The following is a 52,050-nucleotide window of genomic DNA, read 5'->3' as shown; positions in this document are numbered from 1 at the left end:
CGCGATCTCATAACGCCCACCCTGCAGAACCCTGACTGCAAAGACCTCAAAATCATCATACACCTGCGGTGAACTGTCGAACATCGTATAGAAACCAGTATTTGGCGCCACATAGAACTGCCAGGTAACGGTACTGTTTGCAACATGTACCGGTGTCGCATAGGGTCGTATTACTATGTCAGAAACACCGCCCCACTGCTCTGCAATGAATGCCGAGAACTTGCCCATTACCAAGTTAGCCATATCTGACGGCAGGGAGGCGTTCAGGCCCGTCTGGAACAGTACTACGTCATTGTCATGAGTAACGTGAGTGTAAGCACTGACCGTCTGCGCTTCAACGGTGAGGGGGATATCTCTAACGTGCTTCCAGGTGCCGTTTACATAATCCCAATCCTCTTTAGTAGCGTCCACGCGTATATAGATCTCAAAGCTCGGAGTTTTAGCGTTCTTAAGCTCATTTATCAGATCCTGCGTTATCTGGCCCGTCTGAAGAGCGTTTATAACCTCGGTATCCAGGTCATCAGGCACCTTTAGAAACGTCGTGATAGTATAGGCATCTCCGTTCAGGGAAGTTTCGTTAGGCCCGAAGACTTTCTGATAAGTATAGTAGGCCGTGCCCGTGTCCTGGCGGATAACGTACATCGTAACCTTATTCAGGTGTATAACGTTCTTCTCGATAGGGTCAGCAGCGGTAACTATTCTCAGCTTCACCGGGAACGCTGAAAAGCCCCTGATCTCATCCGGCCCAAAGAACTTCAGCTGAATATTTCCAGTTGCCCCCTGCATCTGCAGGCTGTACTCAGTCGGCTTAGTCGCCAGTTTTGATAGAAGTTCAGTTAGCTCACCAGAAGCCTTAGATGTAGCATCATCAACAAGCTGATAATTCTTCAATAAGTCGTTATTCTTCGAAAGGTCATCAGTCGTGGCATTTTGGTTGCTGTTCATAATGTTAGCGGAGTTGTCCTTATCCCCGTTGATAAAATCTTTTACAATCTGTTCCCCTTTAGCACCAGCATAAGCACCCATAATGCCCCCTGCAATTGCTCCCACTACAGCTCCAATAGCAGCACCTGCCGCTGTCCCTGGTCCGGGAACTATGGAGCCAATTGTGCCCCCGATCAGGGCACCTGTCTTGGCACCAAAATAAATCCCACCCAAAGCCCCGGTAATTGCACCTACATTATTGTGCCTGATCGTATTTACAACATCTGATGCAGTCGAGACTACGCTGTGTATTGCCCCCGTAATATCACCGAGGCCAAAGGCCCCCGCAGCCGGAGCACTCATTAACTGCACTACTAGAAGCGTCGTGATCACCACAGTAGCGAAATTCTGACGAAACGCCCGCCTTCCCCGCTCAGCCCTCCTTTTCTCCTGCCCCTGTTTCTCCCTGCCTTCCTCCTCTCCCTTCTTCCCCCTCTTTCTCCTCAGCCGCTCAAAAATAGTAGAGAGAAAAGCCAAAGCCCTCACCTCCTCCTACTCAGTAGGGCCACACCCACGAGGCCGGCCAGAGCAAGCCCCCCAATCAAGAGCAAACTACCACCGCCGAGGCCACCAAAGCCCCCACTGCCGCCACCGCCAAACAGGCTGAAGCCAGCAGAACCCTGTATTATAAAGTGCACCGTCCCCTGGTACTTTACCTCGTCCCCCTCCTTCACTGCCACGCTCACGTCATAAGCGTCAAACTGCAGGCCCGAAGGCACCTGAACCGGAACGCTCACCGTCTTCTCACTGCTCGGCGGGACTGCAATCGTCTGATTAACCGGAGCGTCCAGAAAACCACCGCTCAGCTCGACCGTGTAATAGTGAGTGCTGACGTCAGAATTCTTGATGCTCAACTGAACACTCACCACATCGCCCTTTTTCGCCGTTATCGAAGTAGTGAGAAGCTTAATGCCCGAGCCCACGCTAACGCTGTACTCCGCAGTCATTCCATTCCACTGGAATTCAAGCGTATAAGTGCCCTCTTTGGGCACCTGGACGATGAACGTGTGCACCTCGTAAGGCGTGAAACTGTAACTGTCAGACCAAACGCTGGCCCCCGAACTGTCCTTTAGAACCACTACCATTGAGTAGCTGGATCCCGAGGCCTCCGAAACCCTCAGCTGGTTGTTACCCACCTGCCACTCGCTCGGGAAGCTGATGGAGAACGGCAGCGGGTTAATCTTGTACGAAACCTGCTTTGTAGTCGTGTAAGTCTTCGCTCCTGCACCGTCGAAGCTCTGAACCGTCATCGAAAAGGCGTAAGTGCCCACGCTGCCCGTCTTGAACCTAACCAGTACCGAAGTATCGCCCGTAATGTCCCCGAGGTAATAACGCCCGTTTTCGGGAGAAATAGTCCTCCCGCCCTTCTCCACTTCTACGATATTGTCCAGGCCCGTGAAGCTCAGGTAAGCGTCGTAAGTAGCGCTCGTGTCGATAGGACTGAGCGTAAAGCTGAACTCTCCAGTCGAGTGCTCATAAAACGTTAGCTGATCCGGCAGGTTCTTAATCATCACTGCCGCCGTGTCAGGGTACATTTCGACTGAAACGCTCATATCTCCCTGAACGTCAATCGTCTTAGTAGTGCTCCAGTAACCTGACTTTTCAAAAGTGAGCGTGTGCGTGCCTTTCGTGAGCTCCAAACTCCCACCGTTGTCAATTGTTCCAAGAACAGTATCGCCCTCCTTCACAGTTACACCCGTAAGGGGTTGACTGGTTAAGGCGTCTTTGAGGTTGAATGTCACAAAATAAGTTTCGTACTGTACTTTCACATTAGCAACATCTACCGCTGCCCACCAACTACTATCATGTGCTGTGTCTTTCGTTACAAGCTCTACCTTGTCCCATTTGAATGAAAGACCGCTTAACGCCGCTGAGCCCTTTAGAACATTATCAACATAAATGTTCATCTTGCTCTCATTCTCTAAAAACTCGAACTTTATGTAATGCCAACCAGAAGCCAAATCTACACCAATATCTGTGCCATCATACTCTGTAATCTCATTAAGCTGCATTTTGTCTGTACTCCATCCTCCATCCTTTTTGAAGTTCACAACGTAACTTACGCCGTTGTTATCATAAAAGTAGAAGTTAAATGTGTGTTTTGTGTCTTGGGGGTAAACTTGAAATTCAATCCACTTCAACGAAACATTCCCAAGCTCCCAAGTGTATGAATCACCGCCTGCCACTGTTATTGACCCACCCATTAAAACAGTATCAGCCTTCACCGTGCCCGTCCCTACCATGAGCAAAGAGCCGAGCACCAGCAGGGCGAGCAAAACGCCGAACCGCTTCACTTCACCCACCTCCTAGCCTTCTCCCGATAAATCCACCATGCCTGAAGAGCATCATAAGCCAGCACAGCCCCCACAAGAACGAAAACCACACCCACCAGCAGAGTAGGAACCTGCGTCACCTCCATCGCTCACCCCCCTACACTGTAATCAACGCCAATACTACCTGTCAAGGCCAGCAGAAGCGCGAGATCCTGAACACTGCTCTTCAGAGCGTCAAAAAGAGCCGCACCGTGAGCCTGCCAGAGCGCGACCAGGAAAGCCACCAGCATCATGTCGTACAGTAGAACCCTCCAGCCGCTCGTGAAAGGCTCGATGAGAACAATAGCCCTATTTCCTTTGTTTGTGACTGCCCAATGAAGCAGAACGCCGCCGACAGCACCGACCGCCAGGGCCTCTTTCGTGAGGATAGGCCATGCGATTTTGAACCAGAAGGCCGCGATGATGAAGAAAAGAGCGAGTTGCGCGAGACTGCGAGACTTCATACTGCTGTCACCCGGTGTGCTTTTTTGAGGTTTGAGAGCTCGGCCACAGCCTGCTTCAGCTCCCTATCCACTCTGATCTTCTCTTCCAGTAAGCGATGATATTCCTGCTCGAGCTTTGCCTTACGCTTTCTCAACCGCCTAATTCTCCTCTCAAGCCGCTCAACCGGGTCCAAACTACCACCCCCAATAGCTGGCCTCATCGCCGCGGGCGTGCCCGCCCCACGGCTCGGCCTTCATGTGAACCTGAGTTGAGAGAAGTGATTAGAGCGGAGGGCCCGGAGTAGCCTAAAATAGTGAGTACGGCAAGGGTATTTAAGAATCCTCGAAAATCGGGTGCAAAAGTGATGAAAAAAATTCGCAAATTCAAGCCATTACGTCCTTGTAGAGCTTCCTGATCGCGAGTCTGACAACCGCGGACTTGTTCTTCAAGCCAAGGGCCCTCGATAGCTCCTCTATCATCCTGTGTGTCTCGTTATCGATTGAGAATCCCCACACATAAGAGCCAGAGCCGTTTAACTTTTCCCGGGCCATCCTCCGCTCACCTCCTTCCGGCTTTCAACTTTTCAAAAAGCTCTAACTCGGCCCGCTTCAGCTCGCGCAGGCCGAGCAGGTATTTTAAATGCCTTTCAACATCACCGCGCCAGGCCGGCATCGAAAGCCAGCTGTGGAGCTTCGCCCTCCGGCCGCCCTTCTGAAGCGTTTTGATGTGCATTTCGATGTCTCTAAGCTGCTCCTCCACGAGGCGCCAGGGGCGGAATATTGTGTCATAAAGGAAACTGATGAAGTACAAAGCGATGAGGCCGACGAGTGAGAGCCCAATCGCGTGGTTAATGAGCTCCACGTTCATTTTTCGCCCTCCAGAACGGCTTTCAGGTCGTCAACAACCGCAGAATACCACTCGTCGGCGAGAAGGGTTTTGTTGAGGTAATGTGTCACCCCCACGCGCTCGCTAGCACGTCCCTGAATGAAGTCAGCCACGTCAGCCGGAACGCCCTGGCGAATAAGAAACGTGTAATGCCACTTGCGAATGGTGTTGGGGCTGACTCTGCCATACTTAGTATCTTGAGCAGTATTGTATTTGACGGATATTGGTTCAAGTAGCTCGGCAAAGTCTTTTGGAAGATACGCCCAAAAAGCCCGCTTTTTGCCCCTGGTGGTCTCCTCGGCAGGATAGCGTACTACCTTCTCATTTACGACAACAGCCTTCCACCAGTTCCAGCTGTTGAGAATCCTGACCGTCTGGCTAAGACGCATTCCAGAGTAGACCATGAAGAGGAATATTGTTAGGTACGGTTCTCCTTTCTCTTTTATGTGCTTGTATGCCTCTCTGAGCTCCTCGTCGCTGATGAATACTTGTCTAACGCCACTCCTTTTGCGATGGAGCTTGCTTTTCAGGTAGTCAGCCATTTCTTCCCTAATAACTCCCTCTTCCCCCAAGAAAGTCAAAAAGTGTCTGAGGCCAAACACGTAGGCCTTACTACGGTCATACGCGTTTATCGTTGCTTCTAAGCTTTTCCGCTCAAGCTCTACTTTGTGTTCATTGAATATTTTATTGAGTGCTTTAAGGTAGTCCTTCTTAGTTCTCTCGCTAATCTCTTTCCTAGAAAGCCATTCTTCAAATTGCTGTTTGTATTGGCTCCAAAATTCGTTTAGAAGCTTTTTCGTTGATGACAACTTGCCCTCGTAATCCGCAGGTCCCGGGTTCAAATCCCGGTCCCGGCTCCACAATTTCTCCGCCACGTTTTTATACCTCCAGGCCTTAAGTATTCTCGGGTGATCCTGTGCACCCCCTTGAGAGTGCAGTTAGGGTTAAGGGAAGCCCGGAGTTCTCCAAGAGTGAGCTAGTGGGGATCCTGTCCTTCAGGCTAAGGGTTATGAGCGTGAGCGACGCCAAGCGCGCAATCGAAGAGTGGGTTGAGGAGGGGCTCCTGGAGGAGGATGGCGACACCCTGCGGGTCAAAGAGAACGCGCTGGTTGGATTGGGAAAGGCCGAGGGGCTCTTCGAGGAAATGCTGTCACACGTAGCGTCGTCCCTTGGTTTCGACACGGAGGAGCTCCTCGATGAGCTTGAGGACTTCTCAAAGAGGTATGGAAGCTTGGACAAAAAGCTCGTTCTCTACCTCTTCGGCGTTGAAAAAGGCGTTGACATGGAGAGATTCCGGGACAGGCTGGAACTGGAGTGAGGGAAAAGCTAATAGGCTTCTACCGGAACTATTTTCTGGTGGGGGTTATGGAGGAGGCTCTTATAGTTGTCGACATGCAGAGGGATTTCATGCCCGGAGGAGCCCTTCCCGTTCCGGAGGGAGGGGAGATAATTCCCGTTGTAAACGAGTGCATCAAGAAGTTCCAGGGAAGGGGAGCCCTCATCGTCGCGACGCGGGACTGGCATCCTGAGAACCACATCAGCTTCAGGGAGCGGGGCGGACCCTGGCCAAAGCACTGCGTTCAGAACACCCCCGGGGCGGAGTTCGTGGTCGAACTCCCGGAGGATGCTGTGATAATCTCCAAGGCAACTGAGCCCGACAAGGAGGCCTACTCCGGCTTCGAGGGAACGGACCTCGCAGAAATCCTGAGGAAGAACGGCGTGAAGAGGGTCTACGTCTGCGGCGTGGCGACGGAGTACTGCGTGAGGGCAACCGCCCTAGACGCGGTCAAACTGGGCTTTGAGACTTTCCTGATCAAAGACGCCGTTAAGGGCATAACCCCAGAGGGGGAGAGAAAGGCCCTTGAGGAGATGGAGAAAGAAGGCGTCAGGTTAGTCGAGTGCGGTTCCCTTTAACTACCGTGGACTTTTTTCCACTCCTTCAGGAGAACCAGGGCGACGCTGAGTATCACCGGGCCCAGAATCAGGCCCTTTAGGCCGAAGGCCCACGTCCCGCCCAGCATCCCGATGAACACGAGGGTCTCATCTAGGTCTGCATCCTTGGCCACGAGCATCGGCCTTATTGTGTAATCTGGGAGCGGAGAAACCAGGACCGCACCGTAGATCGAGATGCCAACGGCCCCGAGAACAGAACCCGCTTGATAGAGGTAGATCGCACCCGCCACCCAGAGCATCCAGCCCTCCAGGAGAGGAACGAAGCTGAAGATGAACGTAAGGAATCCTGCTATGGCGGCCGTGTAGAGGTCACCGACTCCAAAGAGCACGTATCCAAAGGCCATCAGAAGGCTCTTTGCTATGTTCAGGAGAAGCCACGCCCTCACGAGGGCGTTGAGGGTCTTGTCCGTGTTGGAGAGGATCTCCCCTATAAGCTCCCTCTGCTCCCCGGGCACGAGCGAGAGTACGAAGGGCCTCAGGTGTTCCCCGTAGACCAGGGTGTAATAGAACGTGAAGAGGAAGACCACCATCTGGAGGGCGTAGCCGGGGACGGAGAAGGTGAATGATGACACGTACTCGGCAAGTTTCGGCGTTATCTGGGACTTAAACCCCACAACGAAGCTCTGAAGGGTGGGGGAGAGGGGAAGTGAGGTCAGCCACGTGAAGGCGTCTTGGACGCTGACGTAGAAGCTCCTCACGAGCTTCAGCGAGATGAGGGTCAAGAAAGCCAACAACCCGCTCCCGGCCCCTATCATGAGGGTTGTCAAGAGCAGGGCCGAGGCCTCGGGGGAGTACCGCCTTTTTAATCTGCTGTGAACGGGGTAGACGATGTAGGCGAGAAGGACACCAAAGAACAGAGGGGTGATTAGGGGACTGATCGTCTTCCACGAGAGGTAGATGACCAGCAGGCTGACGGCGCTCCAGAGGAGCACCTCGATTTTCCCGTTCATGATACCCCATAGTGGTATTCCCCTACGGTTATAAAGGTTAACGCTGAGAACTGGGGTGATGGGGATGGAGGAGGTCATTGCTTCGCTTATAACGCGGGCCGAGGAACTCCTCTCAAAGGGGAAGGAACTGGATGCACTGGAGGTCGCGGTAAGTGCGTACGCCTACAGAGAGTCGGGGGTTCTAATGCCCCCGGCCGAGGCCCTGGGCTACCTGAAGTCCCGTTTTCCCGGTGAGGAACTGGTCTCCAGGGCGGAGACCATCATAAAGAGGTCGGAGGAAGAGGGGGACATCAGGGGAACCGTGGAGATTTTGCTAGCGATCCTTCGGGATGATGACTTTGCCGAGTTCTGAGCTGTGATGATTCAGACCGGCTGACCGAGGTTAAGCTCCATCGAAGCCTCGGTTTCGTTTTTTCCCTTTTCAAAGCTGGAAGCTTCCACAGCGCTTCTGATGGAATCCTCTAGCTCTCTCGCACCTTTTAAGATCACCCCAACGATCCCCGAAATCATGCTGTATGCACCGTGGGGCTTTATCAGGATGTAAAGGTCGTCCCCCTCGGAAAAAGCCGAGACCATTCTGGCGTCTGCAACTATCCTCACCGCCCTTTCGCCGCCCCTCCCCCATATGGTGTACACCTCCAGAAAGCCCTCAGAGTAGAATATGGAAACGTACTCCGCCCGTTTTCTGGGGCTGAGGAAGTGGATCTTCCCCTCGTGTTCAACGAAAACGTAACCCCTGGCCGAGCCAATGTAAAAGGCCCCTGAGAGGCTGTCCAGGTAGTGGCCCAGAATATCATGAGACCCGTCATCCATCGAGATCACTGGGTGTGATAAGGCTCCTTGGAATATGGGTAATTGGTCGTTACCCCTTTAGAGGCCGTTTCATAGGTGGTTTCCACTCGACGTTCGAGCGGACGAAACCCTTTTTAAGTCCCGGGGGTGTAGTACGGCTTCGGGGATCGTCTTGAACGTCTATCCGGCTCAACTTGAAAGCCATTTTGGAGACCTTGCACGAATACATCGGCGGGAGGATGGGCGATGAGAATAGTCGCGGCCGACACCGGTGGGGCACTGCTGGACGAGGTGTACAATCCGGTTGGGCTTATAGCAACGGCCGCAGTGCTGGTTGAGAAGCCCTACAGGACAGCGACGCTGAGCAGGGTGAAGTACGCGGACCCCTTCAACTACGACATGAGTGGAAGGCAAGCCGTCAAGGACGAGGCGTTCTTGGCCGTTGAGCTCGCGAGGGAGGTTAAGCCCGACGTGGTTCACCTCGACTCGACGATAGGTGGGATAGAGGTCAGGAAGCTGGACGAACCTACCATCGATGCTCTCACGATAACCGACCGCGGAAAGGAAGTGTGGAAGGACCTCGCGAAGGATTTACAGCCCCTGGCAAAGAAGTTCTGGGAGGAAACCGGAATCGAGATCATAGCGATAGGCAAGTGGAGCGTTCCGGTGAGGGTAGCCGAGATATACTCCGGCATCTACACCGCCAAATGGGCTATTGACTACGCGAGGAAGAACGGGAGGGCTAGGGTTGGCCTTCCGAGATACATGAGCGTTGAAATCCGCCTCGGGAAAATCTACGGTGAGAGCCTCGACCCGCGCGAGGGCGGTCTCTTCGGGGAGATTGAGGCTGAAACGGAGGGAATCGGCTGGGAGCTCTACCCAAACCCGCTCGTGAGGAGGTACATGGTCTTGGAAGTGTGGAGGGAGTGAAGGGGATTAACTCCCCTCCAGCTCGCTCGGGAACTTTATGGCATCGAACGGGCACGTCTGGTTGCAGACGCCGCAGCCGGTGCAGAGCAGCTCGTCTATCTTTACCTTGTTCGTCTCAGGGTCGTAGACGAGGGCGGGACAGCCGGTCAGGAGTATGCACGCCTTGCAGCCGGTGCACTTGTCCTCGACGACTATCGGCTTCTCCCCTATCTCGCCGCGCCTTATGACCGGTATGACGCACTCCTGCTTGGCTATTATGACTGCAGGCCCCTCAATCTGCATAGCCTCCTTGATGGCTTCCCTGGTCGCCTTGAGGTCGTAGGGGTCAACGGTCTTTACGTACTTGACACCGAGCGCTTTAACCAGAGCCTCGATGTCTATCTCGTTGAACTTCCTGCCGGTTTCGCTTCCGCCGGTTCCCGGGTGCGGCTGGTGGCCGGTCATGGCGGTGGTCCTGTTGTCGAGTATCATAACCAGAACGTTCAGGTTCTTGTAGACGGCATCAACCAGCGGCTGGATTCCGTTGTGGAAGAAGGTCGAATCGCCTATGGTCGCTATTATCTTCTTGTCCATGACGACGCTCTGGCCGTTTGCCAAGCTGATGCTCGCGCCCATGACGTACTCCGTCCATATCGCCTCGAGCGGCGGGAGCAGCGATAACGCGTAGCAGCCTATGTCGCCGTGTATCGGGACGGAGTAGCGCCCGAGCTTGAGGTCTCTCAGTGCGTCCAGAGCGGCGCGGTAACTTCCCCTGTGCGGACAGCCGGGGCACATCACCGGTGGTCTCTTTGGAGCCAAGCTCTCGGCGTAGGCAACCTCCTCCGGCTTGGTGTACTCCTCCCTTTCCTCACCGATGAACCCGAGCAGGGCGTTTCTCACGAGGCTCGGCGTCAGCTCTCCCTCGAGCGGCAGGTGGCCTGTTCTCTTGCCGTAAATCGGGACGCTTAAGCCGGCCTCGTAGGCCGCTATCTTGACCTCCTCCTCGAGGAACGGGGCACCGTCCTCGATCACTATCGCGTAATCCACGCTCTTCAGGAAGTCAACGACGAGCTTCCTCGGAAGCGGGTGGGGCGTTGAGAGCTTGAGAACCTTGAAGTCCGCGTTGATCTTCGGCAGAATCTCCCTCACGTAGTTGTAGGGCGCGCCCTCGACAATTATTCCGATTTTAGCATCCTCCTTACCCTCGACCCAGTTGAAGGGCATCGAGTTGAACTCCTCCTCGATTTTAGCGAGAGTCTCGTTGAGCCACTTGTGGCGCTTCCTGTTGCCCTCCATGCTGGCCCTAACGTAGCGCTCGATGTCCTTTTTGAAGACTGGCTTCCTGTCGAGCTCGATGAACTCGCCGACCTCCACATCGGCCGTCGTGTGGTTAACCCTCGTGGTCGTGCGGAAGATGATCGGAACCTTATAGCGCTCGCTCAGCTCATAGGCGTACTTTATGAGGTCGTGGGCCTCCTGGGGATCCGCTGGCTCGAGAACTGGCAGAAGGGAGATTTTGCCGTAATACCTGTCGTCCTGCTCGGTCTGGCTGGTATGTGGCCCAGGGTCGTCGGCAACGAGAATAACCAGTCCACCCTCGACACCCGAGTAAGCCAAACTCATAAGCGGGTCGGCGGCAACGTTCAGGCCGACGCACTTCATCGTGACGAGCGCCCTCAGCCCAGTGTAGGCAACGCCGGCAGCTTCCTCCAGAGCAACCTTCTCGTTGGGCGCCCACTCAGCGAAGACTTCAGGCTTAAGGCGGGCTATGGTCTCTATGACCTCCGTTGAAGGCGTTCCTGGATAACCTGTTGCAAAAACGACACCGCTCTCAAGGGCGCCGTAGGCTATGGCCTCGTTGCCCATGAGGAGCTTCCTCTCGCGCCTTTCCTTTTTCACCTCGGCCGAATCAGAAGGGTAAGCCTTAACCGCTTCCACGATGATCACCTTCAGAATGTGGGTCGGAGAGTATAAAACTTGTGGCTCGGAAAGGCTGGGGGAAAGGTGAAAGATATTCGGAAAAGCTTCAGCGTTTCTTTCCGTAGTTGGGGTCGTAGAAGTATTTTCCGTGCGCCTCCGCCTGGGCGTCCAGGATCCTGCGCTGGACGATGAAGGCGTAGATCACGTAGCCGAGTATGACGACCGCCGCTATGGCCCCCAGGAACTTGAACATGGCGTACACCCAGAGGCCCAGAAAGGCGAAGAACCCCACCAGAATCAGGGCGAAGAGGCCGAGCAGTATTTTGTAACCGTACCTCTCCATGAAGAGGGAGAAGTCCATGGGATCACCCGGTATTGTTTAGGGCCGCGCAAATTATAAGCTTTTGGGAGGGCAAGGTTATAAGGAGGGGCTCCAACCGTTGTCGATGAGCTATGAAGATCGCAGAGTTGTTGGGGCTAATCGATGAGACCATAGCGGAGCTGAAGGTGGCGATCGTCGCGAACCAGAGCCGGGCTTTTGAAACCCCATACACCAGTCTTGAGTTCACCCAGAGGGCCATTGAACTGCAGGAGGATCTCGACGACCTCATGGCGTTGAGGGAGAGGCTCTCCGCCATTGATCCCGAAGAGGAAGCTGAGAAGTACTTCCCGGCGGAGGAGATCGAAAGGCTGAAAAAGCTGCTCGAGCTCCTGAGAACGAGCAGGAGCCACCTTTACTGAGGTGTTGGCATGAGGTTCGGGGAGCTCACGGTAACCTCCATCGTGCTGGTCGTACAGGGGATCCTCGCCCTTTACGCGGCCATAAAATACCCCTGGGTGTACCTGCCCTTCGCTGTGCTCGACTTCGCCCTCGCCTACGGAACCTACGCAAAAAAGAAGGCCGCGGTCAAGGTGGCGCTGGTGTACCTGGGCATCGACCTGTCCCTAGCGATATTCTACCTCATGGCCGGTGTTCTCCTGAAGGGGGTCGTTGCCTTCCTCGACTTCCTGGCGATCCACGACATGGTGTCGTACATAGAGGCCGTCGCGGGGGAGGACACTGAGGAAACCAGCGACGTTTCTGTTTAATTGTTTCCCTCTGCAATTCTTTAATTGTGGTTTTATGTTTTTATGGTGGCAAGGCTTATAAGGATGTAAAGGAAGCTTTACGTAAAGGAAACTTTACATGGTGGGGGAAATGGGAAGAAAGTTTGTCTTGGTGCCGGCCCTTTTGGCGGTCCTGGCTCTGGGGTGGGTAGTAGGCTGGGCGGTTAGCTCGGAAAAGGGCGAAATTTCCATTGTGGCCTTCGCGCTGGTGACCATCTTTGTAAACAGGTACTTCGCTTACCTTGAGGGGAGAGGTTTTATCCTCAAGGATGAGAGATCGCTGAGGATAAACGAGGTCGCCTCCAGAAGAACGCTCCAAGTGACCACGATAACCTTGGCGGTCGTGATGCTACTTCTATCTGGTAGAACCTCAGAGCCAGAGGTTCGGGGAGCCTTCATCGCCGTTAGCCTGACGCTGGCTTGGATGGGACTCCTTCACCTTCTACTCAGACACTACTACGCGAGGGTGATGTGAATGGAGCGCCTGAAGCGTGGAGTCCTCTCGTTCATCCTCCTGTCCGTTGTGACCTATGCTGCATATCTCGTATGGCTCTACAGGGAGAGCGGGGGAAGCATGGTCGTGAGCTATGAGATGCCGAAGTGGACGTTTCCTCTTGTCGCTGGCGTGCTGATTTTCGCCCTCTCCTTTGGCGGAGGTTTAGCTGGGCTCGCGCTCACGAACCCAGATCTGTCAAAGGAGAAAGCCGGTGTTCTGCAGCTGTTTTTGATATCCCTCCTCCTCGGCGTCGCATCAACCATCACAGCCTTCTGGATGACCGGTTTTCTGTCCCTACTGCCCACTCTGGTTCTCTTAACCGTAACACTCACCCCGATAGTGCTCGTGGCGAGGACAAAACGTGAAAAGCTCACGCCCAGCGTTCCGGTAACGGATGAGAGGGAGAGACTGATAGACATAAAGAGCAGGGCCCTGGCTGGTGATATCCTGATGAGCGCGGTGGCAATACTCCTGCTACTCTCCACTTTCAATAAATCTTGGAAGCCAGATCCCCAGGGCCTCTTCCTGTATCTTATGATCCTCTGGGCGGTCTTGTGGTTCGCCGCGAGGGTTTATTATGGGTGGGTGATGTAAATGGGCTGGATGGCTCTCGTGACACTCGTTGCCGGCTTTTTCGGCGGTGCCCTAGGCTACCTGCTCACGAGGGGAGTTGTGAAGAACGTCGGGGTCCCCATGGACGAGAGGGGCAACGAGATAGCCAAGCTAGCAGCATCGAGAACGCTGGAGGTTGTCCTGCTTGCGGTCGTGCTGGCCCTTTACTACAGCCTCTCCGTTGCTAGAGAGGAGCTCTGCACGGCAATCTTCTCAGGTCTCCTGGCCCTGATATTCTTAGGGAACCTCGCGCTCAGGTTTTATTACTCAAGGAAGATGTGAGGTGTCGCAATGAAGAACCGCCTTCGCGAGCTGAGGGAGAGGGAAGGTCTTACGCAAGAAGAGCTTGCAAAAGCCTTAGGCGTCACGAGGCAGACGATAATAGCCATCGAGAAGGGCCGCTACGACCCCTCGCTGAGGCTCGCCTTCAGGATGGCAAGGTTTTTCAAAGTCAGGATTGAAGACATATTCATATATGAGGGTGAGAACGATGGGGATCGATGAGGGAGTGGAGGGTTCAGTTCTTTACTCTGTGGACATTTTGTCCTCGATGGGTTGCTCTCGCCACGGCAGGCCCGTTGTCTCCGGGACGGGGGGTAGGGAAAATGCGAGCTGTTAAAGTCGAGAACCTTGAAAAGGACTACGGCAGGGTCAAAGCCTTAAAGGGGATAAGCTTCGAGATAAAGGAAGGGGAGATATTCGGGCTCATCGGGCCGAACGGCGCCGGAAAGAGCACCACGCTCAAGATACTGGCAACTCTCTTAAGACCGACCGGAGGCAAAGCTGAGGTCTTCGGCCACGACGTCGTGGAGGATGCCGAGGAGGTAAGGGGGATCATAAGCTACCTGCCCGAGGAGGCCGGGGCCTACAAGAACCTCACGGGGATGGAGTACCTCCGCTTCATGGCCAGGCTCTATGCCAAGGACGAGAAAAAAGCAGGGGAAATGGTAAAGCTGGGGGTTGAGATTTCTGGTCTCGGGGAAAGGCTAGGCGACAAGGTGTCGACGTACTCCAAGGGCATGACGAGAAAGCTTTTGCTGGCCAGGGCCCTGATGGTCCTTCCGAAGCTGGCGATTCTGGACGAACCGGCCAGCGGGCTTGACATAGTAAACGCCTACACGATCAGGAAGACCATAAAGCGCTTTGCGGAGGAGAAGGGAGTTACGTTCCTGGTTTCGAGCCACAATATGCTCGAGGTAGAGTTCCTCTGCGATCGCGTGGCTCTGATAAACGAGGGGAGGATCGTCGAGAGCGGGACTCCCAGGGAGCTGAAGGAGAAATACCGGGCAGAAAATCTTGAGGAGGTCTTCATGAAGGCTGTGGGCTTTGAGGCCGACGAACCGGTTGGGGGCGAGGGCTCATGAGCGACTTTTGGGTTCTGGCTAGGAAGGAGATAACCAACCTCATGAGGGATAAAAAGCTGCTCTTCGGCCTTATCATAGTGCCCCTGCTCATCTACCCATCCATGGGGAAGCTGATGCAGGTCGGCATTGAGAAGGCCCAGGGGCAGACGCAGGTGGTCATAGTCAACTTCGACGAGGGAAGGTACGGCGAGGTGCTCATAAACGCCCTGAACGCCACGCCCAACGTCACCGTGACCTTTATCAACGCCACTTCCCTTTCCGACGCCCTCCGTATTGCCTACGAGGAAAAGCGGAACGTCCTCGTCCTGATACCCAGGAACTTCAGCGAGAGTATAGACTCGAACAGGGCCGCAACCGTCAACGTCTACGGGATATTCCGTTCGGTTGGGACGGGTATGAAGGAGAGCGTCAGCGAGTCGAGGATAAACGCGGTCGTGGACGTTCTATCGAGGGAGATAGCAAAGCTGAAGCTGAAGGGCATGAACGTCACGAACCCCGATGCGGTTCTTCAGCCGGTCCGCACTAGGAGCTTCTCTTACATCAACAACAGGCTCGTCAACGTTTCCCCGTCAATAGTCTCGGCCGTGCTCTCCTCCCAGTCCGTAAGCCTGCCGCTGATAATATTCCTCATGGTGACGATAACTGCGCAGATGGCAGCGGGGGCGGTGGCGGCTGAGAAGGAGAACAAGACCCTCGAAACGCTCCTCACGCTGCCCGTTAAGAGAACGACTATAGTCGCCTCAAAGATCTCTGGAACTGCGGTGATGGGGCTCATAGCGGCCCTCGCCTACATGATAGGCCTCAGGAGCTACCTCGGTTCGTTCTCGACCAACACTGGAATAAGCCTGAGCGGCCTGGGCCTGGGGATAACGCCAACTGGCAGCCTGCTCTTCGCCCTCATAGTCTTCCTGACCATAGTCTTCTCCCTGAGCCTCGCGATGATCCTTGCGGTATTTGCTGAAGACGTCCAGAGCGCCAACACTGTCGTCAGCTCCGTCATCCTGCCCCTGGCGTTCCCGGCGTTCATACTGATGTTCGTTGACGTTGCGGAACTGCCCCACGCGATCCAGTACGGTCTCATGGCGATTCCCTTCACCCACCCGATAGTGGCCTACCGCTACGCGCTCTCCGGAAACTACAGCCCCATGCTCCTCAGTACCCTCTACCTTTCGATCCTGTCGGGAGTAACGCTCTACCTGGCGGCCAGGATTTTCTCCAGCGAGAAGATACTGACCGCGAAGCTAAGCTGGGGGAAGAGGAGACGGTGAGGTTTTGTTTTTATTCTTAATTCTTGCAGAACAGCCTGTTCAGTTATTCCAGCCTACTGTAACAAGAATAAGGAATTTTGAGAGAAAACAGAACAAAACGCCCGAAATAGCGGGGGGAGGATTTGAACCTCCGACCTCCGGGTTATGAGCCCGGCGGGCACTCCTAGCTGCCCCACCCCGCTGCTCGACCCGGTTCTTAGTGTCCTGGTGAGGTTTATAAATTTTTCGGGGTGGCTTTTATATGCTCCCGCTTCAATTTTCCACAGGTGATGGAATGTACTTGACGAAGGAGGAGGAGCTCATCCTCGCCGGCGAATACGGCTACGCCCTCCAGAAGGCGATGGAAATACTCGTTGCCCTCGGGGAGATCTACGGAGCGGATAGGCTTATACCGGTCAAAAGCGCCCAGGTAGCGGGCGTTTCTTACAAGAACATAGGGGAAGCGGGGCTTGAGTTCTTGCGCGACTTTGTAAACGCCGGGGCAAAGGTTTCCGTCTACACGACCCTCAACCCGGCGGGAATAGGCGACGACGAGTTCATGGAGAAGCAGAGGGAAGTGCTGGAACTTTACAGGGCGATGGGTATAGAGGTGACCTCGACCTGCACCCCCTACTACGGAGCCAACCTGCCAAAGTTCGGCGACCACGTAGCCTGGAGCGAGAGTTCAGCGGTCGTCTTCGCCAACTCGGTGATAGGTGCGAGAACCAACAGGGAGGGCGGTCCCTCAAGCTTGGCAGCGGCGATAGTCGGCAAAACCCCGAACTACGGCCTGCACCTAGACGAGAACAGGAGGGCAACTGTAATCGTTGACGTCCAGGCTAAGGTCAGAACCTTCGTAGACTACGCGGCTCTGGGTTACCACCTCGGCAGGACCTTGGGAAACGACGTGCCCTACCTGCGTGGGATAAAGCCAGAGAAAACCGAGTTCCTGAAGGAGATGGGCGCGGCGATGGCGGCCAGCGGCTCGATAGCGCTCTACCACGTCGAGGGGGAGACGCCCGAGTACAGGGAAGCGATAGCTGATAAACTCGAAACGATAACCGTTGAGAAAGGCGACATCAAAGCCGTTAGGGAGCAGTTCAGCGACGACTGGAGCGAGATCGATATGATCCTGATAGGTTGCCCCCACGCCTCGTTGCAGGAGGTAAAGGAGGTAGCGGAACTCCTCAGGATGCGCGGTAGGCCCCTGAAGGTGCCGCTCTTCATAACTGCCAGCAGAGCAGTTAAAGCCCTCGCGGACGCGCTCGGCTACACAGACACAATCGAGCGCTACAACGGGAGGATCATAGCTGATTCCTGCTTCGTCGTCTCGCCTATAAAGGGGTGGTACAGCGGCATAGCCACCAACAGCGGGAAGTCCGCTTTCTACTTCCGCTCCTTTGGGTTCAACGTCAGGTTGGACGACGCCGAGAACCTCATCAAGGAGGCCCCGTGAGGTGGGAGAATGAAGCTTAAGGGGAGAAAGATAGTCGGCGGGAAGGCCGAGGGAGAGCTCATCGTTTCCCAGAAGCCACTCTCCTTCCTCGGCGGCGTTGACCCTGAGACGGGCATAGTTACCGATGCAGAGAGCGATATACGCGGGGAGAGCATAGCCGGAAGGATATTGGCTTTTCCTAGAGGTAAGGGCTCGACCGTTGGCTCCTACGTAATCTACGCCCTCAAGAAGAACGGAAAGGCGCCGAAGGCGATAATAGTGGGCGAAGCCGAGACCATAGTCGCGACCGGGGCGATAATATCGGGCATCCCGATGGTCGATGGGATAGACGTTTCGAAGCTGAGGAGCGGGGCTAAGGTTAAGGTGGACGCGGACAGGGGAGAAGTTGAGGTCGAGGAGTGACCTGCCTTCTTTTTCACTCCATCCACTTAACCACGGCGGGATTCGCAAACCTTTTGAGGTTGGTGGCGTAGCGATTCTAGGTGGTATTGTGAGCGAGAGCGTTCAGGTCATCATAAACCGCATTGAGAGGATCGAGAAGGAACTGGAAGAGCTAAAGCTTGAACTTCTAAAGCTCAAGGCGGAAAGGGACGAGGCAGAGGTAATTCCGGAAAACGAGTACCAGGAACTCAAGAAAAAGGCCGAGGATCTAAAGAAGAACCCCCCTAAGGGGCTAAGGGCAGACGAAGCCATTCGGGAGCTCTTAGGGTGAGAGGACTTGTACGACGTTATCGTGGACAGGAACGTAGTTAAAAAGGCCAAGAAATACCTGAAACCAGCCCAGCGCAGAAAACTTGCCGGGTTCATAGATGCCCTGAAGACCAACCCATACCCAAAGCCCCCATATGATCTAAGACCCGTACGGGGAGAGAAGACTGAGAAGACCAACACCTATCGCCTCAGAATCGGTGATTACCGCGTGTTCTACACGGTGTACTGGGATGAGAAGGTGATAGTTGTAACGGACATCAAGCCAAGGGAAACCGCGTACAAGTGAAATGCATACACGAGTAACTTTTTAACCCCCCGATCCTTTTCACTTTGGGAGAGAAGATGCCGAGGGGAATCTACGAGTGCGTCAACTGCGGCCATAGGGAAGTCGTTACCTCAAGCGAGCCCCTCCTTGAGGGCGCCTGCCCAAGATGCGGCGGCGACATGGTTCTGGTTGGGTTCAGCGTTGAGGCGGGGGTGGCTCAGCCCCAAGGGGGTGCTGGAGAGGACGTTGAGTCCCTGATCGGAAGGTTTTACCGTGCGGAGTTCGTGGAGCGGAGGGGAGACGTTCTCGTCTTCAGGGTTGTTGAGATCCATGAGAAAAACTTCGAGGTCGTTCTCCGCGAGCTTGAGGGCTTCGGCTACTGGGCGGCCCTGAAGAGAGCCGGAAACGAGGTTCTTCTCTACGTTTTCCCGGCTGGGGAGGTGAAGCCAGACAACCCCAAGATCGGCATAGCCCTCTTCGTGCTCACACTCCTGTCGACGCTCTGGGCCGGCTACATGCTGGCACTGAGCTACATAGCTACGCTGGATGAGTTCGGCATTCCCGGCTACAAGAACCCCTACGTTATCGCCCTCGCCTTCTCCCTCAGCGTTCTAGCCATCCTCGGAACCCACGAGATGGGCCACAAGATAGCCGCAACACTCCACAACGTTAAGGCGACGTTCCCCTACTTCATACCCTTCCCCAACCTGCTCGGAACCCTGGGGGCAGTGATAAGGGTGAAGTCCCCGGTTCCGACGAGAAACGCGGCCATAGACCTCGGCGTCAGTGGGCCCCTGGCCGGGATCCTAGTTGCTATTCCCGTCACGGCGATAGGCCTGAGGCTCTCGGTTGTCGTGCCCAGCTCAATGGTGCCGCAGACGGGAAAGGGCCTGTACATGGGGACGAACCTATTCTTTGGCGTTCTGGAAAAGCTCGTCCTCGGCATCGGCTCTGGGGAGGGCTACACGGTTTTCCTCCATCCGGTGGCGATAGCCGGGTGGGTCGGCATACTCGTGACCTTCCTGAACCTCATCCCAGCGGCACAGCTGGACGGGGGGCACATAGCTAGGGCCTTCATGGGTGAGAAGGCACACCGGTACTTCACCTTCGCGATAGCCCTCGGCCTTCTGCTCATGAGCTACCTCTGGAGCGGGTGGCTGATCTGGGGGCTTCTGGTCCTGTTCATCGGGAGCGCCGGTAACCCGGGTGCTCTGGATGAGGTTTCCCCTGTTTCAACCGGCAGAAAACTGCTGGCCATACTGGCCGTTCTGATATTCGTACTCTGCGCAACGCCGGTCCCGCTCTACGTCAAGTGATCCCCTTCCTTTTTCTTCTCCTCCAAGATCCTCTGGATGTCGTAGTAGATGGTGTCCCTCGAAACCCCGAAGACCCTGGCCAGCTCCGATATGTTCAGAACCTTGGGGTTGTAGTCAAAGAGAGAAAGAACGTGGGCCAGGAGCCTCCTTCTGTCTGCGGTTTCGGTAAGGGGGCCGTGGCTCTTTGGGGGGACGTTGTAGACGGCTACGCCGACGGCGTAGGTCCTCCTGGTGACCGGCGTTGTATAGGTTCCAACCTTGAAGGAAACTACCTCCGCCCCCTCAATGACGGGGTTGATCTTCTCAAGAACCCTCTGGATCGCCGCCTCCCTGTGCCTGCCCGTGGAGTACTCGGCTACAACCCCTCCGCCGGGCTTGGAGGGATCTACCAGGAGGATAGCCGAGAGGTGCATGAAGGCACCGAACGTAAGGTTAAGCTCCGCCGATTTTATGTAACAGCCAGAAGCGGGGAGAGATTCCTTTAGCTTCCTCCTGAAATCTTTTATGCAGTCTTCAACGCTGGCGGACTCGCAGGAAACGTGGATCAGTCCCATAGCGCTTCCTCACACTTTCTTCATCAAAAAATATATAAACCTTGTCCGACGAGCATACCTAAGTGGTGGTAAAATAAGTTCCAGGGGCGGCTTTGAATCGGGATTGTATAGAATACGACCCTCTTAGTGTTAGTTTGTGGTTTCCCCAATACCTTTACAGAGAGGTTAATGAAAACTACAGCATCCTCATTTTTGACGGGAAATTCGACAAAATTAGGGAGAAAGGTATTTAAGGTGGGGAACTGACAAAGGATATGAAGAACCCACACGGAGGTGGTTGGAAATGAAGAGGAAGGCCCAGGGTGCAATCGAGTACCTGTTTATGATTGCAGCGGCTCTCATCATCGTCGCAGTGGTCATTAGGTACCTCCGGGCAACCGGAAGTACTGCCGGTAGCCAGGCCAACAAGACGGTTTCAGGCATTGGGAGCCAGATATCGAGTGCTATAAGCAGTGAAGTATCTAACGCGGGTACCTGAAATAGATAGCTCTTTTTCAATGTATCCGTTCGATTTTTAATATATTTATCTGTGTGGTGATCCAAATGAAACACCGGGCTCAAGGTAGCACCGAGTACTTGTTCCTTCTGGGAATAACTATTGTTGTAATACTCGTTGTGGTTGGATACATCGCAACGTTCTCGCACAGCATGGCAAACACCACTGCAGAGATGCACGACCAAAATATAGGAAGTGTGATGGATAAAATCCAAAACATCTCAAGTGAGGAGATGTCCGGCTAAACTCAAGATCACCGTTTTTCCGTGCACCTCAACTTTTTTATCGTCCACCTGTTTTACGTCTCTGGCACCTTCTATGAAGACGGAAAAACCCGGGGCTAGGATCGTTGTTCCTCCATCGGCCACATTGCCGAGGTTGTCCAAGAGAACAACGTCCTTTTTGAATTCTAGCACTACTCCAGTATCCTCGGTAAAGTTTAATGTTATCATATCACCAGCAACCCTTAAGGTATATGCCACGCTCCCGTTCTCTGACCACTGTCTCACGATGTATGACCCATTCTCCAGGAGTAGTTGGGTTCTCAAGTTGAACTCAGTGCCGTTGCTCACCACGTAGAGGTGGGCAACATCGGTGCCGTTTGTGAGCAACATTACCTTCCCGCGGTGGCTCGTGACGCTGATGTTGTGGTGGGTATCTCTACTCAGCCTGTACAGTTCCATGACCTCTCCTTTCTTGTAAGACTCGGCGAATTCCAGAACAAAGTGTTTTCTGACCTTCTCGATTAGGGAACCGTAGTTCCGTTTTAAGAGGGCATCGTTGTCCTTTATAGCGTACATCCACGTGCTGAAAATGATGTGGGAAACATTCTCGTCAAAGAGTTCGTCTAGGAGATAAGTTGAGTTAAGGTGGGCGAGGTAGAATATACCGAAGTTGTCCAGCGTGTAGGGGGGCACTTTGAGCCCGAGATAGTAGGTGTTCATGGGGTTAACAGAGTAGTAGGCATCATCCTTGAGGCCATTTGTCAGAATGTATTCTCCGAGATCATCCCGGAGTTCCTTCGAGTGAACCGCCCACCCGATTTTTAGCCTGCCCGATGGGTAATTTGCAACGATCCCGTAGTCCACAACCCCCAGAAGCACTATTGCCACGACTGCCAGCGATAGGGCCTTTCTCCGTTCTATTTCAATACCAAAGACCGCATCGAGGACCAGAAGGTAAACTACGAGGGCCAGAGGGTACAAAAAGCGCATGTTGGGAAGAACCGGTGCCACAAAGAAATATACCAAAATGTTCATCAGGGTCAGGTTCTTTAATGAGGCTCTGAATCTAACCTTCGCCCTTGTGGAAACAAACAGGTACCCCAGCAACAGGAACAACATGGGTGCGTAGGGGTACAGGAATTCCGGTTTTCTTACCTCCAGTGACGTTAGGATGTCGTTAATCAGGGTGAAAATGTTTATCATAGGTGGATACCTGTTACCTTGGGCGAGGTACGTCTGGTTGAGGTAGTCCGGGCTGACGAGAATCCCCAGGGGCACCTCTATAACGAGCTTTCCAATTATGACAGCGAGCCCGAGTTTGAGCGCGGTTTTCCAGTCCTTGAAAATCAGCATGAGGGTGCGGAAGATCTTGTGGACGTAGCTAGCCTTGAAAACGTAGATAGTCAAGACCCCCCAGATGATCAGCAGGAGGGCCACCGCAAACTTCTGCCCCACGATCGTTATCTTCGAAATCCCCGGCACGATAACCAGCAGTCTGGTGAGATCCGTTGGGTACAGCATCACGGCCGAGATTGAGATCAAAGTCATCGCAACGTACGTCATGAGGATGACCGTACCCTGCTTTCTGTTTAGCACGACGTTTGCCATGTCCGTCAGGTACCCCCAGAGCTCCCTCTTGCGCGAGAACAGAATGGTCACGTAGAGGGCCAGGAGATACGGCAGTATCGTGAACTTCGAAGTGCTCCCTATGCCCGCAATAAATAGGGATGCGTACGCGTACCATGGGTTCTCCGTTTTAAAATATCTGACGAAGTAGTACATTGAGAGGAGGGTGAACAGCTCTATGGACGTCTCGTGGTACACCACGGTGTTCATATGGACCATAAGGGGATCCAAGACTAGCAATCCGCTGAAGGCAACCCCTAGCTTCCAGTCCCTGAGCTCCCTACCAATCAGGTACGCGATGAGAATTGACAACGCCCCCACAACCACCGAAAGGGACCTCGCCACGATGTAGTTGTCCCCAAAGACCCTGAGCCACAGGGCCAGCAGGTAGTAGTAGAGGGGAGGGTGCACCGCGTAGATATCGCGGTAGGGCAACACCCCGTGGTTTATAAACCGGGCGATCATGAGGTAGGTACCTTCATCGTAGTCCATGTATTCGTCCATTGGAATCAGTAATGGAAGTCTGATTACTAGGTAGAGCAAAAGGAGGAGCATAACGCTTAAATCCTGCTTTTTCATGGAATCCTACCCTCCTCGAATTCGATATACCTCACACCTAGGGCCTCTCCGGGATCAAGCTCGACATCAATCGTTAAAAAGTTGAGTTCCCCGGTCTTTAAACTGCTATTTATAGTGATCCATGTGGGTAGATAGCCCCTTGTGGACAAGTTACATGTCCCAATCACGTTTTAAGTTTTCGCGCTGTTTAATTAGTTCGCGGTTTTGTGTTCTAGGTGGTTTGGCGGACTTCAAACTTCATAGCATGCGATCCAAAAAAGATTTAACTTAAACCCCCGAAACTTGACATAAACGGTGATGTGCCATGGGCTTCCTTTCATTCGGTTCCAAGAAGGGTAAAGTCAGGAAGATGCTCGAAAGTGATCAGCTCCAGCTCGTAGTTGAGGAGGCCGTTAAGGACAAGAAGACGAGGGAGGCTCTCTTTGAGCTCCTAGCTGATGATAACCCCGGTGTCGTTGGTGATGCGGTTCTCGCGATGGTCACGCTTATGGACACGAGACCGGATGCCATAAAGCCTCACCTCGACAGGGAGGCCATCAAAAAGCTTCTAAGCCTCGTGGAGTCAAGGAACCCCTACGTCAGGGAAAACGCCATGATCCTCCTTTACAGGCTTACCGAGGATCTACCGGACCTGGCGGCGAAATACCGTGACCTAATCATGGAGGAGGCCAAAAAGGCACTCGAAGCGGGAGACAAAAACCAGAAGGGCTTTATTCTGATCCTCATCGGCGAACTCGGCCTGAAGGAGCTCGAACCTAGGGTCAGGGACTTGGTCGGTGTGGAGGACAAGGTCATACTCCCGTTCGAGGGCAAGAAGTGGGTGAAGCTTGGAGACATAGCCAGCGAAACCCTTGAAAAGCTCTCGGGGGCATGAGAATGCTCGGTCCCCTGATCCTCCTCTTACTTTTGATCCTGGCGGGCTACATAGTTATGAAGCTGACCCTGGCGGTTATAAAGTGGCTCGCTGTCAACGCGATAACCGGCCTCCTGATCGTGGGACTGCTCAACTTCCTTGGGGTGACCCACATCGAGCTCAACCTGGTGAACTTCCTCATAATCGCGGTAGGCGGCGTCTTTGGGGTCTTCATTCTGATCCTGCTTTCCCTCCTCTGACCTCCAAACCTTTATAAATTCCCCTTTTCATGCCTTCTACAGCGAGAAAATCTCAGGGTGATGCTCATGTCTCACAAGTCCGCTGAGATGTACGAACTCAAGAAGAAGGTCGAGGAGCTGAAGGGCTATCGAGGTCGCGCAACCGAGCTGGTAAGCCTCTACATTCCAGCGGGCTACGACATAAACAAGGTCATGCAACAGTTAAGGGAGGAGTACGGAACGGCCCAGAACATCAAGAGCAAGTCAACGCGAAAGAACGTTCTTGGCGCGCTGGAAAGGGCGATGCAGCACCTCAAGCTCTACCGCAAGACCCCCGACAACGGCCTCGCTCTCTTCGTCGGCAACGTCAGCGAGCAGGAGGGTGTGAGCGACATAAGGCTCTGGGCTATAGTTCCGCCGGAGCCGCTCAAGGTTCGCCTCTACCGATGCGACCAGACCTTCGTCACAGAGCCCCTGGAGGAGATGCTCCGCGTTAAGGACGCCTACGGTCTAATCACCGTCGAGAAGAACGAGGCGACCATCGGTCTGCTCCGAGGAAAGAGGATAGAGGTAATCGACGAGCTCACCTCGAACGTCCCAGGGAAGACGAGGGCGGGTGGTCAGTCGGCGAGGCGTTACGAGAGGATTCGCGAGCAGGAGACCCACGAGTTCATGAAGCGCATAGGGGAACACGCCAACAAGGCCTTCCTTCCGCTCCTCGAGAAGGGCGAGCTGAGGGGCATTATTATCGGCGGCCCCGGTCCGACCAAGGAGGAGTTCGTTGAAGGCGACTACCTCCACCATGAGCTCAGGAAGAAGGTTATAGGCGTCGTCGACATAAGCTATCACGGCGAGTACGGCCTCAGGGAGCTCGTTGAGAAGGCCAGCGACATCCTCAAGGATCACGAGGCCGTCAAGGAGCGCCACCTCATCCAGAACTTCTTCAAGCACCTCGTGAAGGACACGGGAATGATAACCTACGGTGAGAAGGAGGTAAGGCAGGCCCTCGAGCTCGGAGCCGTTGATACCCTCCTCATAAGCGAGGGCTACGACAAGGTTCGCGTCAGGGCCAAGTGCAACAACTGCGGCTGGAGTGAAGAAAAGACCATGAGCGAGCAGGAATTCCACGTTTACAGGAAGAAGCTCACCCACTGCCCCAAGTGCGGCAGCCAGAACATAACCTTCGAGAAGTGGGACGTCGCTGAGGAGCTTATAAAGATGGCGGAGGAGGCGGGCTCGGACGTCGAGGTAATTTCACTCGACACCGAGGAAGGCCAGCAGTTCTACAAGGCCTTCGGCGGCCTCGGTGCGTTTTTGAGGTATAAGATAAGATGAACCATTCGCTTACCACGGTTCTCTTTTCTTTGATGCACCGAAATTATTATAATCTACATGTACCATTTATTTTTGGTGGCCCACGTGTTCGTTGACAGGGAGAGGGAACTCGAATTTCTCGAGAGAAAATGGTCGGAAAAGGGGGCACAGCTCATAATACTCTACGGGAGGAGGCGCGTCGGCAAAACTGCACTGATTAAGAGGTTCCTCGAGGGGAAGTCCGGGATATATCACCTCGCCACGGCCGACTCCCTGGGGGAAAACGTTAGGGAGCTTGGAGATGCTCTCGCGAGGTTCACCGGAAGGGACTACTTCACGGACGTTCGCGACTTCACTAAGCTTCTCATGAACTTCGGTAGGGAAATCGGCGAGGAGAGGGTAGCCCTGGTAATCGACGAGTTTCAGTACCTCATCTCCCTCGATAGCGCGGTTCTGAGCAAGTTCCAGAAAGCCTGGGACGAGGCGCTGAAGAACACTGGCATCTTCGTAATCCTCTGTGGATCATCAATCGGGATGATGGAAAGGATAATGGAGTACAAAAGTCCCCTCTACGGCAGGAGAACAGGCCAGTGGAAGGTTTCTCCCTTCGATATCAGGGGAGCGGCCATGATGCTGCCGGAGAAGGACTTTGAGGATCTGGTTAAGACGTACATGGTCTTCGGAGGGGTTCCTCTCTACCTCGAGTTCGTAGGGAATAGGAAGACAGATGAAGCAATACGGGAGCTTGTTCTAAGGAAGGGCGAGGTTCTCTACGAGGAGCCGGAGTTCCTGCTGCGGGAGGAGTTCCGGGAGCCGAGGACGTACAAGCTCATACTGAAGGGGCTGGCTTTGGGATACGAAACACTCGGAGAGTTGGTTTCGTACACCGGGCTTGAGAGGGGACACCTCTCAAGGTACCTCGACGTCCTCCAGAGGCTTGAAATCGTCGGCTATGAACTCCCCTATGGGAAACGCAAGAGGGGGAGGTACTTCATAAAGGACAACTTCTTCAACTTCTGGTTCCGTTACGTCTACCCGAACCTCTCCGACCTCGAGCTCGGAATGGTAGACGAGGTGTGGGAGAAAATCCAAAAGGACATCAACACCTACTACGGGATGATGTTCGAGAGGCTTGTGAGGGAGATGCTCTCCCTTAGGATTCTCGACTTCGGCCAGAGGAGCGTCCACAGGTGGTGGCACAAGGGGATAGAGATAGACGCAATCGCCGAAACCGGGGAAGGGCTGCTGTTCGTCGAGGTCAAGTGGAAGAAACTAGGGGAAAGGGAAGCAAAGAAGATACTCGAAGAGCTCAGAAAAAAGGCTGAAACCTTCGATGGGCCGAAGAGGTTCCTCCTAATTGCCAGGGAAGTTGAGGAAAAAACGCCAGAGACCCTCGACCTCAGAGGGGTTGAGCGGGCAGTTAGAGGGCGTTTAGGTAGTCGGTAAATTTTCTCCCAAAAGCCCGCTGGCAACAAAATCCCGTGTTCCCGTTAAATTTATCGAGTTCCCCCTTCAGAGAGTTCCCCCTGCATTGAAGAGCTCGAAAAAACCTCCTCAAGGAGCTCTCTAATCCTGCCCCTCACTTCCTCGCCGTCCATGACGTAGGGAGGCCTCAGGACGGGCTTTATCGAGAAGCCCCTCATGGACATCGCCAGCTTTATCGCCGAGCCGAAGGATGAAGCGAGGTCGTAAACCTTCGAAAGCTTTGCAAGCCTTCTCGCCCCCTCAAAGGCGTCCTCGAAGCGCTTCTCCTGGAAGGCCTTCCACACCGCGAGGTGGAGCTCAGGGGCGAAGTTGGCGCAGGCCATTATCCCGCCGTCGCCACCTAGGACCAGCGTATTGAGGAAGTGCTGGTCGAGGCCTGTAAAAACCTTAAAGTCCTTCCTCTCGCCTTTGACTTCAAGGATGACATCCCTGACGTGGTTTACGCCCTCTATCGTCTCCTTCACGCCGGCGATGTTCGAGTACTCAAAGGCGAGGCGTCTGATGAGGGAGACGCTTAGCGGGTTGGCGCAGGAGGGGATGTTGTACAGTATGATTGGAATATCCGTTTTCTCGGCCACCATTGAGTAGTGCTTGAAGAGCACCTCCTCGCTCAGGGGGCAGTAGTAGGGCGGCGCTATGACCGCGTAGTCCGCGCCTATGTCTTGAGCGTGCCTGGTGAGTTCGACAACCTCGAAGGTGCTTGAGGATGCCGTCCCCACGAGGTAGAAGGCTGAAGTGACCAGTTCACGGCCTTTCTCCGCGAGAAACTTCCTCTCCTCCGGGCTAAGGCTCGTGAACTCTCCGGTCGTCGCGTTGATGAATATGCCGTGGACGCCTGCCTTCTGGAGGTATTCAACGTGCTCCTCAAGTGCAGGGACGTCTATGGAGTAGTCCTCGTTGAATGGGGTAACGAGGGGGACTATAACGCCGCGCATGGAATCACCGGAGGGTTTAGGGGGAGGAGGTATTTTAGGGTTGCCCAGGGAAAGCCTTAAGTATCGGTACCGATACTTAGTATCGGGGGCGATACCTGTGCTGTTCGACCCGAGACCGAAAGAGAGGAGAGACGAGATATTCGACAGGGAGGGGGAGATAAAGGCCCTGCTAAACGGCATGAAAAACTACCCGATAACGCTCCTCATTGGAATAAGGCGGGTGGGTAAAAGCTCACTCCTCAGGGTGGCTCTAAACGAGTGCGATGAGATTGGACTGTACGTCGACGCTAGAAAGCTTTACTCCATCGGCGGAAGCGTGAGCCAGGCCGCCCTGGTTGGGGAGATAAGAAACATTCTTGCAGGAAAGGGACGCGTGGGATTTCTGAGGGGAATATCAGTGGAGAGGGTAAGCATCGCGGGGGTGCAACTCAAACCGAGGGAGGCCACCTTCGTTGACCTCTTGGACTTTCTGAACTCCCTGGGAAAAAAAGCCGGCAAAAAAGTCATCATAGCCTTCGACGAGGCCCAATATTTAAGGTTCTACGGTTCACGGGGAGGAAAGGAACTTCTGGCGGCTGTGGCGTATGCCTATGACTCCCTTGAGAACCTGGGCTTCGTTTTCACAGGCTCCGAGGTAGGACTTCTCCACGACTTCCTGGGTCTCGACGATTACTCCAGCCCGCTCTACGGAAGGATATACGAGGAGGTTGAGGTCAAGCCCTTCACCAGGGAGCTTTCCAGGGAGTTCCTCAGGAGGGGCTTTGAGGAGGTTGGCATGGATGTTCCAGAGGAGGAAATAAAAGCGGCCGTTGAAGAACTCGATGGAATTCCCGGCTGGCTGGTCGAGTTCGGCTTCCACTACTGGAAGAAGGGGAGCTTTGAGAAAGCCCTTGAAATGACCATGAGGAAAGCAAGGGCAGTCATCAGGGAAGAACTGAAAGAGTTGGAGAAGAGGAGCGGTAGGTACTCCCTCATACTCAGGGCGATAGCGATGGGGATAACCAGCTGGAGCACCATCAAGGAATACGTTGAGGCCAAAGCTGGCCCCATAACCAATGCGAGACTGAGCGAACTTTTAAGAAACCTGGAAAAGATGGGGTGGATAACCAAGGAAAACGGAAAATACAGGATTATAGACCCCGTTGTGGAAAAAGTGCTGAGGGAGTAGCTCACATCCTCTCCGGCGCCTTGATGCCGAGGAGTTCCAGGGCGTTCCTGAGCACCTGCTTTACCGCGAGCACGAGGAGCAACCTCTCCTCCACGATGCCCTCCTCGGCCTTCAGCACGGGGTGGTCCATGTAGAACTTGTTGAAGAGCGAAGCGAGCTCGTTGGCGTACCAGGGGATGAGGTGCGGCTTGACGTCTTTTCCTGCCTGTTCCACAACCTCCGGGAACTTGGCGAGGAGCTTTACCAGCTCTTTCTCGCGGTTGGTGAGCTTCGAGAAGTCGGCCCTCTCGATGAGACCCTTCCAGTCCGTTTCGATGCCCTTCTCCCCTGCCTTCCTGAGGATCGACGCACAGCGCGCGTGGGCGTACTGGATGTAGGGCGCGCTCTCGCCCTCGAAGTTGAGGACGTCGTCCCAGCGGAAGGTGATTATCTTGTCCGGGCTGTACTTGACGAGGTTGAAGCGGACGGCTCCGACACCAACCGCCTCCGCGATGGTGTCCTTCTCCTCCTCACTTAAGCTTGGGTTCTTCTGCTCGACCAGCTCCCTGGCCCTCTGGACGGCCTCGTTGAGAACCTCATCTACGGTGAAGCCGACCCAGGTTCCCTTCCTGCCGGAGAAAGAGCCCTCGGGCCTTACAACGTGCTCGTAGGCGAGGTGGTGGAAGTTCTCCGCGCTCTCCTCAAAGCCGAGGAGCTGGAGGGCGTACCTTATGGCCATCTGCGGGTGCTTCTGCTCGGCGCCGATCACGTTGATGACTATATCCGCTCTCCCGAACTTCCCCGGCATCTCTTCCCCGTCCGGAGCGGTCGTCCACGTCTCGTGGTTCTCCAGCCTGTCCCACGGCTTGTAGAGCATGTCCGCCTTAACCTTGCCGAACTTCCAGAGGTGATAGGCTATGTCCTTGCCGGTGTAGGTCGCCGTCCCGTCGCTCCTCCTGAGGACGAGGAAGGGGTTCTTCATGTCCGGGAAGAGCTTCCTGAGGTCCATCACGAAGGCACCCTTATATTTGCCCTCCTCGGCCCAGAAAAAGTTCTCGTTGGCCTCGATGAGTTCGTAGGCTTCCTTGAAGATCCCGCTCCTCATTATGTCGCTCTCCCAGCTGAGGAGGTCGTAGGTGATGCCCATGCGGTAGGTGGTGAGCATCTGGGCCTTAACGACGCGCTCGGCCAACTTTCTTCCAATTTCGGCTATCTCGTTGTCGCCCTCCTCCAGCTTCTTCATCAGCTCGCGGACTTCCTTGTCCACATCGGGGTTCTTCTCAAGCTGCTTGTTCACCTCGACGTAGAGCAGGCCCATCACGTGGTCTATGAAGTCCTCCTTGAGGCCCTTCTCGCGGAGCTCGGTCTCAAGCCTCTCGAACTCCTCCCTCAGGTTGAGGTAGCCCCAGAGAACCTGGGCGAACTGGACGCCGAGGTCGTCGATGTAGTTCTGAACCTCGACGGTGTAGCCGAGCTTTCTCATTATCCTCGCCATCGTGTCGCCGAGGACGGAGTTCCTCGCGTGCCCCATGTGGAGGGGCTTGGTTGGATTAACGGAGGTGTGCTCGACGATGACCTTCTTTCCCTTTCCGATCTCGCTCTCGCCGTAGGAGGGGCCCTTTTCGAGTATCTCTCCGACGAGCTCCCTGCCAAAGCGGTCGTAGTCAAGGTAGAAGTTTATGTAGCCGTTCACCGCTTTGACGTCGGCTATCTCATCAGGGAGCTTCCCCTTAAGTCTTTCAACGATCTCCTCCGCTATGAGCTTCGGGGCCTTCCTGAAGACCCTCGCGAGCTGGAAGGAAACTGTCGTCGCGAAGTCGCCGAGCTCGATGCTTGGCGTTTCATCAAAGGTTATCTCGCCGCTCCACTCTTTGCCTGCCTCGTTAAGCATCTCCCTAAGGACTTCCCCAATGATGAGCCTTACGCGCTCCTTAACCTCTCCGTAACCCATTCACACCACCGCTCCCACTTGGGCCCAACCTTTAAAAACTTCTCCCGCTAATTTACTTTGGAGGTGGGTAGTATGAAGCACCACGTAGGCGAGCACAAGGCGAAGAAGGGGCTTATAAGGATAGAGTTCGACGAGGAGAACGGAATAGCGGAGCACGTCAAGATAACGGGCGACTTCTTCATGCACCCTGAAGAGGCGGTCCATGAACTTGAAGAGAAGCTCGAGGGGCACAGGCTTGAGGAGCTCGAGAGACTGATGGAAGAGTTCTTCGCCATGAGGATGGACATAGAGATGCCCTACGTGAACGTGGAGGACTTCAAGATAGCCCTCAAGAAAGCCATGGAAGGGTGAAGCCCGTGATCTTCCTTTCCCAGCAGGCGCAGGAGAGGGCCAAGGAGTACTTTACACTCTTAACGGCAGCGTTTATCGCGGCGGTCGTTGTTGGCTCTGCCGTGGCCTTAGTGCTCCCCAATGAGTCTATGGAGCTCTTCAGGGCCATCGGCAGGTCGATCTCGGACAAGGTCAGCATGGACAGCCCGGTTCACACGTTCCTCTCCATCTACCTGAACAACCTCGGGGTCGCGACCTCCGCGTACGCCCTTGGGATAATCTTCGGGATAGTCTCTTGGCTGGTCGTTCTGTTCAACGGCTTCGTCCTCGGGCTGGTGGTCACCCTGGTGGTCTCAAAGGGGATCATCGACCCCGTTAGGGCGCTGCTTGCGATCCTCCCGCACGGTGTATTCGAGATCCCCGCGATAATACTCTCTGCAACCGCGGGGATGCTCCTGTACAGGGGAACCCTCAAGAAAGAGGGCCTGGACCTGGTTTACTCGTCCCTGAGGCTCTACGCCCTCTCGGCTGCGGTCCTGCTCTTGGCGGCCTTCATAGAGGCCTTCGTAACACCCAAGGTGGCTGGTATCGGGTGAGGGTTATGGGCCCTCCAGGAACTCGTTGAGCTGGGTCGCTATTTCTTGGGCTATCATCCCGTAGGGGTCTCCCCCTCTGAGTTTTCCTACTACTGCCTTCAGCTTCCACCAGTAGGCGATCGACACGGACTGGTTCAAAACGTGTTTCCTCTTTAGCCGTCTAACGCTCGAAGAGCTCAGCTCGAGGGCAAGCTTTTCGATGGTTTCCTTAGTTTCTTCGGGAACGTTTCTGCTGAGCGTGAGCTCGACGAAGGTCCTGGCGTCGCCGGGGTAGGAGTAGTAGAGAATCCCCGAGACGCCGTACTCAGTGCTGAGGAGCCCCTCACTCCGGAAGTCCATTGGGAGGTAAACGATCACGATCCTTCCCTTAAGGTCGTAGTCGGTTATCGGCTTGTTGACGTAGACGGGCTTTAGGCCGTGGGAGCGGGTCACGTTGTCAAGGGCGCTTTTAATGGCCTCCTTAAGCCTGACATTTGGGGCGACGATCGATACGTAAACGGTTTGGGGGTCCTCCGGGGCACTTCTCCAGCCCGGACCACTTGGAGTAGTTGAGGAGTACTGGCGTTCCCCCGAGAGGTCTGAGAAAACACCGGATTTGCTGGCCAGTGCCATCGCAGCGAGCGAAAAAACTATCACGACTAAGAGGCCGAGGGCCAGGATCACGCGCCCCATGTTTTCACCCGATGGAGTTTGGAAGATTACCTTAAAAAGGTTAAACCTCGGTCCCGATGTAAATCCCGTGCCTCGTCCTCACTATTCTGACCGTTATCCTGTCGCCGATTTCCGCGTCGGTGTTGATGACCTCTATGAGCCGGTTCCTGGCCTTTGCAAGCATCTCGCCCTTTATTCTCCCGGGCAGAACGACCTCGGCCTTAACGACCTCACCGGGCCTGAAGGCGAGCGGGATGAACTCGCGCTTCTCCATGCCGAAGTGCCTGGGCTTCAAAACCAAGGGCCTCATCCCGGTCTTCTCCTCCAACTCCCTGAGCCAAGCGTAGAACTCCTTGAAGGGTTTAACATTGGCTATCGTCGGGTTCCTGCCGAACTTGTAGGGGACGTAGTTCTGGAAGCCGAGAGCCGGCCAGCGTTTTCCAGCCCCTATCTTCCTCGCGAACTCTATGAACGCCTCCGCCTCGTCGTCGTTTACCCCAAAGATTATGACCGGTGCTATTAGAACGTCGATTCCCGCGTTTACCAAAGCCTCAGCCATGTCGAGGACGTGCTCAAGGTCGTAGTCCTTCCTGCCCATGAGCATCTTGGCTTTGTCCGGATCGAGGGAGTGTATCGAGAGGTTCACCCTGTCGAGGCCGGCCTCGGCAAGCTCCTCGACGAGCTTGTCCGTGAGGAGGGTTCCGTTGCTCTGCATCGAGATGACCGAAACGTTCGGGTGCTCGCGAAGGGCCTGGACGAGCTCAACGCGGAAGGGGTAGATGAGGGGCTCGCCCTGGCCGTCGAGGTGAGCTTCAAGGCCTCTGCCCTTTATCCTCGCCACGTCGTCGAACCACTTCATCAGGTAGTCGATGTCAACGACGTAATCGAGCTTCCTAGTCCTTGAGTACGGCCCCTCATCGACCGAGCAGAAGACGCAGCTGAGGTTGCAGCCGCTGACGCCCCTGATCTGAATGAGGTTCGTTCCGCGGTCTATCAATCCAAAGGCGTTGTAGCCGAGTAGTGGAACGTCAAGCCCCTCGTGGATGTAAAGCACTCTCCTGCTGGTGTAACGGTTCCTCAGAAGGGCGCCGAGGTTGTTCTGGATGTAAAGGGCGACGTAGCCTTCAACCTTCTCGTAGTCCGTGTCGATTAAAAGGGCACCGTCGCGGGCGGTTATCTCTGGTGAAACCCTGAACTTCCGTTTTATGGCTCTCTCAAGCTCTTTTTTCTCGAAATCTGCGTAGAGAGTCTCCCTCCAGATGAGCCTTATTGAGTCTCCGAGGTCCTGAAACTCGGCGTGGGGAAGGCGGACTTCAATCATGCTTTTGGCTTTTTGGGACTCTCTTAAAAAGCCGACGATGGATAAATAATCCGTATCATCGGGGCCCGCTCAGGTTCCTTCCTGCCCAAAAGTTTTTAAGGGGAGGCCTTTTGGCATCATGCGGACATGGAAACATTTTAATATCAGTGATGCAAAAAGGTTAGTGATGAACTACAATGGGTGATGAGGATGTGGGGAAAGATCGAGCATTACTTTGACGAATATCCAGTGAGGAAGGTGATAGCGAAGACCCTCCTCAAGTACGGTCTCAGGGTCTCGGACGACCTCAAGATAAAGGCTGGTGACATAGAGGTTCCGTACACGAAGATAGCCAAGGCCCTCGACGTCGACAGGCGCGTTGTTAAGGAGACCGTTGGCATGATACTCAAGATACCGGAGCTGAAGGAGATCTACACAAACCTTGAACCCACCGTCCACATGAAGTACGTCGGGAGACACGTTGGTTACGGGGTAATCGAGATCGAGCCCGAGCCAAGGGCTGTTGGAATACTGGCAAAGATAGCCCAGAAGATAGCCGACAGGGGCATAAACATCGTCCAGGTTGTGGCAGAGGATCCCGAGCTTTATCCTGAGGCGACCCTCACGATAATCACCGAGAAGCCCATTCCGGGCGACCTAATCAACGAGCTGTCGAAGCTGGAGGGCGTTAAGAGGATCTCGATATACTGAATCCTTTATTTCCCCTTTCTCCGACCCTTCACTCCAGATGGAATTTGGAACCTGAAGAACCCTTTTTGGCATCAAAGGACAAATTTGCTTCTTTCATTTTAACCAAAAGTTTTAAACCTCTGTTCTCGGCAGGCAAGGTTTATAAGCAATTGTTTTCAACCCCTGGATAGCTCACGTTAAAATGTCCCGAGATGTCCACCAACCGCTGGAGGTTGATGATATGGAAGAGGCAAGCAAAATAAGCAGGTACCTGTACACTGTGATCATACTGTTCTTGATATGGCTGTTCCTAACGGCCAGTACCGACGTTCAGGAACTGGAGATGGGGCTCACACTTTCCCTCATAGTTGCCGCCTTCACGTACCCGATATTCACGACCAGAGGGCTGGCGAACCTCCATCCAAAGAGGGTAGCGTACGCGATAGCCTACGTGCCGTACTTCCTGTGGGCCATGATAATGGCCAACCTCGACGTGGCCTATAGGGTTCTCCACCCCAAGAGGCCCATAAGGCCCGGCATCGTCCACTGCAAGACCGTTCTCAAGACCAACCCCGGAAAGCTCGCCCTGGCGAACTCGATAACCCTGACCCCGGGGACAATAACCCTCGACGTCGATGGGGACAACTACTTCATCCACTGGATATGGGTTCCCGACGAGGCCCTCACCGAAAATGAGGAGGAGCACGTTAAGGCCGCCTCCGAGAACATCACGAGACCCTTTGAAAAGTTCCTGAAGGTGATCTTCGGATGATAGGGATAAACGTTTATCTCGCCCTGATAGCGATAGCGACCCTCCTCAGCATGTACAGGGTCTTCAGGGGACCAACGACGGTCGACAGACTAGTTGCGGTTGACATAATGACCACGATAACCGCCGGCCTAATGGTGCTCTTCGCACTCTACTACAAGCGCATGATTTTCCTCGACGTGGCCCTCGTCTACGCGGTGCTCGCCTTCGGCGGCGTTATAGCTTTCGCCAGGTACATGGAGGGAGGCCTATGAACGCGCTGGCTGCAATTGGAGAAGCCCTCGTGCTCATCGGAACGTTCTTCTACTTCCTCTCAGCCCTAGGTCTCATCAGGATGCCCGACGTCTACAACAGGATGCAGACCTCTACCAAGAGCGCCACCCTGGGTTCCCTCGGTGTCATGCTGGGTGTTGGCATCTGGGCCCTAGGAACGGACTTCGGAAGCGTTGCGTGGCTCACCAAGACGATAGTCATCGCGGTCTTCCTCCTGCTCACCAACCCGATAAGCGCCCACGCCCTCATAAGGGCCGCCTACAAGAGCGGCATTCCGCTGTGGAACGGCAGCGTGATGGACAAGTACCGCGAGTACATGGAGGCCAAGACCAAGGCCCCCGAGAGCGAAGAGGGTGAAACGCCAGAGGAAGGTGGTGGGGAATGAACTGTGTGACCTGCGTTGAGTACATAATAATCGCCCTCATGATCCTGTCCGCGATCCTGGCGGTGGAGTGGAGGGACCTGTTGGCGGCAGTGGTCGGCATGGCGGCCGTCAGTCTCTTCGCCTCGATCCTGTTCTTCATGCTCCAGGCACCGGACGTGGCTATGACAGAGGCGGCAATAGGAGCGGCCCTCAGCGGCGCGGTCTTCATATTCGCCATCAAGAGGACGAGGCGCTTTGAGACGGAGGAAGAGGAGAAGCCCGGCTGGTGGGTGAGGTGGTGAAGATGCTCAAACGCGCCCTTGCGATAATCACCATCCTGATAATAGGCTATTGGATCGCCCAGGGGCTGGCTGGGGTTCCCTTCGGGCAGGACAAGATGCTCGTCGGCCAGTACTACCTCGACCACGTTAAGGCCCAGACCGGAGCTGTCAACGCTGTGACTGCAATAGTCGTCAACTACCGTGGCTTCGATACCCTCGGTGAGGTCACGGTTCTGTTCATAGCCTCCACGGGCGTTGGTGCACTCCTCTGGAGGAAGAAAAAGAAGAGAACCGCAAAGACCGAGGGTTCGGTGGTCCTAACGACGGGAACCGAGATGCTCTTCCCGTTCGTAGTGCTCTTCGGCGCGTACATATTCATCCACGGACACCTCACCCCGGGTGGAGGCTTCCCCGGAGGAGCCACCATAGCGACGGCATTCCTGCTCCTGTACATGGCCTTCGTCACCTACGAGATACCCCACAAGGGCTTTGAGAAGACGGAGGGACTCGCTGGAATGGGCTACGTCCTCGTCGGCCTCATAGGCCTCGCCATAGGTGGCTACTTCCTCTTCGACTGGATATGGCAGACCTGGGGATGGGGAACCGGCAACGTCGGCAGGCTCTTCAGCGGCGGCTTCATACCGATCATCTACACCCTCATCGGCATTAAGGTCGGCACCGAGCTCAGCGGAATCATCGACAACATGCTCAAGGAGGAGGTGAGCGAATGATCCACATAAGCGTCTACTACTTCGGGGCGATAAGCCTGATCCTCATCGGCCTCTACGCCGTCCTCGTGAAGAAGAACCTGCTCAAGATGCTCGTGGGACTGAGCATAATGGAGACAGGCGTCAACCTGCTCCTCATAAGCGTTGGCTACGTCTCAGGAAGGAGCGCCCCGATACTGAGCGAGGGGATAGGCCCGAACCAGGCCGTTGACCCGATCCCGCAGGCCCTTGTTCTTACTGCGATAGTCATAGGCGTTGCCACGACCGCGATGGCCCTTAGCGCCGCGATAATACTCTACGAGAAGTACGGGACCCTTAACGTTGAGGAGATAAGGAGGTTGAGAGGATGAACGGGCAGTACGCTTCACTCCTCATAGCTTTACCACTCATCAGTGCGTTCTTCGTCCCCCTGATTAAGGGTCTGGGTAAGAAGGCCGTAAAGTACTACCTGGTCCTCATAACCGCGATCCAGGCTGGAATAGCGGGCTGGGTGTTCAGCGACGTCTACAGCACCGGGAAGCCGATAATCGTCATGGCGGGCGGCTGGAAGCCCCCGGTTGGAATCAACCTCTACATCGGCCACTTCGCGGCTCTCTTCGTGTTCATAGTCGCTCTGATAAGCTTCTTCATGGCGGTTTTCAGCGTGAAGGCCATCGACGTCGAGCCGATAGACAAGTACGCGATGCTGTTCCTCCTGCTGATGCTCGGTGCCACCGGCATGATAGCCACCGGCGATATCTTCAACCTCTTCGTCTTCATGGAGATAACGGCCATAAGCGCCTACGCGCTCACCGCTTACAACAAGACCGGTGAAGCGGCCGAGGCCTCGCTCAAGTACATGATCCTCGGTGGAATAGGCTCGAGCTTCTTCCTCGTCGGCATAGCCCTCGTCTACGGTGCGACCGGGACGCTCAACATGGCCCAACTGGCCCTCCTCATAGGGGGCGTCGATGCCAAGGTGGCCGAGGTCGGCCTGGCGCTCCTGATCTTTGGTCTGGCAGTTGAGGCGGAGCTCTTCCCGCTCAACGCGTGGGCACCCGATGCCTACCAGGCCGCACCGCACCCGATAACGGCCATGTTCTCGGCCTTCGTCGTCAAGGCAGGCCTCTACGCGGCGGCAAGGTTGCTCTACATAATGCAGGCCGCCAGCGGCTGGAGCTCGGTTCTCAGGATGGTCGTCGTAATGGCCACCCTGACAGTCATCGTGGCCGAGTTCTCGGCACTCAGGCAGAAGGACGTCAAGAGGATGATAGCCTACTCGTCCATAAGCCAGATAGGCATGATAGCCTTCGCCCTCGCCCTGGGGACGCAGGCTGGGGTCAGCGCGGGAGTCTTCCACATGGTGAACCACGCGATAGTCAAGGCCCTCCTGTTCCTCACCGTGGGCTACATTGGAATAACCCTAGGCGGAACCAAGATCGAGAACTTCGCCGGCCTGGGCAGGAGGATGCCTCTGACTGCCTTCGCCGTGACGGTGGGTTCACTTTCGGCGATAGGCCTTCCGATGTTCAACATCTTCTGGAGCAAGGTCAGGATCCTACTCGCTGGCGTTGACGCAGGCTACACCTGGAGCGTCGCGCTCATCCTCGGCGCAAGCGTCGTCGAGGCGGTCTATTACCTCAGACTGATCCACACGATGTGGTTCACGGGAGAAGGGGAGAGGATCCACGAGAACATCGCCATTGGAACTATAGCCCTGTTCCTCGCGCTGCTGATACTCTTCATCGGTGTCTACCCGAACTACTTCTGGACGGTGTCCCAGAAGGCGGGTGAAGACATCTTCAACGTGGTTCAGTACGTTAAGAACGTTCCCCTGATGGGGGTGGGACCATGAGCTTCATACCGGCTGACTACGTCATACCCCTCCTGCTCTTCGTTCCAGCGGTCAGCGGAGTACTCGCGTGGATCCTCGACGTTAAGGGGGTACGCGAGATACTGGGCCTCATAGGCGGGCTGACCCCCCTCGTGGTAGTGGCGGCTACCTACGGTGACGTCGTGGAGAAGCCGCTGAGCAGCACGTTCAACGCTGGGGTCTTCAGCCTCGGATTCCAGCTCAGCACGATGACCTGGTACTTCGCGGCGGTTGCGGCAGTGGTAGCTGCGGCCATGGCCTTTGGCCTAGTATCAACTACTAAGAGCGGCTACGAGTGGATGTTCTCACTGCTGAGCGTCTCCGGCGTGATCGGGGTCTTCCTCGCCAGCGACTTCATAGGCTTCTTCCTGTTCTGGGAGCTCATGACCTTCGCCAGCTTCATGATGGTGCTCCGCTACAACAGGCACGCCTCGCTCAAGTACTTCGTGCTGAGCGTTATAGGGGCCTACTCAATGCTGCTGGCGATCACCATACTCTACGCGAGGACTGGAGCTCTCGACTTCACCACCATCGCCACTACGATAGCCTACGGAATGGCAAACCTCAGCAGGACGGACACGATACTCGTCTACGCGCTCTTCCTAGTGGCGTTCGGCGTCAAGGCCGGAACCTGGCCCCTCCACGTCTGGGCGCCTGAAGCGTACAGCGAGACCAACCAGAGCTACACGAGCTTCTTCAGCGGGGCACTCAGCAAGGCCGGCATCTTTGGATTCGTAATCGTCTACGCCCTCATAGGAGGGAAGCTCTACTTTGAGCTCGGCTCCTTCCACGGCCACCCGACCTTCACCTACATCTTCGCCTGGCTCGGAGCCATCACGGTGGTTGTTGCCAGCTTCCTCGCGGTCCTTCAGGAGGACGTCAGAAAGCTCCTAGCGTACTCCTCCGTCGGCCAGGTTGGCTACATACTCCTAGCGATAGGCGTCGGAAGCGGGCTCGGTTTCGCTGGGGCGTTCTTCCACGTCCTCAGCCATGCGATATTCAAGGGCCTCTTCTGGCTGGTCACGGCGGCCTTGGTGCTTAGGACAGGAAAGACCCGCTTCGAGGACTTTGGAGGCCTGGCCGAGAAGATGCCTATTACCTTCGCCATGGCCCTCATAGCTGTCCTCAGCCTCTCGGGAATCCCGCCGATGGCGGGCTTCGCCAGCAAGTGGCTCATCTACGAAGCAGCAATACAGGCCCACATGCCCCTCGTCGCCGGGGCGATATTCCTGGGAAGCGCCCTGGCGTTTGCCTACGTGGTCAGGTTCCTCTACGCCATCTGGTTCGGCCAGAGACCTAGCGACCTCGAGGACGTCCAGGAGGCACCGCTCCCGCTCCTCATCGGCATGGGCATCCTAGGGCTCCTGAACGTGGTCTTTGGAATAGCCCCTGGCCTTGTTGTGGACTACATCAACAAGTTCGTTAACACGGGCGTGACGGTTGAGAGCTACTATTCCCTGAGCACTGGCGTTGGAACCTACAACGCCCTAAGCGTTACCCTCATACTGGTCGTTGGCCTCGCCATAGCGGGACTGATCTACGTCTACGGCGCCAGAACCAGGAAGATACCGGTCACCAACACCTACCAGTCTGGTAACCCAGTGACCGAGGAGTTCAACCTCAGCATAAGGAGGAACTTCTACAGACCTTTAGCGGAAGCCCTGGACTTCTGGCTCAAGTACAGCTTCGACAGGTTCTATGAGAGGCTAGCGGGCATAGCCGAGGACTTCGCGGACTGGCTCAGGGAGGGCTTCTACAACGGAAACGTCCAGAGCTACTCGTGGTATCTGGCAATAGTGCTCCTGATCTTAGCGCTGTGGGGGGTGTTGTGAATGATAGACTGGAAGCTTATCCTTGAGGTCATTGGAATACTCATCTACGCCACTTTCATGGGCTTCATCTTCATGGGTATCGAGAGGAAGGCCATGGCCAGGATACAGAGGAGGGTAGGCCCGCCGATCTACCAGCCCATCATTGACACCCTCAAGCTCCTTGGCAAGAAGGAGAGCGTCAGCCACGGCTTCATCTACGACTTCGGGCCGATCTTTGCCCTCGGAGCCAGCATAACTGCGCTCCTCTTCATACCCATCGCGAACTTCCAGCTCTTCAGCAGCAACGCCGATTTGATCGTCGTTGCCTACCTCCTCGAGGTTCCGATGCTCGGAATAATGCTCGGTGCCATGAGCTCGGGCAACCCCTATTCAGCGGTCGGTGTCCAGCGTGGCCTGCTCACAATGGTGGCCATGCAGCTGCCCTACGGCCTGGCGATAATAGCCCTCGTCCAGCACTTCGGAACCTTCAAGCTTAGCGAGATAGTAGCCCTTCAGGGAGTTCACGGGTGGAGCGTAACCGTCCCGGCCCTGCTTATAGCCATGATAGTCTTCGACATAGTCTTCCAGGCGATGCTCGGCCTCGAGCCCTTCGACATCATCACCGCTCCGGCGGAAATATCCATGGGTCCGATGGTCGAGTACGGCGGCAAACACGCGGCACTGCTCTTCACCCAGCACGCGGTACAGCTCTTCGCGGAGACCGCTTTCTTCGCCGTGCTGTTCCTTGGCGGGGCTAGCAACCTCCTCGAGCTGCTCATCAAGCAGATAGCAGTGCTCTTCATAGCGATATTCGTGGCCAGCATCTACCCGCGCTTTACCATCGACCAAGCTGCGAAGTTCTTCTGGAAGTGGCCGACCATACTGGGAATAATAGCCGTACTGCTCACGGTGTGAGGTGGTGTGGATGAGCGAGAAGAACGACTTCATAAGCTACGAGCTCCAGGAGTTCAAGCTCTTCGAGCCCCTCTTTAAGTGGGCCAGGAAGAAGAGCCTCTGGATAGTGGCGTTCTGTACGGGATGCGGCGGTATCGAGATGCCGCCGCTCGCCACTGCCAGGTACGACTTCGAGCGTTTCGGAATAATGCCCAACCCTGCCCCGAGGATGGGCGATCTGTTCCTCATCACCGGCTACGTTACCCCCAAGACCCTCAAGAGGATAATCATAACCTACGAGATGATGCAGGATCCAAAGTACGTCCTCGCCCACGGTTCCTGCCCAATCAATGGAGGCGTCTACTGGGACTCCTACAACGTCGTCAAGCAGCTCGACAAGTACATCCCGATCGACGTCGCCATAGCAGGCTGCATGCCCAGGCCCGAAGCTATCATGGATGGGATCATGGAGATGATGCGCAAGATCGAAGACGGGACCGCCGACGGCTGGAAGCGTTACCGCGAGAACTACGAGTACTACAGGAAGAACCAGGACGAGCTTTTCGGTGAAGGATGGCGCGAGAAGGACGCGAGGAGGTGGCTCGCATGGATATGACCGAGAAGAAGGTTGAGGAGAAGGTCGAGAACGCTCAGCCGGTCGAGGAGACCAAGCCCGAGCTCCCGGACACCAAGGAGGGAAGGCTAGTTAAAGCGCTCATCGAGAAGGCCCCTTATGCAGAGGGCGAAGTCATCAGGGAGAGAAGGATAAAGTTCACGGTTCCGGCCGAGAGGATTCACGAGTTCCTAGAGCTCGCGAGCGAAACCTTTGAGATGCTCATGCAGATAAGCGTCGTCGACTGGCTCAAAGAGGGTGAATTCGAGCTCACCTACCAGCTCTGGAGCGTGGGCGAGAGCGTCCACGCCTTCGTAAAGACGAGAATACCGAGGGAAAACGCCAAGATGCCGACGGTCATGGACATCTGGCCGGTCGCTGAGACCTACGAGAGGGAGGCACACGAGTTCTTCGGAATAACCTTCGAGGGCAACCCGAGGCTTGGTCCCTTCATCCTCGAGCCGAGGGAGTACGAGAAGCACCCGCTCAGGAAGGACTTCAACATGATAGGCTACGTCAAGATGATCTACGGTGAGGACTTCGACAGGTATGACGAGAGCAAGACGAACTATGTGATATGAGGTGATGATCATGGCTAACCTGGAAGTCCCGAGGGAATTGAGGGAAGAGGCGAAGCAGCACGACATGTACCTCCACCCGATAGGGAAGGACACCTACGAGCTGTTCTTCGGCCCGCAGCACATGGCGACGGAGAACTTCAGCATAATCCTGAAGATGGACGGCAACAGGATAGAGAAGGCCATAGTCAACCCGGGCTTCCTGCACCGCGGCTTTGAAAAGCTCGCCGAGCAGAGGCCCTACTTCACCAACATCGCTTTACTCCTCCGTATCTGTGTCCCCGAGAGCGACGTGCCGGAGAACATATACTCAATGGCCGTTGATGAAATAGTAGGCTGGGAAGTCCCTGAAAGGGCCGTCTGGATAAGGACAACCGTCCTAGAGATGGCAAGAGTTGCGGCATGGATGTTCTGGATAATGGGCTTTGGAAACGAGATAGGTCTCTACACCCCGGGACAGTGGGCTGCTGCCTACCGTGAGAGGTTCATGCGCCTGTATGAAGAGCTCACCGGTGGAAGGGTCTACCACATCTACACGGTTCCGGGTGGAGTTAGAAGGGACATACCAGGCGACCGCTGGTTGAGGCAACTCCGCGACACCGTCGAGTACGTCAAGTCCAAGCTCAAGGACTTCGATGAGATACTCTTCGACAACTACATCACCTTCGAGAGGACTGAGGGAGTCGGAGTCATGGACAAGAAGTTTGCCCTCAAGCACGCGGTAACGGGGCCGAACCTCAGAGCCGTCGGCGTCCCCTACGACGTCAGAAAGGACGACCCCTACTACCTCTACCCCGAGCTCGAGTTCGAGGTTCCGGTCCTCAAGGAGGGCGACAGCTTGGCTAGAGTTCTCGTCAGGAGGTACGAGCTTGAGCAGGACCTCTACATACTCGAGCAGCTCCTGGATATGGGGCCACCGAGCGGACCCTACATGGTGCAGGATCCGAGGCTCAAGGCACTTCCGAGGTTCAAGCCGCCAAAGGGAGAGGCCTACGCCCACGTTGAGTCAACGAAGGGTGACTTCGGGGCCTTCGTCGTCAGCGACGGAACCCACAAGCCCTATCGCGTTCACGTCCGCGGACCGAGTCAGAGCCACGGCGTTACGGTGCTTGAAGAACTGCTTAAGGGCGCCCGCCTGGCAGATGTGCCCGTCATCCTGAAGACCCTCGACAACTGTCCGCCCGACATAGACAGGTGATGAAGATGGAGAGCGTTGAGAAACCGAGGGTTAGGGTCGTAGGCGAGGAGAAGGTCAAGCTCAAGAAGTCATTCGTCAAGCCTTGGATGGGCATCAAGTACCTATTCAAGAAGCCGGTGACGATAAAGATACCCTTCGAGAAGATAGAGCCGGCACCTAAGTACAGGGGCTTCCACACCCTCGACTGGAAGAAGTGCATTGGCTGTAACTTCTGCGGCCAGATATGCCCGGCTAGGGCAATAGAGATGACGTGGATCGAGGTGGACGGCAAGGTCGAGAAGAGGCCGCACCCGAAGGTGGACTACGGCCGCTGTACGTTCTGCCAGTTCTGCGTCGACGTCTGCCCAACCGGTGCGCTGGGCTTCAGCGAGAACTTCTACCTCACCACCGGTGGTCTCGGGGAGGATCTTGAGCTCTACGACTGGGTTCCCATCGACCCGAAGAAGGTGAAGGAGCTAAACGAGCGCTTTGGCGACTACCGCTTCCCGGTCGAGAGGATAAAGTTCAACAAGGACACTAGGGAGGTAACCTACTACCTCAGGGACGGGACCGAGATCACGTTCAAGATCCTGGGCTACGGCCTCAAGCCACCTGCCGCCGCCAAGCCCAAGCCAGCGGCAAAACCGGCATCAAAAGCTGCAAAGCCGGCGGAGAAGAAGGAAGCCAAGAAGCCAGCCGAAAAACCTTCTGAAAAGAAGGAAGAGCCCAAGGGTGAAGAAAAGAAGGAGTGAACTTTTCTTTTTCCTCATCTACCAGCCCTGGACTTTCTCCAGCACATCGTCCGGAACCTTTCCCTCTTCAACGTCCTCTATAGCCTCTTCGAGCCTATCTAAGCCTTCATCCAGAAGTTCCTCCTCTATCGTCAGCGGGGGCTGGATCCTGAGCACGTTGCCCTGGAGGAAAGCCACTATAAGGCCGAGCTCGTAGGCCCTCCAGACGATTTTCCTGGCCTCATCGTAGGCCCTCTCCTTGGTTTCTCTGTCCCTCACAAGGTCGACGCCGAGCATGAGGCCTAGGCCGCGGACGTCTCCTATTAGCTCGTGCCGCCTTTTCATTGCGTTAAGCTTCCTCTTTGCACGCCTTCCGAGCCTTTCTGTCCTAGCCAGAAGGTTCCGCTCCTCTATCTCCTCGATCACAGCCAAAGCTGCAGCACTCGCGACAGGGTTTCCACTTAAGGTGAAGGCATGGCCGAGCGGTGGGAGTGAGTCCATTATCTCGACCCTGCCGATTATCGCGCTTATCGGGAGGCCGCCGCCGAGGGGTTTTGCCAGGGTCACCAGATCGGGTTCTATCCCGAAGTGCTCTATCGCGAACCACCTTCCGGTTCTTCCAAGGCCGCTCTGGACTTCGTCCACCGCGAGCAAAATGCCGTGTTCGTCCAAAATCTTCTTCAGCCTCTTGAAGTAGCCCTCCGGGGGAACCACCATGCCGGCATCGCCCTGAACGGGTTCCGCCATTAGAACGGCAACGCCGTCCGCGTGAACCTCTCCCTCGAACTTCTCCTTGAGGTACTCCAAGCACTCCATACTGCACTTCCCGGGTTCCTTACCAAAGGGACAGCGGTAGCAGTTGGGGTAGGGTATGAAGTGCACGTCGCTGAGCTGACCGACCTTGGAGCGAACCTCGAAGTCGAGGCCGGTGATGCTCATCGCCCCGTAGGTCGAGCCGTAGTAACTTCTAAGATAGCTTAAAACGGCCCTCCTGCCGGTGTAGGCCCTCGCGAACTTTATGGCACCATCGTTGGCGTCGCTCCCGCTGAGGCCGAGGGAGACCTTCACTCCACCCATCGGGGCTATCTCGGCGAGCTTTTCAGCTAAAAGGAGAGGCTCCACAGGAAAGCCGTAGATGAAGGTAAAGTGAAGCAATCTGTCGGCGGTTCTCTTCATGGCCTCGACAACCCGGGGATTGTTGTGGCCGACGTTCTGAACGGCGGCATCACTCAGGAAGTCTATGTACTCCCTTCCCTCGATGTCCCACACGAGGGCGTTCTTGGCCCTGGCAGGAACTATGGGGGCGTAAGTAACCCTTGCCGAGCGGGGAAAGATCTGGGAGTATCGCTCAATGACCTCGTCCTTACCCTTAGGACGCTTCATAATCCCACCTTACTGCTATACGCGTTTGGAACTAATAGCAATTTCGGCAGAATTTTGCTTATTTAGCTGAAAAGCTTAAAAGTAAAGTTATGAATCAGTAAAAATTGAGGTGAAAATATGCGAAATAGTGAGCAGCTTGACGGTCTCGACAGGATGATACTCAACGTCCTCCAAGAGGACGGCAGGGCAAGCTACTCGGAGATAGCGAGAAGACTGAAGGTGCCGGAATCGACCGTCCGCCTCCGCGTCAAAAAGCTCGTCGAGAGGGGAATAATCAGAAAGTTCGCCGCTTTGATAAACCCCTTCAAGGCAGGCTACTCGATTGTTGCATTCATAGCGGTCGACGTGGAGCCGAGCAGGGTGAAGAAAGCGGCGGAAGAGCTTGAAAAGCTGCCCGAGGTCGACGTTCTCGGCATAGCCACCGGCGCCCACGACATCCTCATGCAGGTCACCGTTAGGGACCTCCACGAGCTTGAGAACTTTCTCATCGAGAAATTAGGAAAGGTGGAGGGGATAAGGAGCACGGAGACGTCCATATTAACCAGCGTCCGCAAGTGGGGCTACGCCAGGGTGTTCTGAAAAAGAAAGTCAGCCGAGGACGACCTGAAGGATGGCCTCCTCGCCGGGCTTCAGCTCCTCCACCTCCCATATTACCCTGGACCCCTCGATCCGGGCCTTTCCTTTCGTGGCCCTAACCTCGACGGCGTTCATGCCCCTCTCCCATTTGAAGTTCCTTAACGGCGCGGCCCTCGGGGCCCTGAGCTTGACGAAGTAGTACCTCCCGAGCTCCTCCTCGATTATGTGGGGCCTCATAAAAGACACGTAGAAGGTTCCGCCGAAGAGCGCGAGGCCCGTTAAAGTTGCGGCAACGGCCCCCCATGGGACGCCGCCTTTCTCGCCCCCAGCCGCGGCAGGCCTGCTGGTGGTGGTCGTAGTGCGGGAAGGCGTCGTGGTCGAAGGCGTTGGCGTCTGGGGCGTTGTCGTGGTTGTGGTAGTGGTGGTAGTAGTGGTGACCACGGGGGAGGGGATCTTGATGGTGAGGCTGGAACCGATGTAGTTCCTGGCGCTGGCGGTTATCGAAATGGTCCCGTAACCGAGGGAGCTCAGGGAAACCTGGGCCCGGCCGTTCTCGTCTGTCACGGCCGAGTATTCGCCCTTCGGGCTGGCTATGCTCAGCGTAACGTTGGGCACGGGATTCCCGCTGGAGTCGAGAACTTTCAAGCTAAGGACACCCTCACCAACCTCGTAGTTTATGAAGAGCCTGCCGACGTAGAGGGCGGTCTTCTCAACCACCCCATCCAGGTTAAGCTCGATTTCGTAGAGGCTGGGCGACGTTGTTGGGTACTTAACCAGGCCCTCCTCGTCTGTTTTCAGCTTCAGGCCGTTGACCGTGACCTCAATCCCCTCCGCAGGGCTTCCGTTGGCCAAGAGGACGCGGACCTTCAGCTCCCCATTCGAGTACCACGCGCTGTAGGTTAACCTCCTCCTGTAGACCACGAAGGTCTTTTCGATCCTCCTGAAGACCCCGGACATGTTGGCCGAGAGTGAGGCCGTGTATATTCCAGTTTTGGGCCTCTCAAGGACGAGGGTGTACTTCCACTCCTCCCCTGGGTCGAGGTACCTTATCAGCGCCTTCTCAGCTATCAGCGTCCCGTTCCGGTAGACCCTCATCCAGATCGGGCCTATTATGCGGTCGTTGGAGTGGGAAACTACCGAGAAGTTTACGGGGACGTCGCGTCCGTATATGTACCTGTCGCCGACGTCTATGGAGAGTGAGTACACCACCGCAGGCCTCACGTGGAGCACGAGCTTCCTTCTAACGGTCACGTTGCCGAGGACGCCCATCAGAGTTAAGTTGTAATCGCCAGACGGGACGTCAGGAACCTTCAGAGTCAGATCGAAGACCCTGCTCTCGTTAACACCAACGGAGACGGTCCTGTTGACGGTGTACGTGCCGTTGTCGAAGGTCCAGACGAGCGATAGGGTAAGGTTGCTGAGCGGTTCCTCGCCCGTGTTGGTGACCCTCACGGGAACCGAGATCAAGGCCCCCGGCAGGCTTTCTATTCTGTCTTTGACCGGGGTTACCTCAAAGGGGGCACCGGAAGCAACGGCCCCCCCAACGGGCAGCATAGAGATGACCAGGAGTACCCCAACGAGAGCGGCGAGCTCACGATCCCCCATTCAAACCACCCTCCTTTATTAGATCGATTAGGGTTTTCTGCTTCCCTATGGCCTCTTCAAAGCTCATCCCTGAGTCGCCGTAGTCCAGGCGGTAGTTCTTGCCCCTCTTCCCGCGCTCCATGAGTGCCTTGGGAGAAAAGAACCTCCACTCCCTTCCAACGAACTTCACGGCTATTAAAGGCTTCGCACCGAACCTCCTGGAGAAGGAGAGGACCTTGTCCAGGTCTTCCTCGCTCAGGTAGAGCCTCTCCTCCCTCGTGCTCTTCACCTCGATGCAGAGGTAGACCTTCCCGTTGCCCGCTACTATGTCAACCTTTTTGCTCCCCGCTGACCTCACCACCGCGAAGCCCTCTTTTTCCAGCCTGTGGATCAGTTCCCTCTCGGCACTCGCGCCCCTTCTGTACCTCATGAGGCCAACCCGTCATAACTTAAGGCCCGTAACTTATATAGTTGTTTGCCAGGTTAGTTTTATAAACCGCCCATCCAACCCCACACGGGGTGGTTTGAATGGTCATCTACGGACTGGGGGATAGGAAGCCCAAAATCCACGAGACCGCTTTTGTTGATGAGAGCGCATCCGTCATTGGCGACGTCGTTCTCGAGGAGAACACCAGCGTCTGGCCTTCGGCCGTTCTCCGCGGCGATATAGAGCAGATCTACATCGGCTGTTGCTCCAACGTTCAGGACAACGTGAGCATACACACCTCCCACGGCCTCCCGACCAGGGTCGGGAAGTACGTGACGATAGGCCACAACGCGGTCGTTCACGGCGCGACCATCGATGACTACACCATCATCGGCATGGGAGCGATAATCCTCGACGGGGCGAAGATAGGCAAGCACGTCATCATAGGGGCTGGAGCCCTGGTTCCGCCGGGCAAGGAGATACCCGACTACAGCCTCGTCGTCGGCGTTCCAGGAAAAGTCGTCAGGCAGCTGAGCGAGGAGGAAATCGAGTGGACGAAGAAGAACGCCGAGATATACATGGAGCTGGCTAAGCTTCACCTAGAGAAGAGGGAGAGGCTCTAAGGGGTCGGAAATGCTCTACAGACTGATATCCAAGGTTCCTCCCCTCATTTTTAAGCCGGCCTACGACTTTTACGAGTCCTACCTCCTGGAGAGGGTTAAATCGGGGAACATCCCAAAGCACGTTGCGATAATCATGGACGGGAACAGACGATGGGCGAGGAAACTGGAGAAGCCCCCCTGGTACGGCCACCTGTTCGGCTCGAACAAGCTGGAGGAGATCCTGGACTGGTGCAGGGAGCTGGGCATAAGGACGCTCACAGCTTATGCTTTCTCCACCGAGAACTTCAGGCGCTCCCCCGAGGAGGTTAACGCCCTCATGAACCTCTTCGAGCAGAAGTTCAGGGAGCTGGTTCGGGACGAGAGGGTTCACAGGTACGGCATCAGGGTCAACGTGATAGGAAGGAAAGACCTCCTGCCGGAGAACGTCAGAAAAGCTGCTGAGGAGGCGGAAAAGGCCACTAGGAAATACGACAACTACACTCTCAACCTCGCCATCGCCTACGGGGGCAGGAGCGAGATAGCCGACGCGGTGAGAGAGATAGTTCAGGACGCTCTTGAAGGGAAGATAAGTCCTGACGAAATAGACGAAGACCTGATAAAGCGCTACCTCTACCACCCAAACATGCCGGATCCGGACATAGTGATCCGAACCGGGGGTGAGGTGAGGATAAGCAACTTCCTCCTTTATCAGATAGCCTACAGCGAGCTCTTCTTCGTCGACGTCTACTTCCCCGAGTTCAGGAAGATAGATTTCCTGAGGATAATAAGGGAGTACCAGAAGAGGCAGAGGAGGTTTGGGAGGTAGTCACTTCTCCACTCCCCTCCTAACCTTCACGGCCAATCCGCTCTTGAAGATTCTCAGCTCCTCGCCGTTGAGCAGGGTCTGTCCTGTCGCGAGCAGCTCACCCCTCTCGTTCACAACCAGAACCTCATCGTAGGGCCTTATCTCTGGATCTGCATCGACCACGAACTTGGCGAAGACGTTCTTTCCTTTCCTCGCGAAGGGTTCGGCGTCGCTGTTCACAACGACGCGCATCCTCGGGAACGGGAGGACTTCGTGGAGCCTCTTGGCACCTTCTATTCCGAGCGTCAGGAGGCCGTCCTCAGCTCTAAAAGTCGCGAGGTGCTTGCCCTTGGCTTTAATCTGCCTCGGCATGCCCGTCTTCCTGGAAAGCTCGACGAAGGCATCCTTAAACGCCTCGTCCGCACCTTCACCGAACTGATATTCCGCAACGGCCATGATATAGTTCCTTGCCTCTCCTTTCCGCGGCTTCTCTATCGTGAAGTCCTCCTCGCCCTCGCTCTGGGCGAAGGGATAACTTAGGCTGAGATACCTCGGAATCTCGCCGAATATCGGATGCTTCACCGTTTCTGGGAATTTTCTCCTGACCCGCTCGGCCCGCTCCCTGGCCCTAACGGCAGTTGGCCACCGCAGGGATTCCTCGCTCACCTTGAAGAAGGCGCTGGCTTTGGTAACCGGCTCGTTCTTCTCGAGGTATTCCCTGTATTCAAACAAGCGCTTGTAGGCGGCGAACATCTTGGGGTGGCTCCTAGCGCGCTCGTCGACCAGCTCCCACAGCGTTCCTTCCTTTATCGCCTGCTTCACCCTGTTGAGCTCCTCTCTTATGACCCAGAGGTTGTGGATTGCCAAAAGCCTCGTCCTTTCTTCCTTTGGCATCTCGCGGAGTTCCTGGGGGGTGTAGCGCGAGCAGACGGGACAGGAGCAGGGGAAGTACTCGAGCTCCTCCAAGCGTTTCGTTCCTTCTGGCGTTAGATAGCGGTCGTCTTTAGCATACAAGGCATAGCTTGCCGAGTCGAAGAGGTCTATCCCCATCGCCACAGCCAAGGCGAAAATCATCGGATGGCCGGCACCGAAGAGGTGGACGGGCCTGTCCGGCCTGAGGCCCTGCTTCGAGGCGATGACGATGTCAACCAGATCGCGGTAGCGGTAGCTCTCCATCAGCGGGACTACGGCCCCAATCGGGTGGATCTCGAAGTTCATCTCGCTGAGCCTTTTGGCGGCGTAGGTTCTTAACTCGGGGTAGGTTGAACCCTGAACGGCCGCGTTCATGGCGATCTCCTTTATCCCATCCGCTTCCTTCGCCCTCTCCAGCGTTATCCTCAACTCCTCCTCCGCATTCTCGCGGGGAGCATCGGGCGGGGTCGGTATGTCGAGGAAAGTCCCCACGTCAACTCCTATGTCGTGCTGGAACTGGACTATCTCGCGGTTCGTGACCTCGACGCCCCCGTAGCGCATGAGCTGGAAAGAGCCGGAATCGACCTCGATTATGCCATCGTAGTCGAGCAACTTGTGAATTCCCACCTCAAGCGCCTTCTCTCTCAGCTCGGGCGTCTTGTAGATTATGTATGAGTTCGTGATGATCATCCCGAAACCCATCTCCTTCAGCTCTTTCGGGGTCACGATGAGCTGTTTTGGGTTGACGACGGGCATTATGGCCGGCGTTTCTATCGTCTTCCCGTTAACCGTCAGTTTTCCAATCCTGCCCGCGGCGTCTCTCGCCCTGATCTCAAACTTGAAGTCAGCCATTTTCTCACCTCCAGCAAAGTTGGCATCCTTTGTTTAAAAAGCTTCAAAGACCGGAAAAGAGCCTTACCAGCACGAACGCCAGAACGCCCGCCCCAAGCGGAGCCGTTATCCATCCCCTCAGGATCCCCTTCATGGCCTTTTTATT

General features: G+C 55.4%; 66 protein-coding genes and 1 tRNA gene (2 of these 67 only partly in view). 43 read left to right on the top strand and 24 right to left on the bottom strand.

All coding sequences use genetic code 11. The annotated features are described in order from the left end of the window. The 8 genes from ACZ5AM_RS07835 to ACZ5AM_RS07800 form a co-directional block, all read right to left on the bottom strand. A protein-coding gene (locus ACZ5AM_RS07835) for a hypothetical protein (protein ID WP_464914450.1) crosses the window boundary here: on the bottom strand, positions 1–1,470 show its 5' portion. It extends 837 nt beyond the left edge of the window; 1,470 of the gene's 2,307 nt are visible here — the first part of the coding sequence; it begins with the start codon at positions 1,468–1,470; the stop codon falls past the left edge of the window. Then, positions 1,467–3,278, bottom strand: coding sequence for a hypothetical protein (locus ACZ5AM_RS07830; RefSeq protein ID WP_464914449.1), 1,812 nt, complete (start codon positions 3,276–3,278; stop codon positions 1,467–1,469). The genes ACZ5AM_RS07835 and ACZ5AM_RS07830 overlap by 4 nt, the downstream gene beginning before the upstream one ends. Further along, a complete protein-coding gene (locus ACZ5AM_RS07825) occupies positions 3,275–3,403 on the bottom strand; it encodes a hypothetical protein (protein WP_464914448.1) in 129 nt (42 codons plus the stop codon). The genes ACZ5AM_RS07830 and ACZ5AM_RS07825 overlap by 4 nt, the downstream gene beginning before the upstream one ends. 3 nt (positions 3,404–3,406) lie before the next feature. After that, a complete protein-coding gene (locus tag ACZ5AM_RS07820) occupies positions 3,407–3,760 on the bottom strand; it encodes a hypothetical protein (RefSeq protein ID WP_464914447.1) in 354 nt (117 codons plus the stop codon). Beyond that, positions 3,757–3,933 (bottom strand): hypothetical protein, encoded by a 177-nt coding sequence (locus ACZ5AM_RS07815; protein ID WP_464914446.1) that lies wholly within the window; start codon positions 3,931–3,933, stop codon positions 3,757–3,759. The genes ACZ5AM_RS07820 and ACZ5AM_RS07815 overlap by 4 nt, the downstream gene beginning before the upstream one ends. A gap of 190 nt (positions 3,934–4,123) precedes the next feature. Next, complete coding sequence (locus tag ACZ5AM_RS07810; protein ID WP_464914445.1) at positions 4,124–4,291, bottom strand: ribbon-helix-helix domain-containing protein; 168 nt, start codon at positions 4,289–4,291, stop codon at positions 4,124–4,126. A 7-nt stretch (positions 4,292–4,298) separates the two neighbouring features. Beyond that, a complete protein-coding gene (locus ACZ5AM_RS07805; protein ID WP_464914444.1) occupies positions 4,299–4,607 on the bottom strand; it encodes a hypothetical protein in 309 nt (102 codons plus the stop codon). Continuing rightward, the gene (locus tag ACZ5AM_RS07800; protein WP_464914443.1) at positions 4,604–5,500 is read right to left on the bottom strand and encodes an integrase; all 897 of its coding nucleotides are present in this window, start codon (positions 5,498–5,500) and stop codon (positions 4,604–4,606) included. Before ACZ5AM_RS07800 ends, ACZ5AM_RS07805 begins: the two co-directional genes overlap by 4 nt. Before the next feature lie 41 nt (positions 5,501–5,541). Between ACZ5AM_RS07800 and ACZ5AM_RS07795 the strand changes: the two genes are divergently transcribed. Then, positions 5,542–5,943, top strand: coding sequence for a DUF2240 family protein (locus ACZ5AM_RS07795; RefSeq protein ID WP_464914442.1), 402 nt, complete (start codon positions 5,542–5,544; stop codon positions 5,941–5,943). 47 nt (positions 5,944–5,990) lie between these two features. Next, positions 5,991–6,539, top strand: coding sequence for a nicotinamidase (locus ACZ5AM_RS07790; RefSeq protein ID WP_464916069.1), 549 nt, complete (start codon positions 5,991–5,993; stop codon positions 6,537–6,539). On the opposite strand, the gene ACZ5AM_RS07785 is transcribed toward ACZ5AM_RS07790, so the two are convergent. Continuing rightward, on the bottom strand, positions 6,536–7,528 hold the full coding sequence (locus ACZ5AM_RS07785) for an AI-2E family transporter (RefSeq protein WP_464914441.1): 993 nt from the start codon (positions 7,526–7,528) through the stop codon (positions 6,536–6,538). The two genes, ACZ5AM_RS07790 and ACZ5AM_RS07785, sit on opposite strands and share 4 nt — an antisense overlap. Before the next feature lie 58 nt (positions 7,529–7,586). On the opposite strand from ACZ5AM_RS07785, the gene ACZ5AM_RS07780 reads away from it, so the two are divergent. Continuing rightward, positions 7,587–7,880, top strand: a complete 294-nt coding sequence (locus tag ACZ5AM_RS07780; protein ID WP_464914440.1) for a hypothetical protein — start codon at positions 7,587–7,589, stop codon at positions 7,878–7,880. 11 nt (positions 7,881–7,891) lie between these two features. Here the strand turns inward: ACZ5AM_RS07780 and ACZ5AM_RS07775 are convergent, their stop codons facing one another. After that, a complete protein-coding gene (locus tag ACZ5AM_RS07775; protein ID WP_464914439.1) occupies positions 7,892–8,341 on the bottom strand; it encodes a hypothetical protein in 450 nt (149 codons plus the stop codon). 225 nt (positions 8,342–8,566) lie between these two features. Between ACZ5AM_RS07775 and ACZ5AM_RS07770 the strand changes: the two genes are divergently transcribed. Then, positions 8,567–9,250: a DUF4152 family protein gene (locus tag ACZ5AM_RS07770; RefSeq protein ID WP_464914438.1), complete on the top strand. Its 684-nt coding sequence runs from the start codon at positions 8,567–8,569 to the stop codon at positions 9,248–9,250. A 6-nt stretch (positions 9,251–9,256) separates the two neighbouring features. Here ACZ5AM_RS07770 and iorA read toward each other — a convergent pair whose 3' ends face one another. Further along, on the bottom strand, positions 9,257–11,167 hold the full coding sequence (gene iorA / locus ACZ5AM_RS07765) for an indolepyruvate ferredoxin oxidoreductase subunit alpha (protein ID WP_464916068.1): 1,911 nt from the start codon (positions 11,165–11,167) through the stop codon (positions 9,257–9,259). A gap of 88 nt (positions 11,168–11,255) precedes the next feature. Further along, on the bottom strand, positions 11,256–11,510 hold the full coding sequence (locus ACZ5AM_RS07760) for a hypothetical protein (protein ID WP_464914437.1): 255 nt from the start codon (positions 11,508–11,510) through the stop codon (positions 11,256–11,258). A gap of 92 nt (positions 11,511–11,602) precedes the next feature. Here ACZ5AM_RS07760 and ACZ5AM_RS07755 point away from each other — a divergent pair, with 92 nt between their 5' ends. From ACZ5AM_RS07755 to ACZ5AM_RS07720, 8 genes are all read left to right on the top strand, one after another. Continuing rightward, entirely contained in the window at positions 11,603–11,890 is a 288-nt protein-coding gene (locus tag ACZ5AM_RS07755) for a hypothetical protein (protein WP_464914436.1), read from the top strand. A gap of 9 nt (positions 11,891–11,899) precedes the next feature. After that, positions 11,900–12,238, top strand: coding sequence for a hypothetical protein (locus tag ACZ5AM_RS07750; protein WP_464914435.1), 339 nt, complete (start codon positions 11,900–11,902; stop codon positions 12,236–12,238). Positions 12,239–12,347: 109 nt separating this feature from the next. Beyond that, complete coding sequence (locus tag ACZ5AM_RS07745) at positions 12,348–12,731, top strand: DUF2178 domain-containing protein (protein WP_464914434.1); 384 nt, start codon at positions 12,348–12,350, stop codon at positions 12,729–12,731. Continuing rightward, a complete protein-coding gene (locus ACZ5AM_RS07740) occupies positions 12,732–13,346 on the top strand; it encodes a DUF2178 domain-containing protein (RefSeq protein ID WP_464914433.1) in 615 nt (204 codons plus the stop codon). It begins immediately after the preceding gene. Next, positions 13,347–13,646, top strand: coding sequence for a DUF2178 domain-containing protein (locus ACZ5AM_RS07735; protein WP_464914432.1), 300 nt, complete (start codon positions 13,347–13,349; stop codon positions 13,644–13,646). It abuts the gene before it with no gap. Between the two features lie 9 nt (positions 13,647–13,655). Continuing rightward, the gene (locus ACZ5AM_RS07730; RefSeq protein WP_464914431.1) at positions 13,656–13,868 is read left to right on the top strand and encodes a helix-turn-helix transcriptional regulator; all 213 of its coding nucleotides are present in this window, start codon (positions 13,656–13,658) and stop codon (positions 13,866–13,868) included. A 101-nt stretch (positions 13,869–13,969) separates the two neighbouring features. Beyond that, positions 13,970–14,728: an ABC transporter ATP-binding protein gene (locus ACZ5AM_RS07725; protein WP_464914430.1), complete on the top strand. Its 759-nt coding sequence runs from the start codon at positions 13,970–13,972 to the stop codon at positions 14,726–14,728. Beyond that, positions 14,725–15,996: an ABC transporter permease gene (locus ACZ5AM_RS07720; protein WP_464914429.1), complete on the top strand. Its 1,272-nt coding sequence runs from the start codon at positions 14,725–14,727 to the stop codon at positions 15,994–15,996. Before ACZ5AM_RS07725 ends, ACZ5AM_RS07720 begins: the two co-directional genes overlap by 4 nt. 107 nt (positions 15,997–16,103) lie before the next feature. Here ACZ5AM_RS07720 and ACZ5AM_RS07715 read toward each other — a convergent pair. Then, a tRNA-Met gene (locus ACZ5AM_RS07715) sits at positions 16,104–16,178 on the bottom strand. Positions 16,179–16,270: 92 nt separating this feature from the next. Here ACZ5AM_RS07715 and ACZ5AM_RS07710 point away from each other — a divergent pair. From ACZ5AM_RS07710 to ACZ5AM_RS07690, 5 genes are all read left to right on the top strand, one after another. Continuing rightward, positions 16,271–17,431 carry an aconitase X catalytic domain-containing protein gene (locus tag ACZ5AM_RS07710; RefSeq protein ID WP_464914428.1) on the top strand — a complete coding sequence of 387 codons (1,161 nt, stop codon included), beginning with the start codon at positions 16,271–16,273 and terminating at the stop codon, positions 17,429–17,431. A 9-nt stretch (positions 17,432–17,440) separates the two neighbouring features. Next, positions 17,441–17,833 (top strand): DUF126 domain-containing protein, encoded by a 393-nt coding sequence (locus ACZ5AM_RS07705; RefSeq protein WP_464914427.1) that lies wholly within the window; start codon positions 17,441–17,443, stop codon positions 17,831–17,833. 88 nt (positions 17,834–17,921) lie between these two features. Beyond that, a complete protein-coding gene (locus ACZ5AM_RS07700; protein WP_464914426.1) occupies positions 17,922–18,143 on the top strand; it encodes a hypothetical protein in 222 nt (73 codons plus the stop codon). A gap of 6 nt (positions 18,144–18,149) precedes the next feature. Next, the gene (locus ACZ5AM_RS07695; RefSeq protein ID WP_464914425.1) at positions 18,150–18,428 is read left to right on the top strand and encodes a type II toxin-antitoxin system RelE family toxin; all 279 of its coding nucleotides are present in this window, start codon (positions 18,150–18,152) and stop codon (positions 18,426–18,428) included. Between the two features lie 56 nt (positions 18,429–18,484). Continuing rightward, the gene (locus ACZ5AM_RS07690) at positions 18,485–19,723 is read left to right on the top strand and encodes a rubrerythrin-like domain-containing protein (protein ID WP_464916067.1); all 1,239 of its coding nucleotides are present in this window, start codon (positions 18,485–18,487) and stop codon (positions 19,721–19,723) included. Here the strand turns inward: ACZ5AM_RS07690 and ACZ5AM_RS07685 are convergent. Then, positions 19,711–20,277 carry a hypothetical protein gene (locus ACZ5AM_RS07685; protein WP_464914424.1) on the bottom strand — a complete coding sequence of 189 codons (567 nt, stop codon included), beginning with the start codon at positions 20,275–20,277 and terminating at the stop codon, positions 19,711–19,713. The two genes, ACZ5AM_RS07690 and ACZ5AM_RS07685, sit on opposite strands and share 13 nt — an antisense overlap. Positions 20,278–20,560: 283 nt before the next feature. Between ACZ5AM_RS07685 and ACZ5AM_RS07680 the strand changes: the two genes are divergently transcribed. Further along, on the top strand, positions 20,561–20,755 hold the full coding sequence (locus ACZ5AM_RS07680) for a class III signal peptide-containing protein (protein ID WP_464914423.1): 195 nt from the start codon (positions 20,561–20,563) through the stop codon (positions 20,753–20,755). A 65-nt stretch (positions 20,756–20,820) separates the two neighbouring features. After that, a complete protein-coding gene (locus ACZ5AM_RS07675; protein ID WP_464914422.1) occupies positions 20,821–21,018 on the top strand; it encodes a hypothetical protein in 198 nt (65 codons plus the stop codon). On the opposite strand, the gene ACZ5AM_RS07670 is transcribed toward ACZ5AM_RS07675, so the two are convergent. Continuing rightward, positions 20,995–23,202 carry a glycosyltransferase family 39 protein gene (locus ACZ5AM_RS07670; RefSeq protein ID WP_464914421.1) on the bottom strand — a complete coding sequence of 736 codons (2,208 nt, stop codon included), beginning with the start codon at positions 23,200–23,202 and terminating at the stop codon, positions 20,995–20,997. The genes ACZ5AM_RS07675 and ACZ5AM_RS07670 overlap by 24 nt on opposite strands. Before the next feature lie 304 nt (positions 23,203–23,506). Between ACZ5AM_RS07670 and ACZ5AM_RS07665 the strand changes: the two genes are divergently transcribed. The 4 genes from ACZ5AM_RS07665 to ACZ5AM_RS07650 all read left to right on the top strand — a co-directional run bounded on the left by ACZ5AM_RS07665 (position 23,507) and on the right by ACZ5AM_RS07650 (position 27,054). After that, a complete protein-coding gene (locus tag ACZ5AM_RS07665) occupies positions 23,507–24,076 on the top strand; it encodes a hypothetical protein (protein ID WP_464914420.1) in 570 nt (189 codons plus the stop codon). Next, positions 24,073–24,315: a hypothetical protein gene (locus ACZ5AM_RS07660; RefSeq protein WP_464914419.1), complete on the top strand. Its 243-nt coding sequence runs from the start codon at positions 24,073–24,075 to the stop codon at positions 24,313–24,315. The genes ACZ5AM_RS07665 and ACZ5AM_RS07660 overlap by 4 nt, the downstream gene beginning before the upstream one ends. Positions 24,316–24,381: 66 nt before the next feature. After that, the gene (gene prf1 / locus ACZ5AM_RS07655; RefSeq protein ID WP_464916066.1) at positions 24,382–25,629 is read left to right on the top strand and encodes a peptide chain release factor aRF-1; all 1,248 of its coding nucleotides are present in this window, start codon (positions 24,382–24,384) and stop codon (positions 25,627–25,629) included. 75 nt (positions 25,630–25,704) lie between these two features. Then, a complete protein-coding gene (locus tag ACZ5AM_RS07650; RefSeq protein WP_464914418.1) occupies positions 25,705–27,054 on the top strand; it encodes an ATP-binding protein in 1,350 nt (449 codons plus the stop codon). A gap of 50 nt (positions 27,055–27,104) precedes the next feature. On the opposite strand, the gene ACZ5AM_RS07645 is transcribed toward ACZ5AM_RS07650, so the two are convergent. Then, complete coding sequence (locus ACZ5AM_RS07645; RefSeq protein WP_464914417.1) at positions 27,105–28,028, bottom strand: dihydrodipicolinate synthase family protein; 924 nt, start codon at positions 28,026–28,028, stop codon at positions 27,105–27,107. Between the two features lie 97 nt (positions 28,029–28,125). On the opposite strand from ACZ5AM_RS07645, the gene ACZ5AM_RS07640 reads away from it, so the two are divergent. Next, positions 28,126–29,196 (top strand): AAA family ATPase, encoded by a 1,071-nt coding sequence (locus tag ACZ5AM_RS07640; protein ID WP_464914416.1) that lies wholly within the window; start codon positions 28,126–28,128, stop codon positions 29,194–29,196. A gap of 1 nt (position 29,197) precedes the next feature. Here the strand turns inward: ACZ5AM_RS07640 and ACZ5AM_RS07635 are convergent, their stop codons facing one another. Further along, positions 29,198–31,126 (bottom strand): arginine--tRNA ligase, encoded by a 1,929-nt coding sequence (locus ACZ5AM_RS07635; RefSeq protein ID WP_464914415.1) that lies wholly within the window; start codon positions 31,124–31,126, stop codon positions 29,198–29,200. Positions 31,127–31,198: 72 nt separating this feature from the next. Here ACZ5AM_RS07635 and ACZ5AM_RS07630 point away from each other — a divergent pair, with 72 nt between their 5' ends. After that, entirely contained in the window at positions 31,199–31,477 is a 279-nt protein-coding gene (locus ACZ5AM_RS07630; protein ID WP_464914414.1) for a lipoate protein ligase C-terminal domain-containing protein, read from the top strand. A 5-nt stretch (positions 31,478–31,482) separates the two neighbouring features. Next, positions 31,483–32,052, top strand: coding sequence for a stage II sporulation protein M (locus tag ACZ5AM_RS07625; RefSeq protein WP_464914413.1), 570 nt, complete (start codon positions 31,483–31,485; stop codon positions 32,050–32,052). A 3-nt stretch (positions 32,053–32,055) separates the two neighbouring features. On the opposite strand, the gene ACZ5AM_RS07620 is transcribed toward ACZ5AM_RS07625, so the two are convergent. Then, the gene (locus ACZ5AM_RS07620; protein WP_464914412.1) at positions 32,056–32,724 is read right to left on the bottom strand and encodes a hypothetical protein; all 669 of its coding nucleotides are present in this window, start codon (positions 32,722–32,724) and stop codon (positions 32,056–32,058) included. A 40-nt stretch (positions 32,725–32,764) separates the two neighbouring features. Next, positions 32,765–34,024 carry a radical SAM protein gene (locus ACZ5AM_RS07615; protein WP_464914411.1) on the bottom strand — a complete coding sequence of 420 codons (1,260 nt, stop codon included), beginning with the start codon at positions 34,022–34,024 and terminating at the stop codon, positions 32,765–32,767. A gap of 189 nt (positions 34,025–34,213) precedes the next feature. On the opposite strand from ACZ5AM_RS07615, the gene ACZ5AM_RS07610 reads away from it, so the two are divergent. The 14 genes from ACZ5AM_RS07610 to nuoI all read left to right on the top strand — a co-directional run bounded on the left by ACZ5AM_RS07610 (position 34,214) and on the right by nuoI (position 44,785). Further along, positions 34,214–34,714, top strand: a complete 501-nt coding sequence (locus tag ACZ5AM_RS07610; protein ID WP_088858403.1) for an ACT domain-containing protein — start codon at positions 34,214–34,216, stop codon at positions 34,712–34,714. 220 nt (positions 34,715–34,934) lie between these two features. After that, complete coding sequence (locus tag ACZ5AM_RS07605; protein WP_464914410.1) at positions 34,935–35,465, top strand: Na+/H+ antiporter subunit E; 531 nt, start codon at positions 34,935–34,937, stop codon at positions 35,463–35,465. Further along, positions 35,462–35,716, top strand: coding sequence for a monovalent cation/H+ antiporter complex subunit F (locus ACZ5AM_RS07600; protein WP_464914409.1), 255 nt, complete (start codon positions 35,462–35,464; stop codon positions 35,714–35,716). Before ACZ5AM_RS07605 ends, ACZ5AM_RS07600 begins: the two co-directional genes overlap by 4 nt. Next, positions 35,713–36,120 (top strand): monovalent cation/H(+) antiporter subunit G, encoded by a 408-nt coding sequence (mnhG, locus tag ACZ5AM_RS07595; RefSeq protein ID WP_464914408.1) that lies wholly within the window; start codon positions 35,713–35,715, stop codon positions 36,118–36,120. The genes ACZ5AM_RS07600 and mnhG overlap by 4 nt, the downstream gene beginning before the upstream one ends. Further along, positions 36,117–36,401, top strand: coding sequence for a DUF4040 domain-containing protein (locus ACZ5AM_RS07590; RefSeq protein WP_464914407.1), 285 nt, complete (start codon positions 36,117–36,119; stop codon positions 36,399–36,401). The genes mnhG and ACZ5AM_RS07590 overlap by 4 nt, the downstream gene beginning before the upstream one ends. A gap of 2 nt (positions 36,402–36,403) precedes the next feature. After that, positions 36,404–37,111, top strand: coding sequence for a Na(+)/H(+) antiporter subunit B (locus tag ACZ5AM_RS07585; protein ID WP_464916065.1), 708 nt, complete (start codon positions 36,404–36,406; stop codon positions 37,109–37,111). Beyond that, positions 37,108–37,458, top strand: coding sequence for an NADH-quinone oxidoreductase subunit K (locus ACZ5AM_RS07580; RefSeq protein ID WP_464914406.1), 351 nt, complete (start codon positions 37,108–37,110; stop codon positions 37,456–37,458). The genes ACZ5AM_RS07585 and ACZ5AM_RS07580 overlap by 4 nt, the downstream gene beginning before the upstream one ends. Further along, positions 37,455–38,942: a proton-conducting transporter transmembrane domain-containing protein gene (locus ACZ5AM_RS07575; protein ID WP_464914405.1), complete on the top strand. Its 1,488-nt coding sequence runs from the start codon at positions 37,455–37,457 to the stop codon at positions 38,940–38,942. The genes ACZ5AM_RS07580 and ACZ5AM_RS07575 overlap by 4 nt, the downstream gene beginning before the upstream one ends. Continuing rightward, entirely contained in the window at positions 38,939–40,792 is a 1,854-nt protein-coding gene (locus ACZ5AM_RS07570; protein WP_464914404.1) for a proton-conducting transporter transmembrane domain-containing protein, read from the top strand. The genes ACZ5AM_RS07575 and ACZ5AM_RS07570 overlap by 4 nt, the downstream gene beginning before the upstream one ends. Continuing rightward, the gene (locus tag ACZ5AM_RS07565; RefSeq protein WP_464914403.1) at positions 40,793–41,686 is read left to right on the top strand and encodes a respiratory chain complex I subunit 1 family protein; all 894 of its coding nucleotides are present in this window, start codon (positions 40,793–40,795) and stop codon (positions 41,684–41,686) included. A 10-nt stretch (positions 41,687–41,696) separates the two neighbouring features. Then, complete coding sequence (locus ACZ5AM_RS07560; RefSeq protein ID WP_464914402.1) at positions 41,697–42,281, top strand: NuoB/complex I 20 kDa subunit family protein; 585 nt, start codon at positions 41,697–41,699, stop codon at positions 42,279–42,281. Next, positions 42,272–42,859 carry an NADH-quinone oxidoreductase subunit C gene (locus tag ACZ5AM_RS07555; RefSeq protein WP_464914401.1) on the top strand — a complete coding sequence of 196 codons (588 nt, stop codon included), beginning with the start codon at positions 42,272–42,274 and terminating at the stop codon, positions 42,857–42,859. Before ACZ5AM_RS07560 ends, ACZ5AM_RS07555 begins: the two co-directional genes overlap by 10 nt. Before the next feature lie 10 nt (positions 42,860–42,869). Beyond that, on the top strand, positions 42,870–44,054 hold the full coding sequence (locus ACZ5AM_RS07550; RefSeq protein ID WP_464916064.1) for an NADH-quinone oxidoreductase subunit D: 1,185 nt from the start codon (positions 42,870–42,872) through the stop codon (positions 44,052–44,054). Positions 44,055–44,059: 5 nt separating this feature from the next. After that, the gene (gene nuoI, locus ACZ5AM_RS07545) at positions 44,060–44,785 is read left to right on the top strand and encodes an NADH-quinone oxidoreductase subunit NuoI (protein WP_464916063.1); all 726 of its coding nucleotides are present in this window, start codon (positions 44,060–44,062) and stop codon (positions 44,783–44,785) included. Between the two features lie 18 nt (positions 44,786–44,803). Here nuoI and ACZ5AM_RS07540 read toward each other — a convergent pair whose 3' ends face one another. Further along, entirely contained in the window at positions 44,804–46,147 is a 1,344-nt protein-coding gene (locus tag ACZ5AM_RS07540; RefSeq protein ID WP_464914400.1) for a leucine/methionine racemase, read from the bottom strand. A gap of 117 nt (positions 46,148–46,264) precedes the next feature. On the opposite strand from ACZ5AM_RS07540, the gene ACZ5AM_RS07535 reads away from it, so the two are divergent. Further along, positions 46,265–46,726 (top strand): Lrp/AsnC family transcriptional regulator, encoded by a 462-nt coding sequence (locus ACZ5AM_RS07535; RefSeq protein ID WP_464914399.1) that lies wholly within the window; start codon positions 46,265–46,267, stop codon positions 46,724–46,726. 9 nt (positions 46,727–46,735) lie between these two features. Here ACZ5AM_RS07535 and ACZ5AM_RS07530 read toward each other — a convergent pair whose 3' ends face one another. Together ACZ5AM_RS07530 and hjc are read right to left on the bottom strand one after the other, a co-directional pair. Further along, positions 46,736–48,328, bottom strand: a complete 1,593-nt coding sequence (locus tag ACZ5AM_RS07530; RefSeq protein ID WP_464914398.1) for a COG1470 family protein — start codon at positions 48,326–48,328, stop codon at positions 46,736–46,738. Beyond that, the gene (gene hjc / locus ACZ5AM_RS07525; RefSeq protein WP_464914397.1) at positions 48,315–48,737 is read right to left on the bottom strand and encodes a Holliday junction resolvase Hjc; all 423 of its coding nucleotides are present in this window, start codon (positions 48,735–48,737) and stop codon (positions 48,315–48,317) included. The genes ACZ5AM_RS07530 and hjc overlap by 14 nt, the downstream gene beginning before the upstream one ends. A 98-nt stretch (positions 48,738–48,835) precedes the next feature. Between hjc and ACZ5AM_RS07520 the strand changes: the two genes are divergently transcribed. Both ACZ5AM_RS07520 and uppS read left to right on the top strand, forming a co-directional pair. Further along, complete coding sequence (locus ACZ5AM_RS07520) at positions 48,836–49,357, top strand: gamma carbonic anhydrase family protein (protein ID WP_464914396.1); 522 nt, start codon at positions 48,836–48,838, stop codon at positions 49,355–49,357. 10 nt (positions 49,358–49,367) lie between these two features. Continuing rightward, positions 49,368–50,162, top strand: a complete 795-nt coding sequence (gene uppS, locus ACZ5AM_RS07515; protein ID WP_464914395.1) for a polyprenyl diphosphate synthase — start codon at positions 49,368–49,370, stop codon at positions 50,160–50,162. Here uppS and tgtA read toward each other — a convergent pair whose 3' ends face one another. Continuing rightward, the gene (gene tgtA / locus ACZ5AM_RS07510) at positions 50,163–51,905 is read right to left on the bottom strand and encodes a tRNA guanosine(15) transglycosylase TgtA (RefSeq protein ID WP_464914394.1); all 1,743 of its coding nucleotides are present in this window, start codon (positions 51,903–51,905) and stop codon (positions 50,163–50,165) included. Positions 51,906–51,948: 43 nt separating this feature from the next. After that, positions 51,949–52,050, bottom strand: the 3' end of a protein-coding gene (locus tag ACZ5AM_RS07505; protein WP_464914393.1) for an anion permease. Its footprint extends 816 nt past the window's final position; 102 of the gene's 918 nt are visible here — the last part of the coding sequence; its start codon lies off the right edge, out of view; the stop codon is at positions 51,949–51,951.

Source organism: Thermococcus fumicolans, assembly GCF_055386755.1.
The sequence above is the reverse complement of the archived record's forward strand: the minus strand, read 5'-3'. Positions and strand labels throughout refer to the sequence as shown.

What these genes read in the sequence shown, in the direction of transcription:
- ACZ5AM_RS07825 (WP_464914448.1), bottom strand. Translation starts at nt 3,403, where the DNA reads ATGGAGGTGACGCAGGTTCCTACTCTGCTGGTGGGTGTGGTTTTCGTT.
- ACZ5AM_RS07820 (WP_464914447.1), bottom strand. Translation starts at nt 3,760, where the DNA reads ATGAAGTCTCGCAGTCTCGCGCAACTCGCTCTTTTCTTCATCATCGCG.
- ACZ5AM_RS07810 (WP_464914445.1), bottom strand. Translation starts at nt 4,291, where the DNA reads ATGGCCCGGGAAAAGTTAAACGGCTCTGGCTCTTATGTGTGGGGATTC.
- ACZ5AM_RS07805 (WP_464914444.1), bottom strand. Translation starts at nt 4,607, where the DNA reads ATGAACGTGGAGCTCATTAACCACGCGATTGGGCTCTCACTCGTCGGC.
- ACZ5AM_RS07790 (WP_464916069.1), top strand. Translation starts at nt 5,991, where the DNA reads ATGGAGGAGGCTCTTATAGTTGTCGACATGCAGAGGGATTTCATGCCC.
- ACZ5AM_RS07785 (WP_464914441.1), bottom strand. Translation starts at nt 7,528, where the DNA reads ATGAACGGGAAAATCGAGGTGCTCCTCTGGAGCGCCGTCAGCCTGCTG.
- ACZ5AM_RS07780 (WP_464914440.1), top strand. Translation starts at nt 7,587, where the DNA reads ATGGGGATGGAGGAGGTCATTGCTTCGCTTATAACGCGGGCCGAGGAA.
- ACZ5AM_RS07775 (WP_464914439.1), bottom strand. Translation starts at nt 8,341, where the DNA reads ATGGATGACGGGTCTCATGATATTCTGGGCCACTACCTGGACAGCCTC.
- ACZ5AM_RS07770 (WP_464914438.1), top strand. Translation starts at nt 8,567, where the DNA reads ATGAGAATAGTCGCGGCCGACACCGGTGGGGCACTGCTGGACGAGGTG.
- ACZ5AM_RS07760 (WP_464914437.1), bottom strand. Translation starts at nt 11,510, where the DNA reads ATGGACTTCTCCCTCTTCATGGAGAGGTACGGTTACAAAATACTGCTC.
- ACZ5AM_RS07755 (WP_464914436.1), top strand. Translation starts at nt 11,603, where the DNA reads ATGAAGATCGCAGAGTTGTTGGGGCTAATCGATGAGACCATAGCGGAG.
- ACZ5AM_RS07750 (WP_464914435.1), top strand. Translation starts at nt 11,900, where the DNA reads ATGAGGTTCGGGGAGCTCACGGTAACCTCCATCGTGCTGGTCGTACAG.
- ACZ5AM_RS07745 (WP_464914434.1), top strand. Translation starts at nt 12,348, where the DNA reads ATGGGAAGAAAGTTTGTCTTGGTGCCGGCCCTTTTGGCGGTCCTGGCT.
- ACZ5AM_RS07740 (WP_464914433.1), top strand. Translation starts at nt 12,732, where the DNA reads ATGGAGCGCCTGAAGCGTGGAGTCCTCTCGTTCATCCTCCTGTCCGTT.
- ACZ5AM_RS07735 (WP_464914432.1), top strand. Translation starts at nt 13,347, where the DNA reads ATGGGCTGGATGGCTCTCGTGACACTCGTTGCCGGCTTTTTCGGCGGT.
- ACZ5AM_RS07730 (WP_464914431.1), top strand. Translation starts at nt 13,656, where the DNA reads ATGAAGAACCGCCTTCGCGAGCTGAGGGAGAGGGAAGGTCTTACGCAA.
- ACZ5AM_RS07725 (WP_464914430.1), top strand. Translation starts at nt 13,970, where the DNA reads ATGCGAGCTGTTAAAGTCGAGAACCTTGAAAAGGACTACGGCAGGGTC.
- ACZ5AM_RS07720 (WP_464914429.1), top strand. Translation starts at nt 14,725, where the DNA reads ATGAGCGACTTTTGGGTTCTGGCTAGGAAGGAGATAACCAACCTCATG.
- ACZ5AM_RS07710 (WP_464914428.1), top strand. Translation starts at nt 16,271, where the DNA reads ATGTACTTGACGAAGGAGGAGGAGCTCATCCTCGCCGGCGAATACGGC.
- ACZ5AM_RS07705 (WP_464914427.1), top strand. Translation starts at nt 17,441, where the DNA reads ATGAAGCTTAAGGGGAGAAAGATAGTCGGCGGGAAGGCCGAGGGAGAG.
- ACZ5AM_RS07690 (WP_464916067.1), top strand. Translation starts at nt 18,485, where the DNA reads ATGCCGAGGGGAATCTACGAGTGCGTCAACTGCGGCCATAGGGAAGTC.
- ACZ5AM_RS07685 (WP_464914424.1), bottom strand. Translation starts at nt 20,277, where the DNA reads ATGGGACTGATCCACGTTTCCTGCGAGTCCGCCAGCGTTGAAGACTGC.
- ACZ5AM_RS07680 (WP_464914423.1), top strand. Translation starts at nt 20,561, where the DNA reads ATGAAGAGGAAGGCCCAGGGTGCAATCGAGTACCTGTTTATGATTGCA.
- ACZ5AM_RS07675 (WP_464914422.1), top strand. Translation starts at nt 20,821, where the DNA reads ATGAAACACCGGGCTCAAGGTAGCACCGAGTACTTGTTCCTTCTGGGA.
- ACZ5AM_RS07670 (WP_464914421.1), bottom strand. Translation starts at nt 23,202, where the DNA reads ATGAAAAAGCAGGATTTAAGCGTTATGCTCCTCCTTTTGCTCTACCTA.
- ACZ5AM_RS07665 (WP_464914420.1), top strand. Translation starts at nt 23,507, where the DNA reads ATGGGCTTCCTTTCATTCGGTTCCAAGAAGGGTAAAGTCAGGAAGATG.
- ACZ5AM_RS07660 (WP_464914419.1), top strand. Translation starts at nt 24,073, where the DNA reads ATGAGAATGCTCGGTCCCCTGATCCTCCTCTTACTTTTGATCCTGGCG.
- prf1 (WP_464916066.1), top strand. Translation starts at nt 24,382, where the DNA reads ATGTCTCACAAGTCCGCTGAGATGTACGAACTCAAGAAGAAGGTCGAG.
- ACZ5AM_RS07645 (WP_464914417.1), bottom strand. Translation starts at nt 28,028, where the DNA reads ATGCGCGGCGTTATAGTCCCCCTCGTTACCCCATTCAACGAGGACTAC.
- ACZ5AM_RS07635 (WP_464914415.1), bottom strand. Translation starts at nt 31,126, where the DNA reads ATGGGTTACGGAGAGGTTAAGGAGCGCGTAAGGCTCATCATTGGGGAA.
- ACZ5AM_RS07630 (WP_464914414.1), top strand. Translation starts at nt 31,199, where the DNA reads ATGAAGCACCACGTAGGCGAGCACAAGGCGAAGAAGGGGCTTATAAGG.
- ACZ5AM_RS07620 (WP_464914412.1), bottom strand. Translation starts at nt 32,724, where the DNA reads ATGGGGCGCGTGATCCTGGCCCTCGGCCTCTTAGTCGTGATAGTTTTT.
- ACZ5AM_RS07615 (WP_464914411.1), bottom strand. Translation starts at nt 34,024, where the DNA reads ATGATTGAAGTCCGCCTTCCCCACGCCGAGTTTCAGGACCTCGGAGAC.
- ACZ5AM_RS07610 (WP_088858403.1), top strand. Translation starts at nt 34,214, where the DNA reads ATGTGGGGAAAGATCGAGCATTACTTTGACGAATATCCAGTGAGGAAG.
- ACZ5AM_RS07605 (WP_464914410.1), top strand. Translation starts at nt 34,935, where the DNA reads ATGGAAGAGGCAAGCAAAATAAGCAGGTACCTGTACACTGTGATCATA.
- ACZ5AM_RS07600 (WP_464914409.1), top strand. Translation starts at nt 35,462, where the DNA reads ATGATAGGGATAAACGTTTATCTCGCCCTGATAGCGATAGCGACCCTC.
- mnhG (WP_464914408.1), top strand. Translation starts at nt 35,713, where the DNA reads ATGAACGCGCTGGCTGCAATTGGAGAAGCCCTCGTGCTCATCGGAACG.
- ACZ5AM_RS07590 (WP_464914407.1), top strand. Translation starts at nt 36,117, where the DNA reads ATGAACTGTGTGACCTGCGTTGAGTACATAATAATCGCCCTCATGATC.
- ACZ5AM_RS07585 (WP_464916065.1), top strand. Translation starts at nt 36,404, where the DNA reads ATGCTCAAACGCGCCCTTGCGATAATCACCATCCTGATAATAGGCTAT.
- ACZ5AM_RS07580 (WP_464914406.1), top strand. Translation starts at nt 37,108, where the DNA reads ATGATCCACATAAGCGTCTACTACTTCGGGGCGATAAGCCTGATCCTC.
- ACZ5AM_RS07575 (WP_464914405.1), top strand. Translation starts at nt 37,455, where the DNA reads ATGAACGGGCAGTACGCTTCACTCCTCATAGCTTTACCACTCATCAGT.
- ACZ5AM_RS07570 (WP_464914404.1), top strand. Translation starts at nt 38,939, where the DNA reads ATGAGCTTCATACCGGCTGACTACGTCATACCCCTCCTGCTCTTCGTT.
- ACZ5AM_RS07565 (WP_464914403.1), top strand. Translation starts at nt 40,793, where the DNA reads ATGATAGACTGGAAGCTTATCCTTGAGGTCATTGGAATACTCATCTAC.
- ACZ5AM_RS07560 (WP_464914402.1), top strand. Translation starts at nt 41,697, where the DNA reads ATGAGCGAGAAGAACGACTTCATAAGCTACGAGCTCCAGGAGTTCAAG.
- ACZ5AM_RS07555 (WP_464914401.1), top strand. Translation starts at nt 42,272, where the DNA reads ATGGATATGACCGAGAAGAAGGTTGAGGAGAAGGTCGAGAACGCTCAG.
- ACZ5AM_RS07550 (WP_464916064.1), top strand. Translation starts at nt 42,870, where the DNA reads ATGGCTAACCTGGAAGTCCCGAGGGAATTGAGGGAAGAGGCGAAGCAG.
- nuoI (WP_464916063.1), top strand. Translation starts at nt 44,060, where the DNA reads ATGGAGAGCGTTGAGAAACCGAGGGTTAGGGTCGTAGGCGAGGAGAAG.
- ACZ5AM_RS07540 (WP_464914400.1), bottom strand. Translation starts at nt 46,147, where the DNA reads ATGAAGCGTCCTAAGGGTAAGGACGAGGTCATTGAGCGATACTCCCAG.
- ACZ5AM_RS07535 (WP_464914399.1), top strand. Translation starts at nt 46,265, where the DNA reads ATGCGAAATAGTGAGCAGCTTGACGGTCTCGACAGGATGATACTCAAC.
- ACZ5AM_RS07530 (WP_464914398.1), bottom strand. Translation starts at nt 48,328, where the DNA reads ATGGGGGATCGTGAGCTCGCCGCTCTCGTTGGGGTACTCCTGGTCATC.
- hjc (WP_464914397.1), bottom strand. Translation starts at nt 48,737, where the DNA reads ATGAGGTACAGAAGGGGCGCGAGTGCCGAGAGGGAACTGATCCACAGG.
- ACZ5AM_RS07520 (WP_464914396.1), top strand. Translation starts at nt 48,836, where the DNA reads ATGGTCATCTACGGACTGGGGGATAGGAAGCCCAAAATCCACGAGACC.
- uppS (WP_464914395.1), top strand. Translation starts at nt 49,368, where the DNA reads ATGCTCTACAGACTGATATCCAAGGTTCCTCCCCTCATTTTTAAGCCG.
- tgtA (WP_464914394.1), bottom strand. Translation starts at nt 51,905, where the DNA reads ATGGCTGACTTCAAGTTTGAGATCAGGGCGAGAGACGCCGCGGGCAGG.